The following is a 57,671-nucleotide window of genomic DNA, read 5'->3' on the forward strand; positions in this document are numbered from 1 at the left end:
GGCGGTTCTGTCGGGTGCGGCGTTCGAGAAGTTCGTCGATGATGACTTTGCGAGCCTGCGCGCGACCATGGTCAAATCCGGCATGGTCTGACCAGACTGCGGATGTTCAGCGGCGCCCGGTCACACCGGGCGTTTTTTCGTGAATTCCCGGGGGAAAAGCTATGACACAAACTCGGAAGATGCAGACTGCTGTCGGCGGGGGCGTGCTCCTGATCGGGCTGGCGCTGGCAGGCGGCGCCCTGTCGATTCCATCGGCGGCAGGCTATGGGGGCGTGGGTCCCAATTTCCTGCCGTGGGTGGTGGCGGTTTCGCTGGTGGGCTGCGGCCTGCTGATCGTGCGCGAGGCGCTCACCGGCGGCTTTCGTGCCATGGATACTCCTTCGGGCGCCGAGCATCCCTATTGGCCGGCCTTCGCCTGGGTTTCCGCCGGGCTGCTCGCCAACGCCGCGCTGATCACCACTATAGGCTTCATCCTCAGCTGCACGCTGTGCTATGTGCTCGCCGTGCAGGGATTGCGGCGCGCGAGTGGACAGGATGCCGGCCACCCGCGCGGCCTGGCCATCGACGCATTCACGGGCGCCGCCATCGCCGCGCCCGTCTATTGGGCCTTCACGAAATTCCTGGGCATCAATTTGCCGGGATTGACCAGTTCTGGGTGGCTCTGACATGGACATACTCAACGCACTGCTGCAGGGCTTCGCCACCGCGATCAGCCCGGCGAACCTGTTGTGGGCCTTCATCGGCTGCGTGCTCGGCACCGCCGTGGGCGTCCTGCCCGGCATCGGCCCCGCTGTGGCCGTGGCCATGCTGCTGCCCATCACGGCCAAGGTCGAAGTCACGTCGTCGATGATCTTCTTCGCGGGCATCTACTACGGCGCCATGTACGGCGGCTCCACTACTTCCATCCTGCTGAACACGCCGGGCGAGACGGCGACCATGGTCACGGCCATGGAAGGCAACAAGATGGCCAAGAGCGGCCGTGCCGGCGCGGCGCTGGCCACGGCGGCGATCGGGTCGTTCGTGGCCGGGACCATCGCCACCGTGATCGTGACTCTCTTCGCTCCGGTGGTGGCCGAGTTCGCGGTCAAGCTCGGCCCGCCCGAGTACTTCATGCTGATGGTGCTGGCCTTCACCACGGTGAGCGCCGTCCTGGGCAAGAGCACGCTTCGCGGCATCACGGCGCTGCTGATCGGCCTGGCCGTGGGCTGCATCGGCCTGGACCAGATCTCCGGGCAGCCGCGCTACACGATGGGCAAACCGGAGCTGCTGGACGGCATAGAGATCGTGCTGGTGGCCGTCGGCCTGTTCGCCGTCGCCGAGGTGCTCTACGCGGCCATGTACGAAGGCCGCTCGGTCGAGGCGCAGAACCCCCTGAGCAAGGTCTACATGACCGGACGCGATTGGCGCCGTTCCGTTCCCGCCTGGCTGCGCGGAACCGCCATCGGGGCTCCTTTCGGCTGCATCCCCGCCGGTGGCACCGAGATCCCGACTTTCCTCAGCTATGCCACCGAGAAGAAGCTGGCCAAGGGCGAGAACCTGGCGGAGTTCGGAACCAAGGGAGCGATCGAGGGCGTCGCGGGACCCGAGGCCGCCAACAACGCCAGCGTGACGGCGGCGCTGATACCGCTGCTGACGCTGGGCATCCCCACTTCCAACACCACGGCCATCATGCTGGGGGCCTTCCAGAACTACGGCATCCAGCCCGGCCCGCAGCTGTTCAGCAGTTCCGCGGCGCTGGTGTGGGCGCTGATCGCTTCGCTGTATATCGGCAACGTGATGCTGTTGATCCTGAACCTTCCCATGGTGAAGCTCTGGGTCCAGCTGTTGAAGATCCCGAAGCCGCAGCTCTACGCCGGCATTCTGATCTTCGCGACCGTGGGTGCTTACGGCATGCGCCAAAGCACTTTCGACCTGGTCCTGCTGTACGGCATCGGCGTGTTTGGCGTGCTGATGCGGCGCTACGACTTCCCGACGGCTCCGGTCGTTGTCGGCATGATCCTCGGCCCGCTCGCGGAAGCGCAGCTTCGCAATGCGGTTTCGATCGGGGAGGGGAGTTTCAGCGTCTTCCTGCAGCGCCCGATGTCGCTTGGGCTGCTGGTGCTGGTGGTCGCGATCCTCGTGCTGCCGCGCCTGGCCAAAGCGCGCGCAGCGCGCCGGGCACAGGCGCCTATCTAAGCGGTTTCAGACCATGCCGGACAGGTACATGATGGCGCGCAGGCTGGAGAACTCGTATTCCACGAAGTCTTCGAACTCCTTGCCCACCATCACGGCCGGCGTCCAGCCATGCTTGGCCAGCGCTTCCGTCCATGCTTTCGACTTGGTGGCGGCGACCACCATGTTGGTAAGCGCGGCGCGGTCGTCGGCGCTGATGCCGGGCGCGGCGTAGACGCCGCGCCAGTTGCCCAGGATCACGTCGTAGCCCTGCTCCTTCATCGTGGGGATTGCGATGCCGGGGAGGCGCTTTTGCGAAGTGACGGCGATGGGGCGCATCTTGCCCGAGGCGATGTGCTCGGCGAACTCGCTGTAGCCGCTGCCACCCACGGTGACGCTGCCGCCAAGGATGGCGGAAATCGCTTCGCCGCCGCCGCGGAACGCCACGTAGTTGACCTTCTTGGGATCCACGCCGATATTGCGCGCCAGCATGCAGGCGGCGATGTGCTCGGTGGAGCCGCGCGAGCCGCCGCCCCATTTCACGCTGCCGGGGTCCTTCTTCAACTGGGCGACCACGTCCTTCATGGTCTTGAGCGGCGAGTCGGCCGGCACGACGAAGACGTTGTACTCGCTGGTGAGGCGGGCGATCGGCGTCGCCTGGCTCAGCTGGACGGGCGGCTTGCCGGTGATGATGCCTCCCAGCATGACGGCCCCCATCATCAATAGGGCATTGGGATCGTTCTTGCTGGCATTGGCGAACTGAGCCAGGCCGATGATGCCGGCCGCACCGCCGCGGTTTTCATATTGCACGCTGTCGGCGGCCTTCGCCTCGGTCAGCGCACGGCCCAGCACGCGCCCGGTGGTGTCCCAGCCGCCACCCGGATTGGCGGGGATCATCATCTTCAGGGTGGGTGCCGCATGCGCCGCAAGCGGCAGGCCGCCTGTGACCGCAAGTGCGGCGATGGACTTGAGGAAAGCGTCACGGCGCATGGAGTCTCCTGGTAGTTGGCTCTACAGGTTGACCGGGCGAGCTGTCGTTTGGCTGTCAGTCCTTCTCCTTCATCCTGGGGCAAACCCGGATTCGTGGCTCGCCCGGCAAGGTAGCATGCATGCGATGCCCGCGCCCCTTTCGTCACCCCAAACGCTGCCACTCGACGCACAGAGCATTCTGGAACTGGCCGCGCGCTCCATGTTCCAGCTGTTTTCCAGCATCAGCCAGGGCATGTTCCTGGTCGATCGGGCGGGCCGCATCGTGTGGGTCAACGAGGGCTACAAGCGGTTCCTTCCGGCCTTGGGCTTTTCATCGGTCGACCAGTTCGTGGGCCACATGGTCGACGACGTGGTGCCCAACACGCAGATGCGCAGGGTGCTGGAAACCGGCCAGGCCATCCTGATCGACCTGCTCACCAACCGGGCCGGCACGTTCGTGGTGAGCCGCCTGCCGCTGCGCGACGAGCAAAGCGGTGAGCTCATTGGCGCCATCGGCATCGTGCTGTTCGACCACCCCGAAACCACATTGCAGCCGTTGATCAGCAAGTTCGCGCACCTGCAGCGCGACCTGGACGACGCCCGCCGCGAACTGGCGAGCCAACGCCGCACCAAGTACACCCTGGCCAGCTTCGTCGGCGGCAGCCCGGCGGCGGTGGAGGTCAAGCGGCAAGCCAGACGGGCCGCGCTGTCGTCCAGCCCGGTTCTTCTGCTCGGTGAAACCGGCACCGGCAAGGAACTGCTGGCCCATGCGATCCACGCGGCTTCGGCCCGCGCTGCCGGACCGCTGGTCAGCGTCAACATCGCGGCCGTGCCCGACACCCTGCTCGAGGCGGAATTCTTCGGCGTGGCGCCGGGCGCCTACACCGGCGCCGACCGCAAGGGCCGCGACGGCAAGTTCAAGCTGGCCGACGGCGGCACGTTGTTCCTCGACGAGATCGGCGACATGCCGCCCAGCCTGCAGCCCAAACTGCTGCGCGCGCTGCAGGAAGGCGAGATCGAGCCGCTGGGCTCCAACAAGGTGATCCCCTTCGATGCCCGCGTCATCGCCGCCACCTCGCGCGATCTCGCGGCCTTGGTGCGCGAGGGCAAGTTCCGCGAGGACCTGTATTACCGTCTGAACGTTCTGCCGATTCGCGTGCCGCCGCTGCGCGAGAGAAGGCCCGACATCCCGGCCCTGGTCGAGGTGCTCGCGGAGGATATGGCGCTGCGCAGCGGGTCGGCGCCGCCGGAGCTCAGCGCCGACGCGGTCGCGCTGTTGTCGGCGCAGACCTGGCGCGGCAACATCCGCGAGCTGCGCAACGTGCTGGAACAGGCGGCGATGCGCAGCGATTCCCAGCACATCGAGGTGCAGCATCTCGAGGAAGTGCTGCGCGAGTCGGGCGTCAAGCAGATTGCCCCACCCATTCCAGCAGCGCCCATACCGACGGACGGCTCGCCGTCGCGGGTGCTGCGGCCCCTGGCCGAACAAGTGGCCGAACTGGAGCGGCGGGCGATAGACGCCGCGCTCACGGCGACCGGCGGCAACAAGCTGGCGGCCGCCAAACTGCTGGGAATTTCCCGCGCCAAGCTCTACGAGCGCCTGGAAGCCAGTGTCTGATTTTCAGACATATGTATGGCAATCAGTCAGATTGCGCTGTCTGAAAATCAGACACAGGAGAGCCGCGTAGTAAATTTTCCTTTATGAATCAACGAGGTTCAGATTGGCACGACACATGCTGTACTCAGCCGCTATCCGTAGTTACTAATAGGAGACATTCCATGCAACGTCGCACCTGGGTCGCGCTCGCAGCGCTCGCAGCCACCGCTTTCGCCTTGCCCCAAGCCTTCGCCCAAGGCAAGGACATCAAGATCGCCCACGTCTACAGCCGCACCGGCCCGCTCGAGGCCTATGGCAAGCAGACGCAGACCGGCCTGTTGATGGGCCTGGAGTACGCGACCGGCGGAACCATGACCGTGAACGGCCGCAAGATCGTGCTGATCGAAAAGGACGACCAGGGCAAGCCCGACCTGGGCAAGTCGCTGCTCGCCACCGCTTACTCCGACGACAAGGTGGATCTGGCCATCGGCCCGACCTCTTCGGGTGTGGCGCTGGCCATGCTGCCGGTCGCCGAGGAATACAAGAAGATCCTCCTGGTCGAGCCGGCCGTTGCCGATTCGATCACCGGCGAAAAATGGAACAAGTACATCTTCCGCACCGGGCGCAACAGCTCGCAGGACGCCATCTCCAATGCGGTGGCCCTGGACAAGCCGGGTGTCACCATCGCCACCCTGGCCCAGGACTATGCGTTCGGCCGTGACGGCGTGAAGGCCTTCAAGGAGTCGATCAAGACCGCCAAGATCGTCCATGAGGAATACCTGCCGGCCAACACCACCGACTTCACCGCGGGCGCGCAGCGCCTGATCGACAAGCTGAAGGACCAGCCCGGCCGCAAGGTGATCTGGATCGTCTGGGCCGGCTCCGGCAACCCGTTCAAGATCGCCGACCTCGACCTGAAGCGCTATGGCATCGAGATCGCCACCGGCGGCAACATCCTGCCGGCGATGGTGGCCTACAACCAGTTCCCGGGCATGGAAGGCGCGAGCTACTACTACTTCGGCTTCTCCAAGAACCAGCCCAACCTGTGGCTGGTGACCAACCACTACCAGCGCTTCCAGAGCCCGCCCGACTTCTTCACGGCCGGTGGCTTCTCCGCTGCCATGGCCATCGTCTCGGCGCTGAAGAAAACCAACGCCGACACCACCACCGACAAGCTCATCACCGCCATGGAAGGCATGAGCTTCGACACGCCCAAGGGCATGATGACCTTCCGCAAGGAAGATCACCAGGCCATGCAGTCGATGTACCACTTCCGCGTGGCGCCCGGCGCCAAGCAGGGCGCGATGGCCGACCTTCACCTCGTGAAGGAAATCAAGCCGTCGGAAATGAACGTGCCGATCCGCAACAAGCGGTAGACCGTTTCCACAGGGGCGGCCGCCCCTCTTTTTGCTTCGTTTGAGAAAACCCCCGGAGACACGGGGGGAGGGATCGGTTTGCCGATCACCAACTGGAGACAACTCAATGACGTTCAAATTGCTTCGTATATGCGCTGCTTCGGCGGCCCTGTTGTCGGGGGCGGCCTTCGCCGCGGTCAACCTGCCGGCCCTCAATATCGACAAGACCCAGACGACAGTCTCGGGCCTGTCGTCGGGCGGCTTCATGGCCGTTCAACTGCACGTGGCGTACTCCGCCACGTTCAAGAAGGGCGCCGGCGTCGTCGCGGGCGGGCCGTTCTACTGCGCCGAGGGGTCCGTGGTGAACGCCACCGGCCGCTGCATGGCGAGCCCGGCCGGTATCCCGACCAGCTCGCTGGTCAGCACCACCAACAACTGGGCGCAGCAAGGCCTGATCGACCCGGTCTCGAACCTGCAGAGCTCCAAGGTCTACATGTTCTCCGGCACGCTGGACGATGTGGTCAAGCCGGGCGTGATGGATGCGCTCAAGACCTACTACAACAGCTTCGTGCCGGCGGCCAATGTCGTCTACAAGAAGGACATCGCGTCCCAGCACGCTATGGTCACCGACGACTACGGCAGCGCCTGTTCGTTCAAGGGCGCGCCGTACATCAACGACTGCAACTTCGACCTGGCCGGCGCTATCCTGCAGCAGCTCTATGGCACGCTGAATCCCCGCAACGCCAACGTGCTGCCCGCCGCCAACTTCGTGCAGTTCAACCAGAGCCAGTTCATCACCGGCCACGGCATGGCGACCACCGGCTGGGCCTATGTCCCACAGGCCTGCAGCAGCGGAACACAATGCCGCGTTCACGTGGTGCTGCATGGTTGCAAGCAGAACGAGAACGACGTCCAGCAGCAGTACGTGAAGAACACAGGCTACAACCGCTGGGGGGACACCAACAATATCGTCATGCTCTATCCGCAGACCAGCGTGGCGGCCACCAACAGCTGCTGGGACTGGTGGGGCTACGACAGCGCTAACTACTCCAAGAAATCCGGCCCGCAGATGGTTGCGATCAAGGCGATGGTGGACCAGGTTTCCAGCGGCACGCCGGCATCCACGTTGCCGGCCCCGACCGGCGTGGCGACCTCGGGCGCGACCACCAGCACGATGAACATCGGCTGGAATGCCGTGACCGGCGCGACCGGCTACAACGTCTACCGGGCGGGCAACAAGGTGAACGCCTTGCCGGTGACGAGCACCGCCTACACGGACAGCGGCCTGGCGGCGGGCACCACGTATTCCTGGACCGTGAAATCGCTGGACGCCAACAACGCGGAGAGCGCTGCATCGGCTGCTGCCAGCGGCACCACCACCGGCGCACCGCCGCCAGTGGCCACCTGCTACACCTCGTCCAACTACGCCCACACGACCGCGGGCCGGGCCTACACGGCGGGTGGCTACACCTACGCCAACGGCTCCTCGCAGAACATGGGCCTGTGGAACGTTTTCATCACCACCACCTTGAAGAAGACCGGCACGAACTACTACGTGATCGGGACCTGCTCTTGAACAGTTGGGGACAGAGCTGAAGATCTGTCCCGCAAGCAATAAAGGAACCATGAGCCTACTCGCCACCAAGGACCTCACGATCCGCTTCGGCGGCCACGTGGCGGTGAACGCCGTGACCTGCGCTTTCCAGCCGGGCACGCTCACCGCCATCGTCGGCCCCAACGGCGCGGGAAAGACCACCTACTTCAACCTGATCTCCGGCCAGCTCAAGGCGAGCGCCGGGCAGGTCACGCTCGATGGGCGCGACCTGTCCGGCTTCTCGCCGTCCGAGCGCACCCGCGCCGGGCTGGGCCGGGCGTTCCAGCTCACCAACCTGTTCCCGCGCCTCACGGTGATGGAGAACATCCGGTTGGCCGTGCAGGCCACGCGGGAAGGGCCGCACCGGCACGGGCTGAATTTGTGGAGCATCTGGAGCGATCACCGTGAGCTGATGGAGCGCGCCGATGAGATCCTGGTGGCGGTGGCCTTGGCCGACAAGGAGAACGAACTGGTGGCCAACCTGCCGCACGGCGACCAGCGCAAGCTGGAGGTGGCCTTGTTGATGGCGCTGGAGTCGAAGGTGTTCATGTTCGACGAGCCGACCGCGGGCATGAATGCCGCCGAAGCGCCGGTGATCCTGAACCTGATCCGCAAGCTCAAGGAAGACCCGAGCAAGACCATCCTGCTGGTGGAGCACAAGATGGACGTGGTGCGCGAGCTGGCCGACCGCATCATCGTGCTGCACAACGGCACGCTGGTGGCCGACGGCGAACCGGCCGACGTGATCGCGTCGCCGATCGTGCAGGAAGCCTATCTGGGCGTGGCCGTGAAGGCGGAGGCCGCATGAACGAGAACCTGCTTACTCTGCAAGGCGTGCACACGCACATCGGCGCGTATCACATCCTGCACGGGGTGGACCTGTCGGTGCCGCGCGGCAAGCTCACCATGCTGCTGGGCCGCAACGGCGCCGGCAAGACCACCACGCTGCGCACCATCATGGGCCTGTGGCACGCATCCCAGGGCACCATTACCTTCAACGGCCAGGACATCACGAAGCACGCCACGCCGCAGATCGCGTCGATGAACGTGGCCTACGTGCCCGAGAACATGGGGATCTTCGCCGACCTCACCGTCAAGGAAAACATGCTGCTGGCCGCGCGCCAGGCCAAGCATGCCGGCCAGATGGACGAGAAGCGTCTGAAGTGGATCTTCTCGCTGTTCCCGGCGGTGGAGAAATTCTGGAACCATCCGGCCGGCAAGCTGTCCGGCGGGCAAAAGCAGATGCTGGCCGTGTCGCGGGCCATCGTGGAGCCGCGCGAGCTGCTGATCATCGACGAGCCCAGCAAGGGCCTGGCGCCCGCGATCATCAACAACATGATCGACGCCTTCGCGCAGCTCAAGGCGAGCGGCGTCACGATCCTGCTGGTGGAGCAGAACATCAATTTCGCCAAGCGGCTGGGCGACACCGTCGCCGTGATGGACAACGGCGTGGTGGTCCATGCGGGCTCCATGAAGGAACTGGCCGAAGACGAGGCCTTGCAACATTCGCTGCTGGGGTTGGCCATATGAAAAACATAGATTTCGACTGGAAGCCGATGGCGCTGGTGCCGGTGCTGGCGCTGGTGGTCCTGCCGTTCATCGGCTCGGGCTCGACCTGGGTCACGCTCACCGTCGCCGGCCTGGCGATGGGCATGATCATCTTCATCATCGCCTCGGGCCTGACCTTGGTGTTCGGCCTGATGGACGTGCTGAACTTCGGCCACGGCGTGTTCATCGCGCTGGGCGCCTTCGTGGCGACCAGCGTGCTGGGCAGCATGGGCGACTACACCTCGTCCGAGAGCCTGTGGCGCAACATGCTGGCGGTGCTGCCGGCCATGATCATCGCGATGCTGGTGGCCGGCGCTGTCGGCCTGGCCTTCGAACGCTTCATCGTGCGCCCCGTGTACGGCAACCACCTGAAGCAGATCCTGATCACCATGGGCGGCATGATCATCGGCGAAGAGCTGATCAAGGTGATCTGGGGCCCGCTGCAGATTCCGTTGCCCTTGCCACAGGGCATGCGCGGCGCCATCCTGCTGGGCGACGCGGCCGTGGAGAAGTACCGAGTCATCGCCGTCGTCGTGGGTCTGCTGGTGTTCGGCATCCTGCTGTGGGTGCTGACCCGCACCAAGATCGGCCTGTTGATCCGGGCCGGCGTGCAGGACCGCGAGATGGTCGAGTCGCTCGGCTACCGCATCAAGGTGCTATTCATCGGCGTGTTCGTGGTCGGCAGCGGCCTGGCGGGCCTGGGCGGCGTGATGTGGGGCCTGTACCAGCAGAACGTGATCCCGCAGATGGGGGCGCAGGTCAACGTGCTGATCTTCATCGTGCTGATCATCGGCGGCCTGGGGTCCACCACGGGTGCGCTGGTGGGGGCCTTGCTGGTCGGGCTGATGGCCAACTACACCGGCTTTCTCATTCCCAAGGCGGCGCTGTTCTCGAACATCGCGCTGATGATGGCCATCCTGTTGTGGCGGCCCCAGGGCGTCTACGCGCTGAGCAAGTGAGCACATAGCATGCTGAAGCGAATTCTTTCCAACGATTTCCCCCGCAACCGCATCCTGGCCGTCGTGCTGGTCGTGCTGCTGCTGGCCCTGGCCTTCATGCCGTTCATCTTCCCGGGCGTGAAAGCGCTGAACGTGGCGGCCAAGATCCTGGTGTTCGTCGTGCTCGTGGCCAGTTTCGACCTGCTGCTGGGCTATACGGGCATCGTGAGCTTTGCCCACACCATGTTCTTCGGCATCGGCGCCTATGGCATCGCCATTGCGTCCACGCGCATGGGACCGGGCTGGTCGGCGATCGTCGTGGGCCTGGCGGTGGCGCTGGCCTTGTCGTTCGTGCTGGCGCTGGTCGTCGGCCTTTTTTCGTTGCGGGTGCGGGCGATCTTCTTCTCGATGATCACGCTGGCGGTGGCGGCGGCATTCCAGACGCTGGCGTCGCAGCTGTCGGAGCTCACCGGCGGCGAGGACGGGCTCACTTTCAAGATGCCGGAAGTGCTGTCGCCCAGTTACCAGCTGTCCGAGACCCCGTTCCTGGGCGTCTCGCTGGACGGCCGGCTGATCTGCTATTACCTGCTGTTCGTCACGGCCCTGATCCTGCTGCTGGCGATGCTGCGCATCGTCAACTCGCCGTTCGGCCGGGTGCTGCAGGCGATTCGCGAGAACGAGTTCCGCGCCGAGGCGATCGGCTACCGGGTCGTGGTGTATCGCACTACCTCGAGCATCCTGTCGGCGCTGTTCGCCACCGTGGCGGGCGCGATGCTCGCCATCTGGCTGCGCTACAACGGGCCCGATACGTCGTTGTCCTTCGAGATCATGCTCGACGTGCTGCTGATCGTGGTCATCGGCGGCATGGGAACCATCTACGGCGCCGCCATCGGCTCGGGTGTGTTCGTGATCGCCCAGAGCTACCTGCAAGACCTTCTCAAGCTCGGCAGCGACGCCACATCGGGCCTGCCCTGGCTGTCGGCGCTGTTGTCGCCCGACCGCTGGCTGCTCTGGCTCGGGCTGCTGTTCGTGCTGTCCGTCTACTACTTTCCCACCGGTGTGGTGGGGCGCCTGCGGGCCATGCGCGCCCGTCCCTAGGAAGCAGCCATGAATTACAGCTCACGTTACGCGACCTGCGCGGGCCGCGAGATCCACTACACCGAGTGGGGCTCGCAGCACAGCCAAACGGTGATCGCATGGCATGGCCTGGCGCGCACCGGGCGCGATATGGACGAGCTGGCCGAGCACCTCTCCAGCCACTTCCGCGTCATTTGCCCGGACACCTTGGGGCGGGGCTTCAGCCAATGGAGTCCCGATCCGGGCAATGAATACACCTTGGCCTTCTACGCCAAGCTGGCCGCCGGGCTGTTCGACCAGCTGAAGATCGCCGAGGCGCATTGGGTCGGCACCTCGATGGGCGGCGCGATCGGCACCGTGTGCGCGGCAGGAATTTTCGAGCCGCAGCTCAAGGGGCGCATCAAGAGCCTCGTGATCAACGACAACGCCCCGCGCCTGGGCGAGGCGGCGCTTGCGCGCATCCGCGCTTACGCGGGCAGTCCGCCCGCATTCGACACGATGGCCCAGCTGGAGGCGTTCTTTCGCCAGGTGTACAAGCCGTTCGGCTGGCTCAGCGATGCGCAATGGCGGCGCCTGACCGAAACCTCGACGCGCCGTCTGCCCGATGGCCGCGTCACCCCGCATTACGACCCTGCGATGGTGCGGCAGTTCATCGATCATCCGAACGACTATGACCTGTGGGAACACTACGACGCGATCCAGATTCCCGTGCTTTGCCTGCGCGGCGCCGAGTCGGATCTCGTCCTGCGCGATGCCACGGAAGAAATGATGCGCAGGGGCCCGGGCCTGCTGGGGCTCGCAAGCGTTGTGGAGATACCCGGCTGCGGCCATGCGCCCGCATTGAACGTTCCGGAGCAGCTGAACCTGGTGACCGCGTTCATCGAGGCTAGCGCGGCGCTCCCATAGCCAGGGCCCTTTCACGCGAACGGGCCAGCGCCTCGGCATCGGCAGTCTCGCCGGTGGGCCAGCCCGCGAGGTGCTGCTGTGCGACGTTTCCGAGCGCTGCGATCCAGGCTGCCTCGTCGTTCAGGCAGGGGATGTAGTGAAAGTCCTTTCCTCCTGAAGTCAGGAAAGCCTGCCGGCCCTCCTGCGCGATTTCTTCCAGGGTTTCCAGGCAGTCCCCGGTGAAGCCGGGACAGACCACGTCGACTCGCGCCACGCGCCGAGCCAGCGCACGCAGGGTGGGATCGGTGTAGGGCTCCAGCCATTTCGCCTTGCCGAAACGCGACTGGAAGGTCACCGTGTACTGGTCTTTTTCCAGCCGCAGCTGGGTGGCCAGCAGACGCGCGGTCTTCTGGCATTGGCAGTGGTAAGGGTCGCCCAGATGCAGGGTGCGCTCGGGTACGCCGTGGAAGCTCATGACCAGGTGATCTCCGCGTCCGTGCTCCCGCCAATACCGCTCGACCCGCCGGACCAGCGCCTGCACGTAGCCGCGATCGTCGTGGTAGTGATTCACGAATCGCAGTTCCGGCAGGTGGCGAGTCCCGGCGGACCATGAGGCCACCGCGTCGACCAGGCTGGCCGTGGTCGTGCCGGAGTACTGCGGATAGGCCGGCAGGATGAGGATGCGGGTCGCGCCCTCGGCCTTGAGCGCCTCCAGCTGCGACGCGATCGAAGGGCTGCCGTAGCGCATGGCATAGCGCACCTTGACCCGGTGGCCATGCTCGCCCAGCCAGCCTTGCAGCAGTTTGGCTTGCTTGTCGGTCCACAACTTCAGCGGCGAGCCGTCGGGTGTCCAGATGGTGGCGTACTTGGCGGCAGACTTCGCCGATCGCAGCGGCAGGATCAGGCCGTACAGCAGGGGCAGCCACGCGATGCGGGGAATCTCGACGACCCGCGGATCACTCAGGAATTCGGCCAGATATCGCCGCACCGCCGCAGGCGTCGGCTCGTCTGGGGTGCCGAGGTTGCAATACAGCACCGCGATTTGCGGCGCCCGGCCGTGGGCAAAATCTGAAGAAGGCATGAGGTATTCTCACTGAATGCAGCCCCCACGTTCACTTCGTTCTCTGCCCCCCGAGGGGGCGCATGCCTGCCTAGAGGCGGCTCGTCGGAGGGCATGATGCTGGACCTTGCAAGAATCAAGGCCATCTCCTTGGACCTTGACGACACCCTGTGGCCGATCTGGCCCACCATCGAGCGGGCCGAGAAGGTGCTGCACGACTGGTTGGTGGAGCACGCGCCCATGGCCGCCGCGCTTTTTTCCAGTCCTTCAGCGTTGCGCGAAATTCGCGACTACATGGCGGCCAATCGGCCCGACCTGAAGAACGACCTGAGCGCCGTGCGCCGCGAGTCCATCCGCCTGGCGCTCTATAGGGCAGGAGAGAACCCGCTGCTGGCCGAGGAGGCATTCGAGGCCTTCTTTGCCGAACGCCAGCGGGTGACGCTGTACGAGGACGCCTTGCCTGCGCTGCAGTTCCTGTCGGAGCGCTTCCCGCTGGTGAGCCTGTCCAACGGCAACGCCGACCTGCAGCGAGTCGGCCTGGGCCCGTACTTCCGTGCGGCAATTTCGGCGCGCGAGTTCGGCGTGGGCAAGCCCGATTCGCGCATCTTCCACGCCGCCGCCGGCGCCGTGGACGTGACGCCCGCCGACGTGCTGCATGTGGGCGACGACGCCACCCTTGACGCGCTGGGCGCGCTCAACGCCGGCATGCAAGCGGCCTGGGTGAACCGCGCCGACCATCTCTGGCCGCACGAGGCGCAGCCTCAGGTCACGCTCACCAACCTGACCGAACTCTGCGAATTGTTCAGGGCGTAGGGGCAGGACGCGACCGTCCCCGCATCGCGGCACGCGGTACCCGGCAGGGGCTCATACTGTGGCGGTCGGCGCTTTCTGCGCCGACTCCGCTGCGAGGCTCGGCCTGGGGTCGGCGTCGCGAAACTCACTACGCGCCCCAAGGCCGCTGCGTTCAAACAGCCGCGACGAGTCAGTAACGAAGCGCTGCGCGCCCGCCCCCAGGCCGAGCCTCGCAGCCGCCACAGAAATCGCCCCCGCCGGGTACCGCCTGCCGCGAGCCAACGCGGTGGGCGTGCGGTGCGACGAATACCAACCACCTCTCTGCAAAGGCGTGTCCGGGCACGCCTTTGCCACGTGCCTTCTGCTTTGCCACCAGAGGCTTAGAGCCGGCCCAGCGCCTGGACCTTCCACGCCAGCCAGAACTTGCGCAGTGGCGTCAGGCTGACGCGCTGATGCAGCACCTGGAAACCGTCTCGCTCGATCTCGCGCAACAAGGTGCGGTAGATGCTGGCCATCATCAGCCCGGGTTTCTGGCTGCGCCGGTCGGCTGGCGGCAGCAGCGCCAGCGCCTGGTCATAGAGCTGCTGCGCGCGGTCGGCCTGGAACTTCATGAGCGCGGTGAAGCGGTCCGAGTACTTGCGGTTGAGGATCTCGTGGGCCTTCACGTCGAACTGCTGCAACTCGCTCACCGGCAGGTAGACACGTCCGCGCAGCGCGTCCTCGCCGACGTCGCGGATGATGTTGGTGAGCTGGAAGGCCAGCCCCAGCTTGTGGGCATATTCCGTTGTCTGCGGGTCGGCCTGGCCGAAGATGCGCGCCGAGACCTCGCCGACGATGCCGGCCACCAGGTGGCAGTAGCGCTCCAGGCCGGCAAAGTCGAGGTAGCGGGTCTGCTCCAGGTCCATCTGGCAGCCTTCGATCACCGCCTGGAGCTGCCGCTCTTCGATGCCGAAGTCGGCGGCGCAGGGCATCAGGGCCTTCATCACCGGGTGGCTGGCCTCGCCGCGGAAGGACTTGGCCACCTCGGCTTGCCACCAGGCGAGCTTGGTCCTCGCTATGCCCGGATCGCTGACTTCATCGACGACGTCGTCCACCTCGCGGCAGAAGGCATAGAAAGCCGTGATGGCGGCGCGGCGTGGCTTGGGCAGGAAGAGAAAGGCGTAATAGAAGCTGCTTCCCGAGGTAGCGGCCTTCTCCTGAACGTACTCTTGCGGTGTCATGGATGAGGATTGTCCCATCGCAGGCGGGCGAAGGACGATTGCAGCGCCGCGCGGCCTGCCAGCGTGAAGGCGAGGCGGGCCATCATCGTGCGGACTTCGTGGCGCGGCACCTTCACCTTGTGCCGCAGGCGCTGCGGGCCGGCCGACCGCATCAACGCCAGCGTCCGGGCTGCGAGCAACGCCGGCAGGGCGCTGGCGGCGCGCACCCTGCGGCTGTTGACGGCGTCGGCGTAGCGCATGCCGAGCGCGATCCGGTCCTGGGCATGGGCATGCCATCGCCGCCAGACAACTTCGAAGCGCTCCGGGTGGTTCAGGATGTCTTCTGGAGCCACCCCGGCAGCGGCGAGTTCGTCCGCCGGAAAGTAGCAGCGCCCCGCGGCCAGGTCGGCCCCGGCATCGCGCAGGATGTTCACCAGCTGCAGCCCCATGCCAAAGCCGCGACCGAGTTCGCGCATCTCCTGTTGCGGCAGCGTGGCAAAGCCAGGCAGGTGCCGAAAGCACAGATCCGTCCAGAACTCGCCCACGCAGCCGGCCACCAGGTAGGTGTATTCGTGCAGCTGCTCGGCCGAATCCAGCGCGCGCGGCGGCAGGTCCTGGCCAAAGCGCTCTATGTCGAGGGCTTGGCCCCGGGTGATGTGGCGAAGCACGGCGCGTACATCCTCACGGTCCGCCGGCGCCAGTTCATCCAGCCAGCGCAGGCAGTGGGGCAGGGCGCGGACGAGAGCGCGTTCTTGCGGATCTTGCTGCAGCGGGGCGAACGAGGCGGACAGGCGGGCCACGGCGAGTGCGGGGATCCGGCCATCGACGGCCGCGGCCCAGGTTTCCAGATGGGCCCGGCGCTCGCTTGGCCGTAGCTCAGCCGTGTCGGCCAGCGTATCGGCCGCGCGCGCCAGCAGGTAGGCCACCCCGATCGGCCGGCGCAGCGGAGCTGGCAGCAGGCGGATCGAGACATAAAAGGAGCGCGAAACCCCGCGCAGGAGCACCAGCATGTGGGGGTTTGAGCGATCGGCAGGGGACATGGTCAAAGCCCCGGATTGTCGCTTGACAAGCATAGGCAATTACCCTAGATTACTAACCGGTCAGTCATTAGTGACTTTATTCGCATACTTTCAGCTCAGGTCAGCCATGCCTAAACTGCCTTCACCGCTCCATTCGCGCTACACACTCGCACTTGCCCTGGCTGCCTCGCTGGCAGTCGCGGCCTGCTCCAAGACCGAGGCGAACCCGGAGCCGGTTCGCGCCGTCAAGGTGATGACCGTGGGGGTCGATACCTTCAAATCGGGCTACGAATTCGCGGGCGAAGTGCGGCCTCGGGTGGAGTCCCGGCTGGGATTTCGGGTGGCCGGCAAGATCGTCAAGCGCCAGGCAGAACTGGGCCAGCGAGTGAAGGCCGGTCAGGTCCTGGCGCAGCTGGATCCCCGTGACTTTCAATTGGCCGCCGACGCGGCCCGCGCGCAGGTCGCGGCTGCCAGCACCAATCGCGATCTGGCGGCCGCTGACTTCAAGCGCTACGCCACCCTGAAGGACCAGAACTTCATCAGCGGCGCCGAACTCGAGCGCCGCGAAACTTCCCTGAAAGCGGCCCAGGCGCAGCTCGATCAGGCCAAGGCGCAGCTCGCGTCGCAGGGCAACCAGGCCGGCTACACCAACCTCGTTGCCGACGTCTCCGGCGTGGTCACCGCCGTCGAGGCCGAGTCGGGCCAGGTGGTGACCGCCGGCACGCCGATCGTGCGCATCGCCCAGGACGGGCCGCGCGACGTGGTGTTCTCGGTACCCGAAGACAAGATCGTGGCCATCAAGCCGGGCTCCGACGTGTCGGTGCGCGTCTGGGCGAACGGCGGCACGGCGCTCCCAGGCAAAGTGCGTGAAGTCGCCGCCAGCGCCGACCCGGTGACGCGGACCTATTCCGTCAAGGTGTCGCTCGACGCCGCCACAGCACCGGCGCTGGGCTCCACGGCCTATGTGTCGCCGCAGGCCCTCAGCCATGTCGGCACGCCCGTGATCAAGCTGCCGACCGGCGCGCTGCGCAAGGAAGGGGCGGGCACGGCGGTCTGGGTGCTCGACAAGGCGACCATGACGGTGAAATCGCAGCCGGTGCAGATCGCCACGGCCGACGGCAACGAAGCCGTGATCGCTGCCGGCCTGCAACCGGGCATGCTGGTGGTTTCCGCCGGTGTGCACGTGCTGTCGCCCGGGCAGAAGGTGACGATCTACCAGGAGAAGGTGTCGGCGGTGAATGCCGTGGCCCAGGCGCCCTCGACGTTGCCTGTCGCGAAGTGAGGCTGCCATGACGCAGATCCAACCGAAAGAGGGTTTCAACCTCTCCAAATGGGCGCTCGATCACCCCGCGCTCACGCGCTACCTGATGGTCGTGCTGATGCTGCTTGGCTTCGTCTCGTACTTCCAGCTGGGCCAGGACGAAGATCCGCCGTTCACCTTCCGCGCCATGGTGGTTCGCACCTACTGGCCCGGCGCCACCGCGCAACAGGTCGCCGAACAGGTGACCGACAAGATCGAGCGGGCGCTGCAGGAAGCGCCCTATGCCGACAAGATCCGCAGCTACTCCAAGCCGGGCGAGTCGCAGATCATTTTCCAGATCAAGGATTCGTCCAAGCCGGGTGACGTGGCCAATGTCTGGTACACGGTGCGCAAGAAAATCGGCGACATGCGCTTCCAGCTGCCCGGAGGCATCCAGGGCCCGTTCTTCAACGATGATTTCGGTGACGTCTACGGCGTGATCTACGCGCTGGAGTCGGATGGCGGCTTCAACTATGCCGAACTCAAGACCTTCGCCGATGACGTGCGCCAGCAACTGCTGCGGGTGCCGGACGTCGCCAAGGTCGAACTGTTCGGCGTGCAGGACGAGAAGCTCTACGTCGAGATTTCGCAGAAGCGCCTGGCGCAGCTGGGGCTGGACCTGAACCAGGTGCTGCAGCAGCTGGGGCAGCAGAATGCCGTCGAATCCGCGGGCGCCGTGCAGACACCGCTGGACGTGGTGCAAGTGCGCGTCGGCGGGCAGTTCGAGGCGGTGGAGGAGCTGCGGGCCATGCCGATCCGCGGTACCTCGGGCAACCAGCTGCGCCTGGGCGATATCGGCGAGATCAAGCGCGGCTACGCCGACCCGCCGGTCGTCAAGGTGCGGCACCAGGGCAAGGAAGTCATCGCGCTGGGCGTCTCCATGGCCAAGGGCGGCGACATCATCAAGCTAGGCAAGTCGCTGAAGACGACGTTCAACCGCATCGAGGACGGCCTGCCGGCCGGCATCAAGCTGGTGCAGATCCAGGACCAGCCGAGCGCCGTTTCCAACTCCGTCAACGAGTTCGTGCGCACGCTCATCGAGGCCGTGCTCATCGTGCTGGCGGTCAGCTTCATCGCGCTGGGCCTGCACAAGCGCCCCGATGCCGCCACGCTCCCCTTGTGGAAGCGCTACTACGTGGACATGCGGCCCGGCCTGGTGGTGGGCATCACGATTCCCCTGGTGCTGGCCGTCACCTTCCTGGCCATGGACTACTGGGGCATCGGCCTGCACAAGATTTCGCTGGGGTCTCTGATCATCGCGCTGGGCCTGCTGGTGGACGACGCCATCATTGCCGTGGAGATGATGGTGCGCAAGATGGAGGAGGGCTACGACAAGGTCCGCGCCGCCACCTTCGCCTACGAGATCACGGCCATGCCCATGCTGACCGGCACGCTGATCACGGCGACCGGCTTCCTGCCGATCGGCATGGCGAAATCGACCGTGGGCGAGTACACCTTCGCCATCTTCGCGGTGACGGTGATCGCCCTGGTTCTGAGCTGGCTGGTGTCGGTGTATTTCGTTCCCTACCTGGGCACCTTGCTGCTCAAGCCCAAGCCGGTTCCCGCCAGCGGCGACCATCAAGAGCATTTCGACACGCCGTTCTACCGCACCTTCCGCCGCATGGTCGACTGGTGCGTCGAGCACCGCTGGATCACCATCGGCGCCACGCTGCTGATATTCGCACTGGGCATCGTCGGTATGGGCCAGGTGCAGCAGCAGTTCTTCCCCGATTCCAGCCGCCCGGAGATCATGGTGGACGTCTGGTTCCCCGAGGGAACCTCGTTCGCGGCCAACGAAGAAGTCACCAAGCGGGTGGAACAGCGCCTGCGCAGCGAAGCGGGCGTCACCGCCGTGAGCACCTGGGTCGGTTCGGGCGTGCCGCGCTTCTACCTGCCTCTGGACCAGGTGTTCCCGCAGACCAACGTCTCGCAGTTCATCGTGCTGCCGAAAGACCTGAAAGTGCGCGAGACGCTGCGCGTCAAGCTGCCCGCCTTGCTGGCGCAGGAATTCCCGGAGGTGCGCGGCCGCGTCAAGCTGCTGCCCAATGGCCCGCCTGTTCCTTACCCCGTGCAGTTCCGCGTCGTCGGGCCCGACCCCGTCGGCTTGCGCGAGCGTGCCGACGAGGTGAAGGCCGTGATGCGCGCCAGCCCCAATACGCGCGGCGTGAACGACAACTGGAACGAGTCGGTGAAGGTGCTGCGCCTGGAAGTGGACCAGTCCAAGGCGCGCGCGCTGGGCGTGACCAGCCAATCCATCGCCCAGGCCTCCAAGACCATCCTCACGGGTACCAACGTGGGCCAGTACCGCGAGGGCGACAAGCTGATCGACATCGTGCTGCGCCAGCCGCTGGACGAGCGCAACGCCATCACCGATATCGCCAACGCCTACCTGCCGACGGCCTCGGGCAAGTCGATCCCGCTGACCCAGATCGCCAAGCCGGTGTTCACCTGGGAGCCGGGCGTGATGTGGCGCGAGAACCGCGACTATGCGATCACGGTGCAGGGCGACATGGTCGAGGGCCTGCAAGGCGCGACCGTCACCAACGAGTTGCTGCCGCAGCTGAAGGCGCTGGAAAAGAAGTGGCCGCTCGGCTATTCGATCCAGGTGGCCGGTGCCGTGGAGGAGAGCTCCAAGGGCTCGTCTTCGATTTCGGCCGGCATCCCCATCATGCTGTTCATCACGTTCACGCTGTTGATGCTGCAGCTGCACAGTTTCAGCCGCGCCATGCTGGTGTTCCTGACCGGGCCACTCGGCATTGCCGGCGTGGCGGGCGCATTGCTGTTGCTGGGACGGCCGTTCGGCTTCGTCGCGTTGCTGGGCGTGATCGCGCTCATGGGCATGATCCAGCGCAACTCGGTGATCCTCATCGACCAGATCGAGCAGGACCGCGCCCGCGGCGTGCCGACCTGGGACGCGATCGTCGAATCCGCCGTGCGGCGCCTGCGTCCCATCGTGCTCACGGCCGCAGCCGCCGTGCTGGCCATGATCCCGCTGTCGCGCTCGGTGTTCTGGGGGCCCATGGCCGTGGCGATCATGGGCGGGCTGATCGTCGCCACGGTGCTGACCCTGCTGGCTTTGCCGGCGATGTACGCAGCCTGGTTCAGGGTCAAGCGGGGGGATGTCGCTCCCAATGAGCCCGGCTTCGCGGGGGCCGTTCCCATTCCCGCGTAAAATAGAAGGTTGACCGAATTTGGGCGGGCGGTCGGGTTATCCGACCGCCCGCTTTGACTTTGAGCTTAAGCGCGGGTGGCGAAATTGGTAGACGCACCAGGTTTAGGTCCTGACGCCAGCAATGGTGTGGGGGTTCGAGTCCCCCCCCGCGCACCAGAACACATTTAATCCAAGAGAGATCCATCATGGCCGTGACCGTTGAAACCCTTGAGAAGCTGGAACGCAAGATGACGCTGATGCTGCCCGTCAACGTCATCCAATCCGAAGTCGATTCCCGCCTGAAGCGCCTGGCGCGCACCGTGAAGATGGACGGTTTCCGTCCGGGCAAGGTGCCGATGACCGTCGTGGCCCAGCGCTACGGCTACTCGGTGCACTACGAGGTGATGAACGACAAGGTGGGCGAGGCGTTTGCCCAGGCCGCCAACGAGGCCAAGCTGCGCGTCGCCGGCCAGCCCAAGATCACCGAGAAGGAAGAGTCGCCCGAAGGCCAGCTGGCCTTCGACGCGGTGTTCGAGGTCTATCCCGAAGTGAAGATCGGCGACCTGGCTACCGCCGAAGTCGAGAAGCTCGGCACCGAGGTGACCGAGGCCGCCATCGACAAGACGCTGGACATCCTGCGCAAGCAGCGCCGCACCTTCGCCCAGCGCGCGCAGGACGCCGCTGCCCAGGAAGGCGACCGCGTGACCGTGGACTTCGAAGGCAAGATCGACGGCGAGACCTTCCAGGGCGGCAAGGCCGAAGACTTCCAGTTCCTGGTCGGCGAAGGCCAGATGCTCAAGGAATTCGAAGATGCCGTGCGCGGCATGAAAGCCGGCGAAAGCAAGACTTTCCCGCTGGCCTTCCCGGCCGACTATCACGGCAAGGACGTGGCGGGCAAGCAGGCCGATTTCATGGTCACCGTCAAGAAGATCGAAGCGGCGCACCTGCCCGAGGTCAACGAGGCCCTGGCCAAGTCGCTGGGCATCGCCGACGCGACCGTTGAAGGCCTGCGCGCCGACATCAAGAAGAACCTCGAGCGCGAAGTCAAGTTCCGCCTGCTGGCCAAGAACAAGCAGGCCGTCATGGATGCGCTGGTCGCCAAGGCCGAGCTGGATTTGCCCAAGTCGAGCGTGCAGGCCGAAGTGGACCGCATGATCGAAGGCGCCCGCGCCGACCTGAAGCAGCGCGGCGTCAAGGACGCCGACAAGCTGCCCGTTCCCGATGACATGTTCCGCCCGCAAGCCGAACGCCGCGTGCGGCTGGGCCTGGTGGTCGCCGAACTGGTACGCATCAACAACCTGCATGCCAAGCCCGAGCAGGTCAAGGCCCACGTTGAAGAGCTGGCGGCGAGCTACGAAAAGCCGACCGACGTGGTGCGCTGGTACTACAGCGACAACCGCCGCCTCGCCGAGGTCGAAGCCATCGTGATTGAGAACAATGTCACGGACTTCGTGTTGAAGCAGGCCAAGGTGGTCGACAAGAACGTGTCCTTCGACGACCTGATGGGCCAGCAGGGGTAAGGCATCGTCATGCCGGGCCTGTCCGGCATCCCACAGGGGCTTGCAGTCTCGGCCGCAAGCCCCATTTGCTTTTGGCGATAAAGTACACCCCAGCAAACGGAGTCTTCCCATGAGTTCACTTGAAACCCAGGCCCTCGGCATGGTGCCGATCGTCATCGAGCAATCCGGCCGTGGCGAACGGTCGTATGACATCTATTCGCGCCTGCTGCGCGAACGCGTGATTTTCCTGGTCGGTCCGGTGAACGACCAGACGGCCAACCTGGTGGTGGCGCAGCTGCTGTTCCTGGAGAGCGAAAACCCGGACAAGGACATCTCGTTCTACATCAACTCGCCGGGCGGCAGCGTGAGCGCCGGCATGGCGATCTACGACACGATGAACTTCATCAAGCCCGACGTTTCCACGCTGTGCACCGGCATGGCCGCGAGCATGGGCGCCTTCCTGCTGGCCGCCGGCGCCAAGGGCAAGCGCTTCTCGCTGCCGAACTCCAAGGTCATGATCCACCAGGTGCTGGGCGGCGCGCAGGGCCAGGCGACCGACATCGAGATCCATGCCAAGGAAATCCTGAAGACCAAGGAAACGATGAACCGCATCCTGGCCGAGCGCACGGGCCAGCCGATCGAGAAGATCCGGAACGACACGGAGCGTGACTATTTCCTCGATGCCGAGGAGGCCAAGGCCTACGGTCTGGTTGATCAGGTGATCTCCAGGCGCCCTTGAGGGGTCAAAAACCTCTGGTTGCATCGCAGCAACGGCGTTTCCTGTAACACGGGAAGCGCCGTTCTTTATTTAGTTATCATTGAATCTCAAGCAACGAGGCAAGGTCCCATGGCCGAGAAAAAAGGCTCTTCCAGCGAGAAAACGCTTTACTGCTCCTTCTGCGGTAAGAGCCAGCATGAGGTGAAGAAACTGATCGCGGGTCCGTCGGTCTTCATCTGCGACGAGTGCATCGACCTTTGCAACGAGATCATCCGCGACGAATTGCCCACGGGTGACGATCAACGCGAGGCGCGCGGCGACCTGCCGACCCCCAGCGAGATCAAGGCCAACCTCGACAACTACGTGATCGGCCAGGAGCCCGCCAAGCGCGGCCTGTCGGTGGCCGTGTACAACCACTACAAGCGCCTGCGCCACAAGGAAAAGGCCAAGAAGGACGACGTCGAGCTCACCAAGAGCAACATCCTCCTGATCGGGCCCACCGGCTCGGGCAAGACGCTGCTGGCCCAGACGCTCGCGCGCATGCTCGATGTGCCTTTCGTCATGGCCGACGCAACGACGCTGACCGAAGCCGGCTACGTGGGCGAGGACGTCGAGAACATCATCCAGAAGCTGCTGCAAAGCTGCAACTACGAAGTCGAGCGGGCCCAGCGCGGCATCGTCTACATCGACGAGATCGACAAGATTTCCCGCAAGTCCGACAACCCCTCCATCACCCGCGACGTGTCGGGCGAGGGCGTGCAGCAGGCCCTGCTGAAGCTGATCGAAGGCACGATGGCCAGCGTGCCGCCCCAGGGCGGGCGCAAGCACCCGAACCAGGACTTCCTGCAGATCGACACGACCAACATCCTGTTCATCTGCGGCGGCGCCTTCTCCGGCCTGGAGAAGGTGATCGAGCAGCGCACCGAAACCTCGGGCATCGGCTTTGGCGCCTCGGTGAAAAGCAAGGCGCAGCGCAGCCTCACGGACGTGTTCCGCGAGGTCGAGCCGGAAGACCTGATCAAGTTCGGCCTCATCCCCGAACTGGTGGGCCGCATGCCCGTGGTGGCCACCTTGTCCGAACTGAGCGAGGACGCCCTGGTGCAGATCCTCACCGAACCCAAGAACGCGCTGGTCAAGCAGTACGGCAAGCTGCTGGCCATGGAAGGCGTCGACCTGGAAATCCGCCCGAACGCCCTGCGCGCCATTGCCAAGCGAGCGCTGGCCCGCAAGACCGGGGCCCGCGGCCTGCGCTCGATCCTGGAGCAGTCGCTGATCGACACCATGTTCGAGCTGCCCAATACCGCCAACGTCGATAAGGTTGTGGTGGACGAATCCACGATCGAAGAGAACAAGCCACCCCTGCTGGTGTACCGCGAAGCCGCCAAAAAGGCCTAGCGCTTAATTTTCGAGTGATCTTTCGCACGAATCCAACCCTGACAGCCGCATTGCGATGCGGACGGGTTGAAAATCTCCCATTCCGGTCCATATTCGACTGAGATAGTAAAAAGGATCACCATGTCCGGACACGTTCCATTGCCCGCCACCGCCATCGACCTGCCGTTGCTGCCTTTGCGCGACGTCGTGGTCTTCCCGCATATGGTCATTCCGCTGTTCGTGGGCCGGCCCAAGAGCATCAAGGCGCTCGAGGCCGCCATGGAGGCCGAGCGGCGCATCATGCTGGTCGCCCAGAAAGCCGCCGCCAAGGACGAGCCTTCGGTTTCCGACATGTTCGAAGTCGGCTGCGTCTCCACCATCCTGCAGATGCTCAAGCTGCCTGACGGCACCGTGAAGGTGCTGGTCGAGGGCCAGCAGCGCGCCCGCGTCAACCGCATCGAGGACGGCGAGCAGCATTTCACGGCCAACGTCACGCCCGTGGATTCGGCCGAGAAAGACCCGAAGTCCAGCGAGATCGAAGCGTTGCGCCGTGCCGTGATGCAGCAGTTCGACCAGTACGTCAAGCTGAACAAGAAGATCCCGCCGGAGATCCTCACCTCCATCTCCAGCATCGACGATCCCGGCCGCCTGGCCGACACCATCGCCGCACACCTGCCGCTGAAACTCGATAACAAGCAGATCGTCCTGGACCTGGCCGACGTCAAGCTGCGCCTGGAAAACCTGTTCGAGCAGATCGAGCGCGAGGTCGACATCCTGAACGTCGACAAGAAGATCCGCGGCCGCGTCAAGCGCCAGATGGAAAAGAACCAGCGCGACTTCTACCTGAACGAGCAGGTCAAGGCGATCCAGAAGGAGCTGGGCGAGGGCGAAGAGGGCGCGGACATCGAAGAGATCGAAAAGAAGATCAAAGCCGCAAAGATGCCGAAGGACGCCAAGAAGAAGGCCGACGGCGAACTGAAAAAGCTCAAGCTGATGTCCCCGATGTCGGCCGAAGCCACGGTGGTGCGCAACTACATCGAGGTGCTCACGGGTCTGCCCTGGAGCAAGAAGACCAAGATCAAGCATGACCTCGGCCACGCCGAGGGCGTGCTGAACGAAGACCACTACGGCCTCGATAAGGTCAAGGACCGCATCCTCGAATATCTCGCGGTGCAACAGCGCGTCGACAAGGTCAAGGCGCCTATCCTGTGCCTGGTCGGCCCTCCCGGCGTCGGCAAGACCTCGCTGGGGCAGTCCATCGCCAAGGCGACGGGCCGCAAGTACGTGCGCATGGCCCTGGGCGGCATGCGCGACGAGGCCGAGATCCGCGGCCATCGCCGCACCTACATCGGCGCATTGCCGGGCAAGGTGCTGACCAACCTGAACAAGGCCGGTACGCGCAATCCGCTGTTCCTGCTCGATGAAATCGACAAGCTGGGCACCGACTTCCGCGGCGACCCTTCCAGCGCGCTGCTGGAGGTGCTGGACCCCGAGCAGAACCACAAGTTCGGCGACCACTATGTCGAGGTCGACTTCGACCTGTCCGACGTGATGTTCGTCGCCACCTCGAACTCGATGAACATCCCGCCGGCGCTGCTGGACCGGATGGAAGTGATCCGCCTGTCCGGCTATACCGAGGACGAGAAGACCAACATCGCGCTGAAGTACCTGCTGCCCAAGCAGATGACCAACAACGGCGTGAAGGAAACGGAACTGCTCGTCACCGAAGACGCGGTGCGCGACATCATCCGCTACTACACGCGTGAGGCCGGCGTTCGCTCGCTCGAGCGCGACCTGGGCAAGATCTGCCGCAAGGTCGTCAAGGGCCTGCTGCTCAAGAAGTACACCCCGCTGGTGACGGTGAATGCCGACAACCTGAACGACTTCCTGGGCGTGCGCAAGTACACCTATGGCCGTGCCGAGGCGCAGAACCAGGTGGGCCAGGTCGTGGGCCTGGCATGGACCGAGGTCGGGGGCGACCTGCTGACGATCGAAGCGGCGCTGATGCCCGGCAAGGGCGTCTCCACCACCACCGGCTCGCTGGGCGACGTGATGAAGGAGTCGGTTGCCGCCGCGCGCACCGTGGTGCGCAGCCGTGCCCGCAGGTTGGGCCTGATGGACGAGGTCTTCGAGAAGAAGGACATCCACATCCACGTGCCCGACGGCGCGACGCCCAAGGACGGGCCCAGCGCGGGTGCGGCGATGACCACCGCATTGGTTTCGGCACTGACCGGTATCCCGGTCCGCGCGGATGTGGCCATGACGGGCGAGATCACGCTGCGCGGCGAAGTAACGGCGATCGGCGGCCTGAAGGAAAAGCTGCTGGCGGCCTTGCGCGGCGGCATCAAGACGGTGCTGATCCCCGAAGAGAACGCCAAGGACCTTCAGGATATTCCGGAGAACGTGAAGAACGGCCTGGAGATCGTGCCGGTGAAATGGATCGACAAGGTGCTGGAGGTGGCGCTGGAGCGCATGCCGACGCCGTTGCCCGAAGAAGAGCCCGTTGCCGCCGCGGCGCCGATCGCTCCGGCCGCCGGTGATGGGCCCAAGCCTGCGCGCCCGGCATCGGTGAAGCACTGAGGCGCCGACCGGGGTCCAAAAAACTACGCTATAATTCGAAGCTCGAAATGCGGGAATAGCTCAGTTGGTAGAGCGCAACCTTGCCAAGGTTGAGGTCGAGAGTTCGAGACTCTTTTCCCGCTCCACATTTCGAAAAAGGGAAGCCCAGGCTTCCCTTTTTCATGGTTACGCACGGCGCGGTAGCAAAGCGGTTATGCAGTGGATTGCAAATCCATCCAGGGCGGTTCGACTCCGCCCCGCGCCTCCAAGGTTCACAGCCCCGCCAACATGGTTGCCGGGGCTGTTTCGTTTTTGTTTCACAATGGGCCTGGGCCTCGATGGTGAAATTGGTAGACACAGCGGACTTAAAATCCGCCGCTTTCCTGAAAAGGGGCGTGCCGGTTCGATCCCGGCTCGAGGCACCAGAAAGAGTCGGGTACACGCATGTCACGATATAACGCTCCGTTCGAAATCCACGTCCATGGCGATGTGCAGTTGCGCGCCGACGTGACCTACGCCCAGTTGCAAGAAGCGCTCAAGCCGATGTGGGCCTACTCGGGCGCGAATTCGCTGGCCGACGCCGCCGGAAGCGCCTACGAGGAAGAGCCCGGCATCAAGTTCGACGCGACCGAGCACATTCTTCGCATGTGCTGGACGGTGCCCGGCGACGAGGATTTCCGCCAGTCGCTCGACGAGATGTGCATGAGCCTGAACGAACTGGCGCAATCGGGCGCCGCGATCGAGGTGACCTTCTATGACGCCGAATTCGACGAGGAAGAGGAATCCCCCGAGGCGGAATCGCGCGACGATTTCGTCATGTTGTTCGTCGGGCCCAACCCCGCTGCCATCATGCAGGTGCAACGCGACCTGCTGGTGGAAGACGTGGTGAACCTGATGGAGCGCCACTTCGACGGCGCCGAGCTCGGTGGCGTGGTGGCCGAGATCGACAAGCTGTTTGGCCAGCGCTTCGACGCGTTGGTGAACTCGCTGGAGATCGGCAAGCCGCCGCGCGGCACGGGTGGTGGCGGCTCCGGCCACGGCGGCGGTCGCCGTCCGCGGCACCTGCATTGATGTTCTCGCAGGGCGCCCTGAACCCCGGCGTGCGCAAGCGCGAGGTGTTCGGCTGGGCCATGTACGACTTTGCCAACTCGGGCTACACCACGGTGGTCCTCACCGCCGTGTTCGCGGCTTATTTCGTCGGCGGCATCGCCGGCAAGGCCGAATGGGCGACCTTCGCCTGGACCGCGGCGCTCAGTGTCTCCTATGCCATCGTGATGTTCACCATGCCGAGCATCGGCGCCTATGCCGACCTGCGTGCGGCCAAGAAACGCCTGCTGGCGATGTTCACCATCGGCTGCGTGCTCTCCACCGCGGCGCTGGCGCTCGCCGGGCCGGGCAGTGTCGCGTTGGCCGTGCTGCTGATCATCATCTCCAACACCTTCTATTCGTATGGCGAGTCGCTCACGGCAGCCTTCCTGCCCGAACTGGCCAAACCCGCATCCCTGGGCAAGGTCAGTGGCTGGGGCTGGGGCTTCGGCTACTTCGGCGGCATGCTGGCGCTGGGCCTTTGCCTGGGCTACGTGATCTGGGCGCAGGGCCAGGGCATCAAGGCGGAGCGCTTCGTGCCGGTCACGATGGTGATCACGGCGCTGCTGTACGGGGCCGCGGCGCTGGTGACCTTCTGGCTGCTGCGTGAACGCGCGCAGCCCAATCCGGACGCGCTGCGCCAAGGCGGGATCAAGGCCTCGCTGCAGCAGCTGCGGCGCACCTATCTGCAGGCGCGCAATTTCAAGGACTTCATGTGGCTGCTGCTGTGCGCGGTCTTCTACCAGGGCGGTGTCGCCGTGGCGGTCACGCTGGCCGCGATCTATGCGGAAACCGAGATCGGGTTCAAGCAGCAGGAAACCATGGTGCTGATCTTCGTGCTGAACCTCGCGGCGGCGGCCGGCGCCTTTGGCTGGGGCTACTTTCAGGATCGCATCGGACACAAGATCGCGCTGGCCATCACGCTGGTCGGCTGGATCGCCACCTGCGTGATCGCTGCCACCACGACGACCAAGGGCGGCTTCTGGTGGGCGGCTGCCATCGCCGGGCTGTGCATGGGTTCCAGCCAGTCGGCCGGGCGCGCCATGGCGGGCATGTTCGCGCCCAAAAGGCAGCTGGCGGAGTTCTACGGCCTGTGGACCTTCGCCATCCGGCTGGCCAGCATCATCGGGCCCCTGAGCTACGGCGCCATCACCTGGGCCACCGGCGGCAACCAGCGGCTGGCGATCATGTCGACCACCGCTCTTTTCATCGCGGGGCTGTTGCTGTTGATCCCGGTGAACGTGTCGCGGGGGCGCCAGGCGGCGTTGCAGGCCGACGCGGCTTAGAGCCCCAGCCAGCGGGACGCAGCGGCCTGGAGGGCGGCGGGCGACCCCGTGGTGAGCAACTCTACCCGGCCCTGGTCCTGGGCCTCTAACAGGCCCGCGGCTTCCAGCAGGCGGTGGGTCTGGCGTGCCACGGGCTCACCGGTTTCGATGAGCGTGACGCCCGGGCCCGCGTGAGCCAGCAGCTGCGCCTGGGCGAACGGGTAGTGGGTGCAGCCCAACACCAGGGTGTCGACCTGCCCGGGAGCCGATCCGTATTCGCCGATGGCGCGGATGTACTTGGCGCAGAGTGCATCCACCTGCTCCAGGTCGTCGGCCTCGATCGCCGCGGCCAGTCCATCGCAGGGCTGCAACACGAACTCGGCCTGTTCCTTGAGCGAGTCGTGGAGCGCGCCGAACTTTGCCGACTGCAGCGTACCGCGGGTGGCGAGCACGCCGATGCGCTTGGTGCGGCTGCGCGCCACCGCCGGCTTGAGCGCCGGCTCCACGCCGACCAGCGGCAGGCCGGGGTAGTCGCGACGCAGGAGATGGATCGCCGCCGCCGTGGCCGTGTTGCAAGCCACCACCATCGACTTCACGGCGTGCTCTTCGATGAGTTGGCGGAAGATGGCGCGCGAGCGATCGGCAACGTAGTCGTCACCGCGCTCGCCGTAGGGCGCGTGCCGGGTGTCGGCGAGGTACACGAAGTCCTCGCCGGGCAACGCGGCGCGCAGCGCCTTGAGGATGCTCAGGCCGCCGACGCCGCTGTCGAAGACGCCGATGGGCTTCAAGCTGCCGCGACGGGAATGCTCTTGAACTCGCCGCTGGCGATCTTCTTTTGCCACTCGGCCGGGCCGGTGATGTGGGCGCTGGTGCCGCCGGCGTCCACCGCCACGGTAACGGGCATGTCGACCACGTCGAACTCGTAGATGGCTTCCATGCCCAGGTCGGCAAAGCCCAGCACCTTGGCCGTCTTGATCGCCTTGGACACCAGGTAGGCGGCGCCCCCCACGGCCATCAGGTAGGCGCTCTTGTGCTTCTTGATGGCCTCGATGGCGACCGGGCCGCGCTCGGCCTTGCCGATCATCGCGATCAGGCCGGTCTGCGACAGCATCATGTCGGTGAACTTGTCCATGCGGGTGGCCGTGGTCGGGCCCGCGGGCCCCACGGCCTCGCCCTTGACCGGATCGACCGGGCCGACGTAGTAGATGACGCGGTTGGTGAAATCCACCGGCAGCTGCTCGCCCTTGGCCAGCATGTCGGCAATGCGCTTGTGCGCGGCATCGCGGCCGGTGAGCATCTTGCCGTTGAGCAGCAGGGTGTCGCCGGGCTTCCAGCTGGCGACTTCTTCCCGGGTCAAGGTGTCCAGGTTGACCTTCTTGCTCTTGTTGTAGTCGGGCGTCCAGTTCACGTTAGGCCACAGGTCCAGGCTGGGTGGGTCCAGGTAGACCGGGCCGGAGCCGTCCATCACGAAGTGGGCGTGGCGGGTGGCGGCGCAGTTGGGGATCATGGCCACCGGCTTGCTGGCCGCGTGCGTGGGGTACATCTTGATCTTGATGTCCAGCACCGTGGTGAGGCCGCCCAGGCCCTGTGCGCCGATGCCCAGGGCGTTGACCTTTTCGTGCAGCTCCAGGCGCAGTTCCTCGGTCTTGTTGCGGGGACCGCGTTGCAGCAGTTCGTACATGTCGATGTCTTCCATCAACGACTCTTTGGCCATCAGCATGGCTTTCTCGGCCGTGCCGCCGATGCCGATGCCCAGCATGCCCGGCGGGCACCAGCCGGCGCCCATGGTGGGCACGGTCTTGAGCACCCAGTCCACCACCGAGTCGGAAGGATTGAGCATGACGAACTTGCTCTTGTTCTCGCTGCCGCCGCCCTTGGCCGCGACGGTGATGTCCAGCTTGTCGCCGGGAACCAGCTCGGTGAAGATCACGGCCGGGGTATTGTCCTTGGTGTTCTTGCGGTCGAACTGCGGATCGGCCACGACCGATGCGCGCAGGGTGTTGTCGGGGTGGTTGTAGCCGCGGCGCACGCCTTCGTTGATGGCGTCATCGATGCTCCCGGAGAAGCCCTCGAAACGCACGTCCATGCCGACCTTCAGGAATACGTTGACGATGCCGGTGTCCTGGCAGATGGGCCGCTGGCCGGTGGCGCTCATCTTGCTGTTGGTGAGGATCTGCGCGATCGCGTCCTTGGCCGCCGGGCTTTGCTCGCGCTCGTAGGCGCGGGAGAGGTGGGTGATGTAATCGGCGGGGTGGTAGTAGCTGATGTACTGCAGCGCGGCGGCGATGGATTCGATGAGATCGTCGGCTTTGATGGTCGTCGTCATGGTATCGGGGTAAAGCAGGGGGTTTACCCGATTATCCCAGACGCTGCTGAGGGCGCTCCGCGCCGGAGTATCACCGCCCGTTTGTCGTCGCCGTGACTGCCTTACTGGCGTTCATCGTTACCGTGCACGTGTTCCCGGTGCCGGTACAAGCGCCACCCCAGCCTGCAAAGGTTCCTTTGCCGTTGACCTTTACCGTCAACGTGACAGTCGCGCCGCTGGCGAACGGGGCGGTGCAGGTACCGCCGCAGCTGATTCCGGCCGGGACGCTGGTGATCGTTGCATTGCCCGTGCCGGCCTTGGTCACCGTCAGCGCATACGTCGGGATTGCCGCTGTGACCGTGAAAGGCAATGCACCCGACGCGGCTGCTCCAGGGTTGAGCACCGAGACCTGGCCGGTACCCGGGGCGGCTATGTCGGCCGCCGTTATGGCGGCTCTCAACTGGGTGCCGCTGACCAAGGTTGTCGTGCGGGCCGTGCCATTCCATAGCACCGCCGCCCCTGAAACGAAATTGCTGCCGTTGGCGGTGAGCGTGAAGGCGGGCCCCCCTGCAGTCGCGCTGCTTGGGGCGAGCGAGACAAGTGCCGGAACCGCCGGCGGGGGCGGGACTGCGACCGTGAATGGCAATGCGCCGGACGCGGCTCCTCCAGGGTTGAGCACCGAGACCTGGGCGGTACCCGGGGCGGCTATGTCGGCCGCCGTTATGGCTGCGCTCAATTGAGTGCCGCTGACCAAGGTTGTTGTGCGGGCCACGCCATTCCAGTGCACGGCCGACCCCGAAACGAAGTTGCTGCCGTTGGCGGTGAGCGTGAAGGCGGGGCCCCCTGCAGTCGCGCTGCTTGGGACGAGCGAGCCAAGTGCCGGAGCCGCCGGCGGGGGCGGCGGGGGCGGCGGGGCTGTGACCGTGAAAGGCAATGCACCGGACGCGGCTCCTCCAGGGTTGAGCACCGAGACCTGGGCGGTACCCGGGGCGGCTATGTCGGCCGCGGCGATGGCGGCGCTCAACTGAGTGCCGCTGACCAAGGTTGTCGTGCGGGCCACGCCATTCCAGTGCACGGCCGCCCCCGAAACGAAATTGCTGCCGTTGGCGGTGAGCGTGAAGGCGGGCCCCCCTGCAGTCGCGCTGCTTGGGGCGAGCGAGACAAGTACCGGAACCGCTGGCGGCGGCGGCGGCGGTGGCGCCGCGGTGCCGATCTGCACGATAGCGGCCACGGACGGCACACCATTGCCGTTGACAATGAAGAGCATGTAGTGCCCGGGCGGCGCCAGGTTTGCATTGGCTGGAGCCGTGATGCTTAGCGTGCCTGTGCCAGGTGTGAACTGCAGCGTGGTCATACGCTGGTTCTGGTCGAACCCATGCGTGACGGATGGCAGCCGGATCAGCGTCACTTTCTGGATGCTGGCAGCGTCCAGACTCTGAACGGTGATTTGTTGGCCGTATCCCATCGACGCTGGCACCGCACTCATGGCCGGGCGTGCTCCCTTGAACAGGTACGGTGGCGAAAAGACCTCGGCTTCAAGATGGCCGTCGCCGCCGCCTGTGATCACACGTCCGTCTGGGAGAAGCAGCGCCGAGGAGTGGTAAAGCCTTGGCACCGATGCGCTCGCCAGCGTGGTCCAGGCCTCCGTGGCCGGGTTCCACGATTCCGCTGCGAAGACCGGCGATGTTTCATCGTTCCAGCCCGAGCCCGATGTGCCGCCGGTGACCAGCACGGTGCCATCGGGCAGCAAGGTGGCGCTGTGATGGCGCCGGGCGTTGCTCATCGATGCAACTGCGCGCCAGGCCGGAGCCGGCCCGGTCAGGTCGATCACTTGCGCCACCGGTCCAGGCGGGTTATCACCTCCCCCCATCACCAGTATTTTCCCATCGGCGTACATGGCAGCCGAATTGGCGTCGCGATAACCGAAATTGCTCAACCCCAGAAAACTCCATGCACCGGTGCCGGCGGTGTCCAGCCAGCGGATGTTGTCCGAAGGTCCGACCATGATCACCCGGCCATTCGGCGCCACGAACAGCTGCGGATAATAGGGCACTTCCAACTGTGCATTCGTCAAGTCGCGCCACGTGTTGGTCGCGGCCTGATACACCTGCGGTAGCGGATTAACCCCGACGGTCGTGTCGATGCCCCCCGACATCACCAGCGCATCGCCGTTCGGCAGCGTCGTCACTGTCGGATACCAGCGTCCCGCGTTCATGTCGGGCGCCCTCGACCAGGCATTCGTCGCCGGGTCGTACACGCTGGCGTTCGCAAGCCCGACGTTGTCCAGGATATGCCCGCCGGCCACCAGCAGCCGTCCGTCCGCCAGAAAGGCGTGGCCCGCGCAGAACACGTCATAACCTGCAACCGGCAGCGCGGTGATCGCCTGGGTGGTGGGATCCCACAGGTATCCCTGGTCACCGGGGCGGCCCCACATCATGACTTTGCCGCTTGGGAGCAGGTGGCTGTCGATAGGTATGACCGGAAAGTCCTGCAATCGGGTCCACGCGCCTGTGAGGCTGGCCTGCGCGTTCGCAGTACCCGGCGAGAGGAAGCATGCTGTGCCCAACAGGCATGACAGTGCGGCGGCAGCAAGCTTGCGCAACATCACGGCGTTCCTCCCGAGCGAACGAGCAGGAAGACCCGGACCGGAAGGTCGTGCTCATCCACGTCATGCTCGTGAGCTCCGCTCCCCTGCCCAGCCCCTGCGTGATGCCCGGCCGCTGGCACATGCCCGATGGCGATGATCATGCCGCCGGCCGTGATGCCGACGGCCTTGGTCAGCACGAAGGTCGATGGTGCAATAAGACTGTTCAGGTCATGCACGCCGCCGCGCGTCCACAGTACTGCGCGGCTACCTACAGTGCTGGTAGAGGCGCCGACGATGTCTCCCACACCATTGCTGCCGAACGCCTGACTGAATTCCCCACCCGGCAGCGTGCCGAGATCGACGACCCCGCCGCTCCAGGGCCACAAAGTGGCGCGGCGCGCGCCGGACGCGTCGGCCGAGTAGCCGACAACGTCGCCGCGCGCATTGATCGCGTTGGCCTCGCCCGTGGTGTGGCCGGCTAGCAGCGTCAATTCGGCTGGAGTCCGACCAGCCCCCCACAAGATCGGTCTTTGCCCGGCGGCAGTGCTGCGGACGCCCGACACGTCGCCTCGCTCGTTGATGCCGGTCGCTCGACTGCGGGACATATCAGGAGAGCCGGGCAACGCCGTTGGCGTGCCGTTTGCATCCCACATGACGGCGCGCTGGCCTCCAGCCCCGCTGGAGAAGCCGACGGCCTGGCCCCGGTTGTTCAAGGCGTAGGCCGCGCTGGAAGAGTCGCCGCCAAGTGGAGGCAGTTCCCTGGCCGCTCCTGCTCGCGTGCCGGCGAATGCGTGGACCCCGGTTTGCGTGCTGAAGCTGCCCACGTAGCCTCCGGTATCGTTGAGACCGAAGACGACCGCGCTGTCACTTTCGGCCGGTTCAGCGACCTGCCGCGGACCATTGATCTCGAACAATAGTGCGCGCCGGCCCCGGCGCGTACCCTGCGCGCTGTCAAGGATACCGCCGCCCGAGCCCTCACCCGCACTGTTGGGACCGCGAACAACCGTCGCGTAGCCTTGTGCGAGTGTGGCAAGGTCGACCACTCTGTAGGTTTGCGCGGCCGCGTTGGCGGCGACGAAACATGCGGCGAACAACAGGGGTCTGACCCTTATCGCAGCCATGAATTACCTTCCAGGTTCGCACGGTGCGAACGCAGGGCAATTGTGGAAAATGGGGCGTTAAAAAGCGAACCCGACGGATGTAAGTTTGAATTGCATGCGTGGCGGGTTACATCGGCCTGCTGCGGCCGAAAAACACAAGCCACCCCAACTCTGTTACGGTGGCTATCACCCGCCATTGGACAGCCGATTCCTACTCGAGCATGAAGACCCGAATTGAACACGATACCTTCGGCCCGATCGAAGTTCCGGTCGAGCGGCTCTGGGGCGCGCAGACCCAGCGCTCCCTGCAGAATTTCAATATTTCCGGGGAGCGCCAGCCGCGCGAGCTGATCCGCGCCCTGGTACAGGTCAAGCGCTCCTGCGCCGTGGTGAACCATCTGATGGGACTGCTCGACCAGGCCAAGGCCTCGGCCATCGTCGCGGCCGCCGACGAGGTGCTTGCAGGCAAGCACGACGAGGAGTTCCCGCTGGTGGTGTGGCAGACCGGCTCGGGGACCCAGACCAACATGAACGTCAACGAGGTGCTGGCCAACCGCGCCAGTGAGCTGCTGGGCGGCCAGCGAGGCGAGGGACGCCTGGTCCACCCCAACGACGACGTGAACAAGAGCCAGTCGTCCAACGACGTGTTTCCCACGGCCATGAACGTGGCGGCGGTGGATGCCGTGCGCAACCGGCTGATGCCCTCGCTGATGAAGCTCAAGTCCACGCTGGCGGCCAAGTCGGACGAGTTCATGGACATCGTGAAGATCGGCCGCACCCACCTGCAGGACGCGACGCCGCTCACCCTGGGCCAGGAATTTTCGGGCTACGCGGCGCAGCTGGAACAGGCCGATCGCCATCTGCACGGCAGCCTGCCGCACTTGTGCGAGCTGGCCTTGGGCGGGACGGCCGTTGGAACGGGCCTGAATTCGCCCCCCGGCTATGCCGAAAAAGTGGCGGCGGAATTGGCGCGGCTCACCGGGCTGCCCTTCGTCAGCGCCCCCAACAAGTTCGAGGCCATGGCAGCGGCCGATGCGCTGGTGCACGCCCACGGCGCGCTCAAGACATTGGCCGCAGGGCTCATGAAGATTGCCAACGACGTGCGCTGGCTGGCCAGCGGGCCGCGCAGCGGCATCGGCGAGATCAGCATCCCCGAGAACGAACCCGGCTCATCGATCATGCCCGGCAAGGTCAACCCGACGCAGAGCGAGGCGCTGACCATGCTGTGCTGCCAGGTGTTCGGCAACGACGTCGCCATCAATATCGGCGGGGCCTCGGGCAACTTCGAGCTCAATGTGTTCCGCCCGATGATCGCCCACAACTTCCTGCAAAGCGTGCGGCTGCTGGCCGATGGCATGGCCAGCTTCAACGACCATTGCGCGGTGGGGATCACCGCCAACCGCGAGCGCATCGCCGAGCTGGTGGACCGGTCACTGATGCTGGTGACTGCTTTGAACCCGCACATCGGCTACGACAAGGCGGCGCAAATCGCCAAGAAGGCGCACAAGGAAGGCACCAGCCTGCGCGAGGCGGCCATCGCCTCGGGCCATGTCACCGCCGAGCAGTTCGACCAGTGGGTGCGGCCCGAGAAGATGACTGGGCGCTAGTGCTTGCGTTCCGCGATCCCCGACATGATCTTGTCGGTGTATGCGATCGCAATGGCGGACAGCAAGAAGGTGATATGGATCGCCGTCTGCGCGATCAGCACCCGGTCGGTGTAGTTGTCGGCGTTGATGAAGGTCTTGAGCAGGTGGATCGACGAGATGCCGATGATCGCCGTGGCCAGCTTCACCTTCAGCACCGAGGCGTTCACGTGGCTCAGCCATTCGGGCTGGTCGGGGTGGCCCTGCAGGCCCATGCGGCTGACGAAGGTTTCATAGCCGCCCACGATCACCATGATCAGCAGGTTGGAGATCATCACCACGTCGATCAGGGCTAGCACCACCAGCATGATCACCGTCTCGTTCAGTGATGTGATGGGGACTGTCTGCTTGTAGCCGATGCTGGTGATCAACTGCTGCAGCGCGTCCTGGCTGCCGAAGGCCGCCTCCAGCAGGTGCACCAGCTCGACCCAGAAGTGAAAGACGTAAACCGCCTGGGCCGCGATCAGCCCCAGATAGAGTGGAAGCTGGAGCCAGCGGCTGGCAAAGATAAGGCCGGGTAGGGGCCGAAGGGGGGAACGGTCTTGCAGGGTAGTGGTCGTGGGGTCTTGCATTGAGGAAACGGGGTTTTTACGGATGGGCAGATTGTAGATTTCCCGCGTGGCAGCTCTGGTTGGGAGTAAATTTCAGAGCGCGGCGCGGGGCGAGGGTAGCCCTCGTCAGTGGACTGTAAGTGCTAACCCTGACATTACCGCGAAATCCAACCCTCTAGCGGAGACTATCGTCATGAGCAATATCGAATCGGTCCTGGTCGAGAATCGCGTCTTCCCCCCGTCCGAGCAAGCCGTCAAATCGGCGCGCATTTCCGGCATGGAGGCTTACAACGCCCTTTGCGACGAAGCCAACAAGGATTTCGAAGGCTTCTGGGCGCGCCTGGCCCGCGACAACTTAGTCTGGACCAAGCCTTTCACCAAGACGCTCGATGAGTCCAAGGCGCCGTTCTATGAATGGTTCGAGGACGGTGAGCTCAATGCATCCGCCAACTGCCTGGACAAGCACATCGGCACGCCCACCGAGAACAAGACCGCCATCGTCTTCGAGGCCGACGACGGCGCCGTCACGCGCGTCAGCTACAAGGAGCTGCTCGGCCGCGTCAGCCAGTTCGCCAATGCGCTCAAGGCGCAGGGCATCAAGAAGGGCGACCGCGTCATCATCTACGTGCCCATGAGCATCGAGGGCGTGGTGGCCATGCAGGCCTGCGCGCGCATTGGCGCGACGCACAGCGTGGTGTTCGGCGGCTTCTCGGCCAAGGCCCTGAACGAACGCATCATCGACGCCGGCGCCGTGGCCGTCATCACCGCCAACTACCAGATGCGCGGCGGCAAGGAAATGCCGCTCAAGGCCATCGTGGACGAAGGCATCGCCATGGGCGGGTGCGACACCCTCAAGACCGTGCTGGTGTTCATGCGCACGCCCACCACCTGTGGCATGACCGCCGGCCGCGACAAGACGTTCACCGAGGTGCTGCAAGGCCAGCCCAGCGAATGCCGCCCGGAAGCCGTGGGCGCCGAGCATCCGCTGTTCATCCTCTACACCTCCGGCTCCACCGGCAAGCCCAAGGGTGTGCAGCATTCCACCGGCGGCTACCTGCTGTGGGCCAAGCTCACGATGGACTGGACCTTCGACATCAAGCCCAGCGACGTGTTCTGGTGCACGGCCGACATCGGCTGGATCACCGGCCACACGTATGTCGCCTACGGCCCGCTGGCGGCGGGGGCCACCCAGGTCATCTTCGAGGGCATCCCCACCTACCCGAGTGCCGGGCGCTTCTGGCAGATGATCGAGAAGCACAAGGTGACGGTGTTCTACACCGCGCCCACGGCGATCCGCTCGCTGATCAAGGCGGCGGAGGGCGACGAGAAGATCCACCCGGCGCGCTATGACCTGACCAGCCTGCGCATCCTGGGCACGGTGGGCGAGCCGATCAACCCGGAAGCCTGGATGTGGTACCACAAGCATGTGGGTGGCGAGCGTTGCCCCATCGTGGATACATGGTGGCAGACCGAGACCGGCGGCCACATGATCACCCCGCTGCCGGGCGCTACACCCACGGTGCCGGGCTCCTGCACGCTGCCGCTGCCGGGCATCATGGCCGCGATCGTGGACGATCTGGGCAAGGACCTGCCCCATGGCGACGGCGGAATCCTGGTGATCAAGCGGCCTTGGCCTAGCATGATCCGCACGATCTGGGGCGACCCGGAGCGCTACAAGGCCAGCTACTACCCGCCTGAGCTCGGCGGGAAGCTCTATCTCGCCGGAGACGCCGCGGCACGCAGCGCCGATCGCGGCTACTTCCGCATTGGCGGCCGCATCGACGATGTGCTCAACGTCTCGGGCCACCGCCTGGGCACGATGGAGATCGAGTCTGCGCTGGTGTCCAAGACCGATCTGGTGGCCGAGGCCGCCGTGGTGGGGCGCCCCGACGACCTGACCGGCGAGGCGGTCTGCGCCTTCGTCGTGTTGAAGCGCTCGCGGCCCACCGGCGACGAGGCCAAGCAGATCGCCAACGAGCTGCGCAACTGGGTCGCCAAGGAGATCGGGCCGATCGCCAAGCCCAAGGACATCCGCTTCGGCGACAACCTGCCCAAGACCCGCAGCGGCAAGATCATGCGGCGCCTGCTGCGCTCCATCGCCAAGGGCGAGGCGATCACGCAGGACACCTCGACGCTGGAGAACCCGGCGATCCTGGAGCAGCTGGCCGAGAAGCTGTAGGCAGTTGTCATCCCGGACTTGTTCCGGGATCCATCTCGGCGCGTGCCCAAATAAAAAAGGCCCGCGATGCGGGCCTTTCTTGGCAGGGCTTGGCCGTTATTTCTGGGTCAGTATCCAGGCCGCCAGCTTCTTGGCTTCGGCATCGTTCACTTGTGCATTGGCGGGCATGGGCACGGGACCCCAGACGCCGGAGCCGCCCTTCATGATCTTGGCGGCGAGCTTGTCGACGGCGTCCTTCTGGCCGGCGTATTTGGCGGCCACATCCTTGTACGAGGGTCCGACCAGCTTCTTGTCGACGGCGTGGCAGGCCATGCAGTTCTTGGCCGTGGCCAAGGCCTGGTCGGCCAGCACTGGGGCGCAGGCCGCGGCGGCGAGCAGGGCAAACAGGGCACGTTTCATCGATCTTCCTCTCGAGTTGGAGTACATTTGTTCAACGCTATTGTAGGGAAGGCGGTTGACGCCTTTGTCGCTGGCGGGTAAAGCTCGGCAATGCTGCAACACACCGCCATCGTTGGAGAAACCTGATGTATCTGCTCGGACTTGGAATTATCCTGCTGGCCATGAAGTACCTGGAGATCGGCCCCGTGGCCCTCTGGGAGTGGTGGTGGGTACTTTCGCCGTTCGCCCTGGCGGTCGTTTGGTGGGCCTGGGCCGACTGGTCGGGCTATACCAAGAAAAAGGCGGTCGAGAAAGAAGTTGCCAAAAAGCAGGCACGCATCAACAAGAGCCGCGAGTCCCTGGGCATCAAGACCCGCCGGCGCTAGGTCATGCGACGTTCAGCTGCTTGCGCTTGAGCGGAGCAATCGCGGGCCCGTCGATCACCGTCCCGTCCGGCCTGAACCGGCTGCCGTGGCAGGGGCAGTCCCAGCTGGTTTCCACGCTGTTCCAGTGCACCTTGCATCCCAGGTGCGTGCACACCGCAGACACGGCGAAAAGCTCGCCGTCCGGGGCCCGATAGGCGGCGAACGATTCGCCATCGGCTTCGATGATCGCGCTGTCCTCCGGCGCCAAAGTCGACAGCTGCTCGCCCTGCCGGTGGGTCAGGTAGTCCTTGACCAGCGACATGGTCATGGTCCCCACTTCATCGAGCATTGCCTTGCCGCCCTTGACGGGCGAGAAACGCCCGGGTTTGCACAGTTCGCCAAACTCCGGTGACCGGCCCATCAACTGCTCGGCCATGATTTGCGCCGCGACGGTCCCCCACACCAGGCCGTCGGTCGAGAATCCCGTCGCGATGAAGCACCCGGAAAAATCGCGGCCGATGTAGGGCAGGCCATCGGCCGAGCGATAGTTCTGGGCCGACCATCGATGGCTCACCTCGCCGGCGCCGAACTGCTTTTCGATCGCGCCCTCCAGCACCATCAAGCTGGCCTTGGCGTTGTGGGTTCCGAGCTTGTGTTCCTGGCCGACGCCCACCAGGAAACTGCGGCCTTGCCACTGCATCGTGCGCACCGAGAACCTGTCGTTGCCGCGGTACCAGAAGACGCCCGGCCCTGGATCGGCGCCGGTCAGCGGACGGGCGATGCCATATTCGCGGTGCACCGGCATCTCGGCCTGCACCACGTGGAAGCCCTTGGGCGTGTGCGTGGCCATCACGACCTCCTGGGCCTTCACGGCGCCGGTCGCGGTTGCCGCACGCTTGGCCTTCTGGTCAAGCTCGATCACGCGTGAATGCTCGTACAAGTCCGCTCCTGCTTCGACCGCCAGTCCCGCGATGTGTGCCACATAAGCCTGGGGCTGGAACTGCGCCTGCCCCTGCAGAACCACGGCATCCCGCACCGGTTTCGGCAGGGGTTCCGGGACGCTGGTATCCAGGCGGACGTTGCACCCGGCCTGCAACAAAGCCGTGAACTCCTGGGTGACACCCGCCCTTTGCTCCTCGGAGATTGCGTACAGATAGTGGTTGCAACGGCGGAAGCCGCAGTCGGCCCGCCCCGCGAGGGATTCAACGAAATCGACGGCGGCGCGGCGCTGTGCCACGACCTGGCGCGCAACGCCCCGGTCCCAGCGGCTGGCAATGGTGTGCACACCCTGGCTCAGGGTTTCGTAGAGGTTGCCCGTCGAGTTGCCGGTGCTGCCGCTGCCGATGGCGTCGGCTTCGAGCAGGACCACGGAGCGTCCCTGCTGGGCCAACAGCAGCGCGAGCGTAACCCCGGTGATTCCGCCGCCGATGATGAGCACATCGGTGCTGACATCGCTCTGCAGCAGGGCATAGCCTGTTTGGGGCGCCGTGGCGCGCCAGATTGAAGTGGTGTCCATGGTGTTTTCTCCCCGAGAACAGCCATGCTAGGGTTGCGCGCCGCGGACGCGCTGTAGGACAAGCGCTAGTAATGGTCGAGCATGGCGTCCTTGCCAGCCACCGGCCTGGCGAACAGCCGGTGCAGCAGGGCCCGCATCCATTAGTCGAAGCGCTGGCGCAGGTTCTTCGCGTACATCTCGGGGGTACCGCCTGCCGCGACGCGAGGAAGTCATGGATGCCGGATCGAGTCCGGCATGACAGCGCTTTGTAGGCCGCCTGGTACCTAGTAGTTGTCGAGCACGGCGCCCTTGCTGGCGCTGGCTGCGTTGAACGCGAACTTGGCCTGCACGCCGCGGGTATAGCGCGGGGCCGGCGCGGTCCAGCCGGCGCGGCGCTTGGCAATCTCGGCCTCCGGCACGTTCAGTTCCAGTTTCAGCTGGTGCGCGTCGATGGTGATCGAGTCGCCTTCGTTGACGAAGGCGATGGTCCCGCCGGCTGCCGCTTCCGGAGCCACGTGACCGACCACCATGCCCCAGGTGCCGCCGGAGAACCGGCCGTCGGTGATGAGGCCCACGCTCTCGCCCAGGCCGGCGCCGATCAGCGCGCCCGTGGGGGCCAGCATCTCCGGCATGCCGGGGCCGCCCTTGGGGCCCAGGTAGCGCAGCACCATCACGTCGCCCGCCTTGATCTTGCCGTCCAGGATGGCCTGCAGTGCCGACTGCTCGTCGTCGAACACGCGGGCCGGCCCGGTGATCACCGGGTTCTTCAGGCCGGTGATCTTGGCCACCGCGCCTTCGGGCGACAGGTTGCCCTTGAGGATGGCCAGGTGCCCATGCTCGTACATCGGCTTGCTGATGGGGCGGATCACGTCCTGGTCGGAGCGCGGTTCATCGGGGATGTCCTTCAGCACTTGCGCGATCGTTTCCCCCGTGATCGTGATGCAGTCGCCATGCAGCAGGCCCGCCTTCAGCAGGATCTTCATCACTTGGGGGATGCCACCGGCGCGGTGCAGGTCCACAGCCAGGTATTTGCCGGAAGGCTTGAGGTCGCACAACACCGGCGTCCTCTGGCGGATGCGCTCGAAGTCGTCGATGGTCCACTCCACCTCGGCCGCATGCGCGATGGCCAGGAAGTGCAGCACCGCATTGGTCGAGCCGCCCGTGGCCATGATGACGGCCACCGCGTTCTCGATCGCCTTGCGCGTCACGATGTCGCGCGGCTTGATGTCCTTCTTGATGGCCTCGACCAGCACCTTGGCCGACTCCTTGGCGGAGTTCATCTTCTCGTCGTGCGGGTTGGCCATGGTGGACGAGTAGGGCAGGGAGATGCCCATCGCCTCGAAGGCCGACGACATGGTGTTGGCCGTGTACATGCCGCCGCAGGAGCCCGTACCGGGAATGGCGCGCATCTCGATCTCGCGCAGGTCCTCGTCGCTCATGTTGCCGGCGGCGTTCTGGCCCACGGCCTCGAACACGCTGACGATGTTCAGGTCCTGGCCCTTGTAGTGGCCCGGCAGGATGGTGCCGCCGTAAACGTAGATGGCCGGCACATTGGCCCGCAGCATGCCCATCAGGCCGCCGGGCATGTTCTTGTCGCAGCCGCCCACCACCAGCACGCCGTCCATCCACTGGCCCTGCACGCAGGTTTCGATGCAGTCGGAAATGACTTCGCGGCTGATCAGCGAGTACTTCATGCCCTCGGTGCCCATGGCCATGCCGTCGGAGATGGTGGGCGTGCCGAAGATCTGGGCGTTGCCGCCGGCTTCCTCGATGCCGGCCACCGCCGCATCGGCCAGTTTCTGCAGGCCGCTGTTGCAGGGCGTGATGGTGCTGTGGCCATTGGCCACGCCGACCATGGGCTTCTTGAAGTCGCCCTCCTGGTAGCCCATGGCGTAGTACATGGATCGGTTGGGCGCGCGCGACTTGCCCTCGGTGATGTTCTTGCTGCGGCGGTTGATCTGGATAGGTTTCGTGTCCATCCCCGAAGTATGCCGCAGCCGGGAACGGGCTCCCGCGGAGCTACTGCTTGCAGCACAATACCCCGCATGCTGATGTATCCCCAGATAGACCCCGTCGCACTCAAGCTCGGCCCGATAGCCATCCACTGGTACGGGCTCACCTACCTGGCCGCCTTTGGCCTTTTCATGCTGCTGGCCCTGTGGCGCCTGCGTCACGAGCCGTTCGCGTCGATCCAGGGGCCCGGCGCCTGGACCCGCAAGGACGTGGAAGACATGCTCTTCCTTGGCGTGCTGGGCGTGGTCGTGGGCGGCCGGCTGGGCTACTGCCTCTTCTACAAGCCCGCTTACTACGCCTCCCATCCGCTGGAGATCTTCTATGTCTGGCAGGGCGGGATGAGCTTTCACGGCGGCATGCTGGGCGTGATCGCATCCCAATGGTGGTTCGCGCGCTCTCGCGGCAAGCTGTTCTGGCAGGTGATGGACTTCGTGGCGCCGTGCGTGCCGACGGGGCTGGCCGCCGGCCGGGTGGGCAACTTCATCAACGGTGAACTCTGGGGCCGCGCAGCCGATCCGGCTCTGCCGTGGTCCATGATCTTTCCGCAAAGCGGCTCCATGGTGCCGCGCCACCCGTCCCAGGTGTACCAGTTCCTGCTGGAGGGGCTGTTGCTTTTCGTCATCCTATGGTTCTATGCCCGTAAGGAGCGCAAGCCGGCGCAAGTATCCGCGGTGTTCCTGATCGGCTATGGGCTGCTGCGCTTCATTGCCGAGTTCTTCCGTGAGCCCGACAACCACCTGGGCCTGCTGTCGCTGGGCTTGAGCATGGGCCAATGGCTGTGCATCCCCATGATCCTGGCCGGCGTATTGCTCTGGGTCTGGGCAGCCGCCCGGCCCCAGCCGGTCCCCGCCAATTAATTTCTGCGAAGCGCTCTATACAGCGCTCCGATTCCTTGCCATAATTATGCGTAATTACCGGAAATTACGCCATGCGCCTGGTCCCCAATTCGTTGCACGATGAAGTCGCCGCCCAGCTGCGCGACCGCATCTTTGCCGGTGAATTGATGCCGGGGACTTTCCTGGACGAGGCCCGGCTGGCCGAACAACTGCAGATCTCGCGCACACCGCTGCGGGAAGCGCTGAAGGTGCTGACGGCGGAGGGGCTGGTGCGCCACGAGCCCCGGCGCGGCTGCTTCGTCAACGAAGTCACCGAGCAGGACCTGGACGAGATCTTTCCCGTGCTGGCTCTGCTGGAAGGGCGTTGCGCCCGCGAGGCCGCAACCAACGCCACCGACGCGGACCTGCAGGAGCTGGAAATCCTGCACGACAAGCTCAATCGCCACGCCAAGGCCAGGCGGATCAACGACTACTACGCCGCGAACTTCGCCATCCACGAGGCCATCATCACGTTGGCAAACAACCGCTGGCTGGCCCTGGTGATCAGCGACTTGCGCAAGATCGTCAAGCTGGCGCGGCTGCAGCAGTTGCATGCGCCCGGTCGGCTGGACCAGAGCCTGTCGGAGCACATGGCCCTGTTCGCGGCGCTGAAGGCGCGCGATCCCGAAGGCGCCGAGGCCGCGATGCGCACGCACCTCACACGTCAGCGCGAAGCGCTGCGGGCGCTGGCGCGCAACCAGAAATCGAGGTTGGTTCAATGAGTGCTATCTGGCTTACCCCACCGCGAGCAGGCGAGCGCGCCCCGCGGTCCATCCGCGAACGGCTGAAGGCAACGCTGGGCCGGCATCCGGAGGCGCTGTCGCCGCGAGTGCTGCGGCGAACGCTCACGGAGCTGCAGGCGATCGTCGATCCTGGGCTCAGCGACGTGGAAGCGGGGCGCCGTGCGAAAGGCGTCGCCGGCTGGTACGCCAAGGCCACGCCGGAACAGCGGCGCGACTGCTGGCTGCTGATGAGCGAACAATTCGCACCGGATCCGGGAAAGATCAAGGCAGTGCGCGAGCAGTACGAGGCCGCCCATGGCACACCCGAGGAAGGGCAGGCCGAGATCCACTTGCGCAAGGCCTTCGTCTCGCCGCGCACGCGGCTGCTGCAGCGCTTCGCCGTGTTCCCCGAAGGCATGCGCTTCCTGGTGGACCTGCGCGCCGAACTCCTGCCCCACCTCAAGAGCGACAAGCGCCTGTTGGCGCTGGACGCGGAACTCGAGAACCTGTTCTCCACCTGGTTCGACGTGGGCTTCCTGGAACTGCGCCGCATCAGCTGGGATTCACCGGCCTCGTTGATCGAAAAGCTCATCAAGTACGAGGCGGTGCACGACATCCGCAGTTGGTCCGACGTGAAGAATCGGCTGGACAGCGACAGGCGCTGCTATGGATTTTTCCATCCGCGCCTGGACGGCGAGCCGCTGATCTTCGTCGAAGTGGCGCTGATGGATGAGATCGCCGACTGCATCACGCCGTTGCTCGATGAAGCAGCGGCGGCCGGCGATCCGCACAAGGCGACGACGGCCATCTTCTATTCGATCAGCAACACCCAGACAGGCCTGCGCGGCGTGAGCTTCGGCGATTCGCTGATCAAGCGGGTGGTCGAAACGCTCAAGGGCGAATTTCCCAGGCTCAAGACCTTCGCGACGCTCTCGCCCATCCCGGGGCTGCGTCACTGGCTCGCGAAGAACGCGCCGGCGGAACTGGTGGCGGCGTTGGCGGACCCGCTTGCACTCTCGCCGAAGTCCAAGCAGCGCACCGAGTTGCTGGCCTGGGCCGCGCGCTACCTGGGCAAGGAGATGCAGGAGGGCAAGCCGCTCGATCCGGTGGCGCGCTTTCATCTGGGCAACGGCGCGCGCGTGGAGCGGCTGAATTGGGCGGGCGATCCCTCGGCCAAGGCCTTGAAGCAGTCCTATGGGCTAATGGTCAACTATTTGTATGACTTGAAGCGCCTGGACAAGCACCGCGCCATGCTCGCGCAGGGACAAATCCCGATTTCTGGGGCCATAGAAGACCTGTATCTTTAGCGCGCATCAGCAGTTCATACAACTATAGGAGACAAGAACATGGACCACAGCTTTACCAGGCGCGAAGTCTTGCGCGCCGCCGCGGCCGGCGCCGCAGCGTTGACGCCCTTCGCGCATGCCCAATCTCAATCTGCATGGCCCGCCAGGCCCGTGATGATGATCGTGCCGTTCCCCGCGGGTGGTGGCACCGACGCCTTCGCGCGCCCGTTATCGGCCCAATTCGCCAAGCAGACCGGCAAGCAGCTGGTCATCGACAACAAGGGCGGTGCCGGCGGCACGGTGGGCGCCACCCTGGCGGCGCGTGCTGCCAATGACGGCTACTCGGTCTTCATGGGCGCCGTGCACCACACGATCGCGCCGTCGATGTACGCCAAGCTCGAGTACGACCTGGAGAGGGACTTCGTGCCGCTGACCTTGGTGGCCAGCGTGCCGCAGGTGGTGGTGGTCAACCCCAGGAACATCACCACTCCGGATTTCAAGTCCTTCCTGGAACTGCTTCGCAAGAATCCCGGACGCTACAACTACGGCTCCGCCGGCACCGGCACTTCGCACCACCTGGCCGGCGAACTGTTCAAGCAGCAAACCAAGACCTTCGTCACCCACATTCCGTACACCGGCGCCGGCCCGGCCCTGCGCGACCTGGTGGGCGGCCAGGTGGACATGATGTTCGACGGCCTGGGTTCCTCGGCCACGCACATCAAGAACGGACGGATCAAGGCCCTGATGGTGTCGGGCAACAAGCGAAACGCGGCCTTTCCGGACGTGCCCAGCGCGGCCGAGGTGGGCCTGCCCGAATACACGGTGACCACCTGGTATGGCCTGTGGGCGCCCAAGGGCACGCCGGCCGATGCCCAGGCGCGCATCGTCGAGGAAGTGCGCAAGGCAATGCAGTCGGAGGAGATCAAGGCCATCTGGGCGAGCCAGGGTGCCGAGTTTCCCAACTACACGCCGCAGCAGTTCGGCGCGTTCGTGAATTCGGAGATCAAGCGCTGGTCCGCCGTCGTCAAGGCCTCGGGCGCCAAGCTGGATTGACCCGAATGCCCGGTGAGGTTCTTTTCTCGGCGGAAGGCCCCGTCGCCTTTATCACCCTGTCCCATCCGGGCAAGCTCAACGCCATGTCGCGCGCGATGTGGCGCGAGCTGCGTGCGGCGTTCGAGCGGATCCAGTCGAACAGCGAATGGCGCTGCGTGCTGGTGCGAGGGGAGGACGCTTCGTTTTGCGCCGGCGGCGACATATCGGAGTATCCCGAATTCCGCTTCGAGGAATCGGCCCTGCGTGATTTTCACGAGAGCGACGTCTGGGGCGGGCTCGCCGCCATGCTTGACTGCGACGTGCCGGTGGTCGCGCAGATCGAGGGCGCCTGCATGGGCGCGGGCATGGAGATCGCGAGCTGTTGCGACATCCGCATCGCCGGTGAATCCACGAGGTTCGGCGCACCCATCGCCAAGCTGGGCTTTCCCATGGCGCCGCGCGAGGCGCAACTGGTGGCGCGCGCGGCTGGTGAATTGACAGCCCGTGAGATGTTGCTGGAAGCCGCCGTGCTGCGGGCGGCCGAAATGAAAGCGCGCGGCTTCCTGAACCGCGTCACGGCCGACAAAGCCGTGGCGGCGGAAGCCCTTGCCAGCGCGCAGCGAGCCGCGGCATTGTCGCCGCAAGCGGCACGCCTGAACAAGCAGGCCCTGCGGGCACTGGCCCAAGGGCGGCAGCCTCATCAACCCTACCGCTACGCCGACAGCGGCGAGCACCGCGAAGGCATCGCGGCCTTTCTCGAGAAACGCAAGCCAGCGTTCTGAACCCATGAGCAACCACAATCTCTTTGCCGCGCTTCGCGCGGCCTTTCCGCAAGACCTGGACAGCGCCGCAGTCGAAACCGACGACGGCCTGGTCTATTCCTGGCGCGACCTCGATCGCGCCACCGCCATGATGGCGAACCTGCTGCGGTCATTGGACCTGCCCGAAGGCTCGCGCGTCGCGGTGCAGGTGGAGAAATCGGTCGAAGCCATGATGCTGTACCTGGCGACGCTGCGCGCCGGCTATGTGTTCCTGCCGCTCAACACCGCCTACCAGAGCGCCGAGATCGAATACTTCATCGGCAACGCCGAGCCTGCGGTGGTGGTCTGTGGCGGCAAGAACTTCGGCTGGGTCAGCAAGATCGCTTTCAAGGCCGGCACGCGCAACGTCTTCACCCTCAACGACGACCGCACGGGTTCGCTGCTGGAGCGCGCCGCGCACCACAGCGACAGCCACGAGGCCGCGCGTCTGGGCGAAGACGACCTGGCGGCCATCCTCTACACCAGCGGCACCACGGGGCGCAGCAAGGGTGCGATGCTGACGCACGGCAACCTGCTGTCCAACGCAAAGGTGCTGAAGGACTACTGGGGCTGGGAGCGGGGCGACGTGCTGATCCACGCGTTGCCGATCTTCCATGTGCATGGCCTGTTCGTGGCGCTGCACGGCGCGCTGCTCAATGGCAGCAAGATGATCTGGCTCGGCAGGTTCGACCCGAAGCTGGCCATCGAGAAGATGGCGCAGGCCACGGTGTTCATGGGCGTGCCCACCCTGTACGTGCGCATGCTCGCGGAGCGGTCTCTCACCAAGGAGGCGGCGCGCCATATGCGTCTGTTCGTCTCCGGCTCGGCTCCCTTGCTGATCGAAACCTTCAACGAATGGCAGACGCGAACGGGCCACACCATCCTGGAGCGCTACGGCATGAGCGAAACCATCATGCTCGCTTCCAATCCCTTGCGTGCGCAAGATGGCGAACGGCGCGGTGGCACCGTGGGCTTTCCGTTGCCTGGCGTCGGGCTGCGGGTGCGTGGCGAAGACGGGCGAGAGCTCCCGGCCGGCGAGATCGGCGACATACAGGTCAAGGGACCCAACGTCTTCAAGGGTTACTGGCGCATGCCGGAAAAGACGAAGGAAGAATTCACGGCCGATGGCTGGTTCAAGACCGGCGACGTCGGCAAGATCGACGAGCGAGGCTACGTGACCATCGTCGGGCGCAGCAAGGATCTGATCATCAGCGGCGGCTACAACGTGTATCCGGCCGAGATCGAGGGTTACATCAACGACATGCCGGGCGTGGCGGAGAGTGCATTGATCGGCGTGCCGCACCCCGACTTCGGCGAGGTGGGCGTGGCGGTCGTGACGGCGAAACCCGGCGCCAGCCTGGATGGTGAGCAGATCGTGGCGCGCCTGAAGTCGCAGCTGGCCAACTTCAAGATTCCCAAGCGCTGCTTCGTGGTCGACGAGCTTCCGCGCAACACCATGGGCAAGGTGCAGAAGAACCAACTGCGTGAGCAGCACAAGCAACTGTTCACCTAGGCGTTCGCGCCAAAGCAGCAGGTTCGCCTTGCGATCTCCCGCTGCCCGCCTTCGATTCGCTGCTTGCCCCGCGAAATCGGTATCATCGACAGGGTGTCTTGTCGCTCGTGATGTTTTAGGTATCACGCCTGATGCTCGCCCGGCATATCGCCGGCTTCAAACATGAAGGGCCTGCAATGCGGCTTTCTGACTTCATCCGCGAGCATGCGGACCAGATTCTGGCGACCTGGGACGAATTTGCCGCGACCGTGGCGCATGGCGGCAAGGAGCTGGATCAGAAGGCCCTGCGTGACCACGCGGGCCAGATCCTGTTAGCGATAGCGGCCGACCTCGAGCAACCGCAATCGAACGCGCAGCAGATCGCCAAGTCGCGTGGCGAGGCCAGTCGTGAAGGTCAGGCGGAAGACACGGCGGCCGAGACGCATGCAGACACGAGGATCGTCGCGGGCTTTGCAATCGACGCGATGTTGACGGAGTACCGGGCACTGCGCGCCAGCGTGCTTCGGCTGTGGTCGGCCTCGAAGGGCGATGAAACGCATGCCGACGAGCTGGACCAACTGATGCGGTTCAACGAGGCCATCGACCAGGCAATCACGGAGTCGGTGGCGCGCTACACCGAGCAAGTGCAGCGCTACACCAACCTGTTTATGGGCATGCTTGGCCACGACATTCGCAATCCCCTAGGCACGATCACGATGTCCACCGAGGTGCTGGCGCGCTCCGGACAGCTCCAGCGTAAGGCGCTCGACCCCATCGTCAATAGCGCGCGACGTATCCAGAGTATCGTCGAGCTGATCGTCGATTTTTCGCGCGCCCAGTCCAATGGCGTCATGCCCATCAGCGCGAGGCCTTCGAACCTTCGGCCCCTGTTCGACAGCGTGCTGGCAGAGACGCAGGTCCGCCATCCGTCCATCGAGTTCCTGCTGCGCGCCGAAGGCAACCTGGACGGGGTCTGGGACGAGGCACGCCTGGCACAACTTATGTCTAACCTTCTGGAGAACGCCATTTCGTACGGCGCACGCGGCCAGCCGGTGGCTGTCACCCTAATGGACGAGGGGCCAAACGTCACTTTCAGCGTGCATAACTTCGGCAACGTGATTCCCGCGCATGACCGTGAACGCATCTTTGAGCCGCGCAGCCGCGGGTCGCTGCTGGACAAGCAAAAAGCCCCGAACGGCCTGGGCCTAGGGCTTTACATTTGCCGGGAGATCATGCGCGCCCACAACGGAACTCTGTCGGTGCGTTCGACAGCGGACGAGGGGACTACGTTCCTGACCCGCCTGCCACGAAAGCAGCCTGAGTTTCAGACCGCCTCTTCCTGAGCCTGTCTCCAAGCGCACAGCGATTTGCAATAGACGCCTCATCGGTCCAGCGTTCAGCTGGCGCAATCCGAAGCATTGGATGTTAAAGACCGCAACTGCCGGGCGAGTGCTGGGCTTGAACAGCGAAACCGTGCTTTAGTTAACGACTGTTGCGGAAACCCTGCCGCTGTGCGCGTAAGCGCGTTCATCTGAGCAAAGAGGCATCGGTCGATGGCCAGAGAGATCATCTAGCGGGACCAGCCCTGATATGGGAGAGGGTACGCACCGTGCGGGGCTCGGGATCGGGATGGGACTGTTACGATAAGTCTTCCATCGATGACGAAGCCCGCGTATTCATACACCCGAGGCGACGCCTGCGACAATAGCGTTGGTCCACCCATGATCGCATCACCAGAATCCAAATGCCAGGAACCGCCAGCTTCATCCCACTGCGTTTACTTCTATGAGGACGCAGACTTGCTCGTCGACGAGGTGGCGCGATACCTCGGCGCCGCGCTGACGAGAGGTCATACAGGCATTGTTATTGCGCGGGATTCTTTCCGGAGCCGCCTGTCGCTCGAATTGAATCTCAAGCATCGGCTCGCTGAACCAGTCGCTAATCAGTACGGCACTTTGATAGCCTTGGATGCGCAAGAAACGTTGGACAAGTTCATGGTGGCAGGCTGGCCGCACCAGGGCAAGTTTGATCGTGTCGTCGGCGACTTAGTCAAGCGCTGCATAAGCCGCGGCGAGGAAATCGCTGCCTATGGTGAGATGGTTGGGCTGCTGTGCGAGCAAGGACAATTCGATGCGGCGGTTCGCCTGGAAAAACTGTGGAATGACCTGCTTGGCAAACGCAGGTTTTCCCTGATATGCGGCTATCCCGCCGGACTTTTCACGAGTCCTGCGGGGCGGGCGTCGTACAAGCATCTGTGCGATGCGCATCACAAGGTGTTCCAGGTCTGATTCGCGCGTTCGCAACGAAGGTGGCAATCAGCTCTAATGCGTTTTGTCAATCCTATTGGGCCCGTTCGATGCGGGTCACCACAAACTGGCCGTTCACCCGGTCAACGGCAAAGCGGACCTTGTCGCCAGCCTTGACTGATTTCAGGAGCTTCGCGTCGGCCACACCAAACTGCATGGTCATGGCGTCCATACCGATGTTTGCGATGGGGCCGTGCTTCAGCAAAACTGCTTTGGGCAGAACCTTCAGAACCTCTCCTTGGCTCATTGGTGTCGAGGCAGGGGACACTGGCTGAGCCTGGGCGGCGCCGGCTGCGGCGAATGCAACAATTGCGAGAAGGTGACTGGCTTTCATTAGAGTCCTTTCGAAGTGGAAAAGTGATGGGGTCAAGAGGTGGCCCGCCGTATGCGGCTGCGCTGCATCAGGAACCAGGCCGCTGGAATCACCAGCATCGAGAGCAGCGGCGCCGTGACCATCCCGCCGACCATTGGTGCGGCGATGCGCTGCATCACTTCCGAGCCTGTGCCGCTGGTCAAGAGGATGGGTAGCAAGCCGGCCAGGATGACCGCCACGGTCATCGATTTTGGCCTAACGCGGAGCAGGGCGCCTTCACGGAGCGCGGCCAGCAGCGTTTCTTCGGTGTCCGGCTCTCCGGCTGCCACTCGCCTTGCCAAAGCGTTCTTGAGATAGATGAGCATCACCACGCCGAATTCCGCCGCAACGCCGGCGAGGGCAATGAAGCCAACGGCGGTGGCCACCGAGATGGAGTGCCCAAGGGCCCAGACAAGCCAGAAGCCCCCAATGAGGGAGAACGGCACGGCTGCCATCACCAACGCCGCGTCGCGCAGGGATCGGAACAGCATGAACAGCAGCACGAAGATAACCGCCAGGGTGGCAGGCACCACGAGTTGCAGGCGTTGCGTGGCCCGTTCCAGGTATTCGAACTGGCCCGACCAGGCGACCGAGTAACCCGCGGGCATCTGCACCGCCTTGGAAACGGCGGCCTGCATATCGTTGACCACCGACCGGAGGTCTCGCTCGCGGACATCGACATAGACCCACCCCGACAGCCGCGCGTTCTCGCTGCGCAGCATGGGGGGGCCTTCTTCGATGGTGACTTTGGCCACGTCCTGAAGCAGCAGTTGGGCGCCTTTATCGGTGACGAAGGGGAGTTCCCGCAGTCGTTGCAACGAGTCCCGGATTTCCCTCGGATACCTCACGTTGATGGGGTAACGCTCGCGACCACTGATGACCTCTCCAACCGTGTCGCCACCGATGGCGGTTGAAACCACCGCCTGCACGTCCGCAACCGAGAGTCCGTACCGCGCCGCAGCCAGGCGGTCCACGTCGACGTCGATGTACCGGCCTCCGGTGAGACGCTCCGCCAACGCGGAAGAAACACCCGGGACGTCCTTCACCGCAGCCTCGATCCGGGTGGTGAGCCTGTCGATGGTTGCCAGGTCGGCACCGGCCACCTTGATGCCAACAGGGCTCTTGACGCCCGTGGCCAGCATGTCGATGCGGTTCCTGATGGGGGGCACCCAGACGTTGGTCAGCCCCGGCACCTTGACGACACGGTCCAGTTCCTCCACCAGCTTGGCGGGTGTCATACCGGCGCGCCACTGGTCGCGTGGCTTGAACTGAATGGTCGTTTCGAACATTTCCAGCGGCGCAGGGTCGGTAGCCGTATCGGCCCGGCCTGCCTTCCCGAACACGATGGCAACCTCGGGAACGGTCTTGATCAGGCGGTCTGTTTGCTGGAGCAGTTCTGACGCCTTCGAAATCGAGAGCCCTGGCAGCGCCGACGGCATGTACAACAGGTCTCCCTCGTCCAGGGGCGGCATGAACTCTCCGCCCAGCCGCATCGCTGGAATGACCGTCAGCGCCAGGAGCAAAGCGGCAACGGCCAGTGCAGCCTTCGGGAACCGCAGCACTCCTTCCAACGCCGGCCGGTAGACCGCCGTCAGGAAGCGGTTCATGGGGTTGGAGGCTTCGTGAGGAATGCGCCCACGAATGAGGTATCCCATGAGCACCGGCACCAGCGTCACCGACAGGGCGGCGGCAGCCGCCATCGCGTAGGTCTTCGTGTATGCCAAGGGTGAGAACAACCGGCCTTCTTGCGCCTCCAAGGAGAACACGGGGACGAATGACAGGGTGATGACAAGCAACGAAACGAAGAGCGCCGGCCCGACCTCGACAGACGCTTCGGTGACCAGGTTCCATCGCTCGCCAGCAGTCGGTTGCCGTCCGTGTTGGGCCTCGAAAGCCTCGACGTGCTTGTGGACGTTTTCAATCAGGACCACTGCCGCATCCAGCATCGCGCCCACGCTGATTGCGATACCGCCCAAGCTCAGGATGTTGGCACTGACCCCCTGCCAGTGCATGACGATGAACGCCGTCAATACCCCGACCGGAAGTGCCACCACGGCAACCAGGGACGAGCGCAGATGGAGCAGGAACAGTGCGCAGACCAGGGCGACGACAACGAACTCCTCGAGTAGTTTGTCGCGCAGGTTGACGATGGCGCGGTCGATGAGAAGGGACCGGTCGTAGGTGGGCACCACTTCGACGCCTGGTGGCAGGCTGGGCTTCAAAGTCTCCAGCTTGGCTTTCACCGCTTCGATGGTCGAGCGAGCGTTCTTGCCGGAACGCATCACGACAATGCCCCCGGCCACCTCACCCTCACCATCCAGTTCAGCGATGCCGCGACGCATCTCGGGCCCGATTTGCACGGAGGCAACGTCTCGCAGCAGCACCGGGGTTGCGCCTGAGACGGCCAAGGGCACCAGGCGGAAATCGTCAAGCGACTTGAGGAAGCCGCGCGAACGGACCATGTACTCAGCTTCGGCCAGTTCGACCAACGAGCCGCCAGCCGCCTGGTTGGCATCCCGAAGCGCCTTGACGACCATACCTTGTGTAACGCCGAGTGCGCGCATGCGGTTCGGGTCCAGCACGACCTGGTACTGGCGCACCATCCCTCCGACGCTGGCTACCTCGGCGACGTCAGGGACAGTCTTCAGCTCGAACTTCAGGAACCAATCATTCAAGGCGCGGAGCTGGCCGAGGTCGTGTTTGCCGGTGCGATCCACCAGCGCATATTCGTAAATCCATCCGACGCCGGTGGCATCGGGGCCCAGCGTGGCCGTGGCACCTGGCGGTAGCCGGCTCTGCACCTGATTCAGGTATTCGACGACCCGTGAACGCGCAAAGTACGGGTCCGTTTTGTCATCGAACAGGACGTAGACGAAGGAGTCTCCGAAAAACGAGTACCCGCGCACTGTCTTGGCGCCGGGCACGCTCAGCATCGAGGTGGTCAAGGGGTAAGTGACCAGGTCTTCGACCACCTGCGGCGGCTTGCCTGGATACGACGTCCGCACGATAACTTGAACATCGGAGAGATCCGGCAACGCATCCAATGCGATGCGCTGCACTGACAAGATGCCGCCTACGGTCAGTATGGCCGTCGCAATCAGCACGAGGAATCGGTTTCCGACCGACCATCGAATCACCGCGGCAATCACTGCTTCGCCCCGCTCAGCTTCTGCACTGACACGAGCTCATAGCCCATCGCACCGCCTTGCTTGAAGTCAAAGCGGATGGTGTCGCCAGGCTTGAGGTCAGCGAACGCAGCCGGATTGGGCTTGCTGAAGCCCATGGTCATCTCGGGCCACTTGAGAGAGGCGACCGGTCCATGCGAGATGACGATGCCGTCCCGGTCTACACTTTCGACCTTGCCTTCGGCCGTGTGAACGCCTGACGTCGACGTCGGCGCCGACGCTGGCGCCATACTGCCCAACACGGACTTGAGACGTGCTTCCGAGTCGATAAGGAATTGGCCGCTGGCGACCACCTGCTCACCTTCGTTCAAGCCTTGAAGGATTTCCACCTGGTCGCCCAAGTCCACGCCCAGTGACACGTCCCGCGGCTGGAAAGAGCCGTTCGCAGTCCGCACGATGACCACGGCCCGCTTGCCCGTTCGTATGACTGCCTCGGAAGGTACGACGAGCCGGGCGGTGGATGGTCCGGCAACCTGCAGGCGCAGAAGCATTCCTGGGATGAGCTTCGCGCCTTTGTTGTCCACTTCGAAGCGCGCCTTGAGAGTGCGGGAGCTCGCGTTGACCTCGGGAATGAGTTCTTTGAGTTCTCCCGTGAACGACTGGGACTCGTCGGCCTGCAGCGTGGCCTTGACCCGCTGCCCTCGGCGTAGATGGAGCGCCTGTGCCTCAGGTACCTCCGCCACGGCCCAGACTTTCTCCAGCCCGGCGATGCGAAAGAGGGTCATCCCCGGCGTCACTGCCACGCCTTCACGAACTGCCAGCTCCGAGATGACGCCACTGGCAGGGGCGGTCAGCGTGAAGCGGGCCTGGGCTGTGCCGGTTGCCTGACTTTGTCGAATGAGCGAGTCGGGAATCGACAGGGCGCGCATGCGTTCACGGGCTGCTGCGATGATGTCGGGTGAGACGTCGGCACGCTCCAGCGCCAGAAACTCGTTCTGTGGCCCGAGCCACTCGGGGGCAAAGACTGTGGCCAACGCCTGGCCCTTCCGGACGGCTTCCATCGGAGCCCGCACGGCCAGTCGTTCCACGTAGCCGGCAACACGCGTCTGGACCGCGACATTGAGGCGTTCATCAAACTGCACGGCGCCCACAGCATCGAAGGAAGATGAAACCTGGGTTCGGGTCGCGGGGGCGGTGCGGATGCCCAAGTTCTGTTGGACGGTGGGACTGACCTTGACCCCACCTTCGCTCGTGTCGCTGTCGGCGTAAACCGGCACCAGCTGCATGTCCATGAAGGGTGACTTGCCCGGTTTGTCGAAGCGGGGGCCCGGCACCATGGGGTCGTGCCAGTAGAGGACCTTGCGCTCGCCGGTGCTATTCGAAGCCGGTGCCGATGCCGCCGGCGAAGCGGGCGGGCTGCTTGCCCGGCCCAGGTAAAAGCCTGCCACGGCGATTGCGACTGCAACGGAAGCGGCCAGTCCCGCCCAGCGGATTTGAGAGCGGTTCATTGTGTATCCCTCGGAGCCCACCAGGCCCGGTATGCCAGCTGTGCCATCGTCTTGGCCAAGTCTCGCTGCAGCGTGAGCTGCTTGCGTTGAGCCTCCACCTCCGCGCGACGCGCTTCGAAAAGCGTCATCAACGTTCCCTGGTTTGAGCGGTAGCTTGCCGTTGCCGCCGCGACGCGCTGCTGCGCCGGCAGAACGACGCCTTCGCGGTACCGCTCGATACGCTCATCCAGTAGATGTGAGTTTCTGACCAGGGTCTCGTATTCAGCATGAGCGGCTCGGCGCGCTTCGGCCAGATCAGCCTCAGCCTTGTCGATGAGGGAAAGCTTTGCGACCGTCTCGCGGTTCTGTCGCTCGCCCGGTGCCACCGGCAACGGAATGCTGACCACCACGGACACCATGTCCGAATAGCCGCTGCGCTGGC

Annotated in this window: 47 protein-coding genes and 4 tRNA genes (2 of these 51 cut by a window edge); 35 read left to right on the forward strand and 16 right to left on the reverse strand. The window is 64.8% G+C overall.

The features are described 5' to 3' along the window. The 3 genes from HNE04_RS17785 to HNE04_RS17795 form a co-directional block, all read left to right on the forward strand. Positions 1-91 carry the 3' portion of a Bug family tripartite tricarboxylate transporter substrate binding protein gene (locus HNE04_RS17785; RefSeq protein ID WP_172222034.1) on the forward strand. 869 nt of this gene lie to the left of the window's left edge, so 91 of the gene's 960 nt are visible here — the last part of the coding sequence; its start codon lies beyond the left edge, outside the window; the stop codon is at positions 89-91. Between the two features lie 88 nt (positions 92-179). After that, a complete protein-coding gene (locus HNE04_RS17790; RefSeq protein ID WP_235965138.1) occupies positions 180-665 on the forward strand; it encodes a tripartite tricarboxylate transporter TctB family protein in 486 nt (161 codons plus the stop codon). A gap of 1 nt (position 666) precedes the next feature. Continuing rightward, positions 667-2,175, forward strand: coding sequence for a tripartite tricarboxylate transporter permease (locus HNE04_RS17795; RefSeq protein ID WP_172222040.1), 1,509 nt, complete (start codon positions 667-669; stop codon positions 2,173-2,175). A 6-nt stretch (positions 2,176-2,181) separates the two neighbouring features. Here the strand turns inward: HNE04_RS17795 and HNE04_RS17800 are convergent, their stop codons facing one another. Continuing rightward, positions 2,182-3,141, reverse strand: a complete 960-nt coding sequence (locus HNE04_RS17800) for a Bug family tripartite tricarboxylate transporter substrate binding protein (RefSeq protein ID WP_172222043.1) — start codon at positions 3,139-3,141, stop codon at positions 2,182-2,184. Positions 3,142-3,265: 124 nt separating this feature from the next. Between HNE04_RS17800 and HNE04_RS17805 the strand changes: the two genes are divergently transcribed. The 8 genes from HNE04_RS17805 to HNE04_RS17840 all read left to right on the forward strand — a co-directional run bounded on the left by HNE04_RS17805 (position 3,266) and on the right by HNE04_RS17840 (position 12,135). Next, positions 3,266-4,738, forward strand: coding sequence for a sigma-54 interaction domain-containing protein (locus tag HNE04_RS17805; protein WP_172222046.1), 1,473 nt, complete (start codon positions 3,266-3,268; stop codon positions 4,736-4,738). A gap of 161 nt (positions 4,739-4,899) precedes the next feature. Continuing rightward, positions 4,900-6,093, forward strand: coding sequence for a substrate-binding domain-containing protein (locus tag HNE04_RS17810; RefSeq protein WP_172222049.1), 1,194 nt, complete (start codon positions 4,900-4,902; stop codon positions 6,091-6,093). 106 nt (positions 6,094-6,199) lie between these two features. Continuing rightward, the gene (locus HNE04_RS17815) at positions 6,200-7,648 is read left to right on the forward strand and encodes an extracellular catalytic domain type 2 short-chain-length polyhydroxyalkanoate depolymerase (RefSeq protein ID WP_172222052.1); all 1,449 of its coding nucleotides are present in this window, start codon (positions 6,200-6,202) and stop codon (positions 7,646-7,648) included. 49 nt (positions 7,649-7,697) lie between these two features. Next, complete coding sequence (locus HNE04_RS17820) at positions 7,698-8,474, forward strand: ABC transporter ATP-binding protein (protein ID WP_172222055.1); 777 nt, start codon at positions 7,698-7,700, stop codon at positions 8,472-8,474. After that, positions 8,471-9,196 carry an ABC transporter ATP-binding protein gene (locus HNE04_RS17825; protein WP_172222058.1) on the forward strand — a complete coding sequence of 242 codons (726 nt, stop codon included), beginning with the start codon at positions 8,471-8,473 and terminating at the stop codon, positions 9,194-9,196. The genes HNE04_RS17820 and HNE04_RS17825 overlap by 4 nt, the downstream gene beginning before the upstream one ends. Further along, on the forward strand, positions 9,193-10,173 hold the full coding sequence (locus HNE04_RS17830; RefSeq protein ID WP_172222061.1) for a branched-chain amino acid ABC transporter permease: 981 nt from the start codon (positions 9,193-9,195) through the stop codon (positions 10,171-10,173). Before HNE04_RS17825 ends, HNE04_RS17830 begins: the two co-directional genes overlap by 4 nt. Positions 10,174-10,182: 9 nt before the next feature. Then, entirely contained in the window at positions 10,183-11,250 is a 1,068-nt protein-coding gene (locus tag HNE04_RS17835) for a branched-chain amino acid ABC transporter permease (RefSeq protein WP_172222064.1), read from the forward strand. A gap of 9 nt (positions 11,251-11,259) precedes the next feature. After that, positions 11,260-12,135 (forward strand): alpha/beta fold hydrolase, encoded by an 876-nt coding sequence (locus tag HNE04_RS17840; RefSeq protein WP_172222067.1) that lies wholly within the window; start codon positions 11,260-11,262, stop codon positions 12,133-12,135. Here HNE04_RS17840 and hemH read toward each other — a convergent pair. Next, the gene (gene hemH, locus HNE04_RS17845) at positions 12,116-13,195 is read right to left on the reverse strand and encodes a ferrochelatase (RefSeq protein WP_172222070.1); all 1,080 of its coding nucleotides are present in this window, start codon (positions 13,193-13,195) and stop codon (positions 12,116-12,118) included. The two genes, HNE04_RS17840 and hemH, sit on opposite strands and share 20 nt — an antisense overlap. Before the next feature lie 96 nt (positions 13,196-13,291). Between hemH and HNE04_RS17850 the strand changes: the two genes are divergently transcribed. After that, on the forward strand, positions 13,292-13,987 hold the full coding sequence (locus tag HNE04_RS17850) for an HAD family hydrolase (RefSeq protein ID WP_172222306.1): 696 nt from the start codon (positions 13,292-13,294) through the stop codon (positions 13,985-13,987). A 359-nt stretch (positions 13,988-14,346) separates the two neighbouring features. Here HNE04_RS17850 and hpnD read toward each other — a convergent pair whose 3' ends face one another. Together hpnD and HNE04_RS17860 are read right to left on the reverse strand one after the other, a co-directional pair. Next, positions 14,347-15,186 (reverse strand): presqualene diphosphate synthase HpnD, encoded by an 840-nt coding sequence (gene hpnD, locus HNE04_RS17855; RefSeq protein ID WP_172222073.1) that lies wholly within the window; start codon positions 15,184-15,186, stop codon positions 14,347-14,349. Next, a complete protein-coding gene (locus HNE04_RS17860; RefSeq protein ID WP_235965140.1) occupies positions 15,183-16,205 on the reverse strand; it encodes a squalene/phytoene synthase family protein in 1,023 nt (340 codons plus the stop codon). The genes hpnD and HNE04_RS17860 overlap by 4 nt, the downstream gene beginning before the upstream one ends. A 106-nt stretch (positions 16,206-16,311) precedes the next feature. On the opposite strand from HNE04_RS17860, the gene HNE04_RS17865 reads away from it, so the two are divergent. From HNE04_RS17865 to HNE04_RS17920, 12 genes are all read left to right on the forward strand, one after another. Further along, a complete protein-coding gene (locus HNE04_RS17865) occupies positions 16,312-17,466 on the forward strand; it encodes an efflux RND transporter periplasmic adaptor subunit (protein WP_172222079.1) in 1,155 nt (384 codons plus the stop codon). 7 nt (positions 17,467-17,473) lie between these two features. After that, positions 17,474-20,656, forward strand: a complete 3,183-nt coding sequence (locus HNE04_RS17870) for an efflux RND transporter permease subunit (RefSeq protein WP_172222082.1) — start codon at positions 17,474-17,476, stop codon at positions 20,654-20,656. A 69-nt stretch (positions 20,657-20,725) separates the two neighbouring features. After that, positions 20,726-20,812, forward strand: a tRNA-Leu gene (locus HNE04_RS17875). Between the two features lie 29 nt (positions 20,813-20,841). Beyond that, positions 20,842-22,155: a trigger factor gene (gene tig / locus HNE04_RS17880; protein WP_172222084.1), complete on the forward strand. Its 1,314-nt coding sequence runs from the start codon at positions 20,842-20,844 to the stop codon at positions 22,153-22,155. A 109-nt stretch (positions 22,156-22,264) separates the two neighbouring features. Continuing rightward, the gene (gene clpP / locus HNE04_RS17885) at positions 22,265-22,873 is read left to right on the forward strand and encodes an ATP-dependent Clp endopeptidase proteolytic subunit ClpP (RefSeq protein WP_172222086.1); all 609 of its coding nucleotides are present in this window, start codon (positions 22,265-22,267) and stop codon (positions 22,871-22,873) included. Positions 22,874-22,981: 108 nt separating this feature from the next. Continuing rightward, positions 22,982-24,247, forward strand: a complete 1,266-nt coding sequence (gene clpX, locus HNE04_RS17890; RefSeq protein ID WP_172222088.1) for an ATP-dependent Clp protease ATP-binding subunit ClpX — start codon at positions 22,982-22,984, stop codon at positions 24,245-24,247. A 120-nt stretch (positions 24,248-24,367) separates the two neighbouring features. Beyond that, on the forward strand, positions 24,368-26,806 hold the full coding sequence (lon, locus tag HNE04_RS17895) for an endopeptidase La (protein ID WP_172222089.1): 2,439 nt from the start codon (positions 24,368-24,370) through the stop codon (positions 26,804-26,806). Positions 26,807-26,855: 49 nt separating this feature from the next. Further along, positions 26,856-26,931, forward strand: a tRNA-Gly gene (locus HNE04_RS17900). Positions 26,932-26,979: 48 nt separating this feature from the next. Next, positions 26,980-27,053, forward strand: a tRNA-Cys gene (locus HNE04_RS17905). A gap of 64 nt (positions 27,054-27,117) precedes the next feature. Continuing rightward, positions 27,118-27,210 (forward strand) — tRNA-Leu (locus tag HNE04_RS17910). Between the two features lie 19 nt (positions 27,211-27,229). After that, positions 27,230-27,856 carry a DUF6806 family protein gene (locus HNE04_RS17915; RefSeq protein ID WP_172222091.1) on the forward strand — a complete coding sequence of 209 codons (627 nt, stop codon included), beginning with the start codon at positions 27,230-27,232 and terminating at the stop codon, positions 27,854-27,856. Beyond that, entirely contained in the window at positions 27,856-29,157 is a 1,302-nt protein-coding gene (locus HNE04_RS17920) for an MFS transporter (protein WP_172222093.1), read from the forward strand. Before HNE04_RS17915 ends, HNE04_RS17920 begins: the two co-directional genes overlap by 1 nt. On the opposite strand, the gene murI is transcribed toward HNE04_RS17920, so the two are convergent. From murI to HNE04_RS17940, 4 genes are all read right to left on the reverse strand, one after another. Further along, positions 29,154-29,924: a glutamate racemase gene (murI, locus tag HNE04_RS17925; protein ID WP_172222095.1), complete on the reverse strand. Its 771-nt coding sequence runs from the start codon at positions 29,922-29,924 to the stop codon at positions 29,154-29,156. The genes HNE04_RS17920 and murI overlap by 4 nt on opposite strands. Beyond that, on the reverse strand, positions 29,921-31,462 hold the full coding sequence (locus HNE04_RS17930; protein WP_172222097.1) for a fumarate hydratase: 1,542 nt from the start codon (positions 31,460-31,462) through the stop codon (positions 29,921-29,923). Before HNE04_RS17930 ends, murI begins: the two co-directional genes overlap by 4 nt. A gap of 70 nt (positions 31,463-31,532) precedes the next feature. Next, positions 31,533-34,046, reverse strand: coding sequence for a galactose oxidase-like domain-containing protein (locus HNE04_RS17935; RefSeq protein WP_172222099.1), 2,514 nt, complete (start codon positions 34,044-34,046; stop codon positions 31,533-31,535). After that, positions 34,046-35,149, reverse strand: coding sequence for a hypothetical protein (locus HNE04_RS17940; RefSeq protein WP_172222102.1), 1,104 nt, complete (start codon positions 35,147-35,149; stop codon positions 34,046-34,048). Before HNE04_RS17940 ends, HNE04_RS17935 begins: the two co-directional genes overlap by 1 nt. A gap of 200 nt (positions 35,150-35,349) precedes the next feature. Here HNE04_RS17940 and fumC point away from each other — a divergent pair, with 200 nt between their 5' ends. After that, a complete protein-coding gene (fumC, locus tag HNE04_RS17945) occupies positions 35,350-36,735 on the forward strand; it encodes a class II fumarate hydratase (protein WP_172222105.1) in 1,386 nt (461 codons plus the stop codon). Here the strand turns inward: fumC and HNE04_RS17950 are convergent. Then, a complete protein-coding gene (locus HNE04_RS17950) occupies positions 36,732-37,343 on the reverse strand; it encodes a YqhA family protein (RefSeq protein ID WP_172222108.1) in 612 nt (203 codons plus the stop codon). The two genes, fumC and HNE04_RS17950, sit on opposite strands and share 4 nt — an antisense overlap. 172 nt (positions 37,344-37,515) lie before the next feature. On the opposite strand from HNE04_RS17950, the gene acs reads away from it, so the two are divergent. Next, positions 37,516-39,501, forward strand: coding sequence for an acetate--CoA ligase (acs, locus tag HNE04_RS17955; protein WP_172222111.1), 1,986 nt, complete (start codon positions 37,516-37,518; stop codon positions 39,499-39,501). 96 nt (positions 39,502-39,597) lie between these two features. Here the strand turns inward: acs and HNE04_RS17960 are convergent, their stop codons facing one another. Beyond that, positions 39,598-39,900, reverse strand: coding sequence for a c-type cytochrome (locus HNE04_RS17960; RefSeq protein WP_172222114.1), 303 nt, complete (start codon positions 39,898-39,900; stop codon positions 39,598-39,600). 125 nt (positions 39,901-40,025) lie between these two features. Between HNE04_RS17960 and HNE04_RS17965 the strand changes: the two genes are divergently transcribed. Further along, on the forward strand, positions 40,026-40,265 hold the full coding sequence (locus HNE04_RS17965; protein WP_172222117.1) for a TIGR04438 family Trp-rich protein: 240 nt from the start codon (positions 40,026-40,028) through the stop codon (positions 40,263-40,265). Position 40,266: 1 nt separating this feature from the next. Here HNE04_RS17965 and HNE04_RS17970 read toward each other — a convergent pair whose 3' ends face one another. Together HNE04_RS17970 and ilvD are read right to left on the reverse strand one after the other, a co-directional pair. Further along, positions 40,267-41,760, reverse strand: a complete 1,494-nt coding sequence (locus tag HNE04_RS17970) for an FAD-dependent oxidoreductase (RefSeq protein WP_172222120.1) — start codon at positions 41,758-41,760, stop codon at positions 40,267-40,269. A 263-nt stretch (positions 41,761-42,023) separates the two neighbouring features. Beyond that, on the reverse strand, positions 42,024-43,718 hold the full coding sequence (ilvD, locus tag HNE04_RS17975; RefSeq protein WP_172222123.1) for a dihydroxy-acid dehydratase: 1,695 nt from the start codon (positions 43,716-43,718) through the stop codon (positions 42,024-42,026). A gap of 66 nt (positions 43,719-43,784) precedes the next feature. Here ilvD and lgt point away from each other — a divergent pair, with 66 nt between their 5' ends. The 8 genes from lgt to HNE04_RS18015 all read left to right on the forward strand — a co-directional run bounded on the left by lgt (position 43,785) and on the right by HNE04_RS18015 (position 52,247). Then, positions 43,785-44,609, forward strand: coding sequence for a prolipoprotein diacylglyceryl transferase (gene lgt / locus HNE04_RS17980; RefSeq protein ID WP_172222126.1), 825 nt, complete (start codon positions 43,785-43,787; stop codon positions 44,607-44,609). A 71-nt stretch (positions 44,610-44,680) separates the two neighbouring features. Continuing rightward, positions 44,681-45,349 carry a GntR family transcriptional regulator gene (locus HNE04_RS17985; protein ID WP_172222129.1) on the forward strand — a complete coding sequence of 223 codons (669 nt, stop codon included), beginning with the start codon at positions 44,681-44,683 and terminating at the stop codon, positions 45,347-45,349. After that, a complete protein-coding gene (locus tag HNE04_RS17990) occupies positions 45,346-46,656 on the forward strand; it encodes a malonyl-CoA decarboxylase (protein WP_172222131.1) in 1,311 nt (436 codons plus the stop codon). The genes HNE04_RS17985 and HNE04_RS17990 overlap by 4 nt, the downstream gene beginning before the upstream one ends. A 39-nt stretch (positions 46,657-46,695) precedes the next feature. After that, positions 46,696-47,688 (forward strand): Bug family tripartite tricarboxylate transporter substrate binding protein, encoded by a 993-nt coding sequence (locus HNE04_RS17995; RefSeq protein ID WP_172222134.1) that lies wholly within the window; start codon positions 46,696-46,698, stop codon positions 47,686-47,688. Between the two features lie 5 nt (positions 47,689-47,693). Next, the gene (locus HNE04_RS18000) at positions 47,694-48,449 is read left to right on the forward strand and encodes an enoyl-CoA hydratase/isomerase family protein (protein WP_172222137.1); all 756 of its coding nucleotides are present in this window, start codon (positions 47,694-47,696) and stop codon (positions 48,447-48,449) included. Between the two features lie 4 nt (positions 48,450-48,453). Beyond that, positions 48,454-49,980, forward strand: coding sequence for a malonate--CoA ligase (locus HNE04_RS18005; RefSeq protein ID WP_172222139.1), 1,527 nt, complete (start codon positions 48,454-48,456; stop codon positions 49,978-49,980). 131 nt (positions 49,981-50,111) lie between these two features. Continuing rightward, positions 50,112-51,302 (forward strand): sensor histidine kinase, encoded by a 1,191-nt coding sequence (locus tag HNE04_RS18010; RefSeq protein WP_172222142.1) that lies wholly within the window; start codon positions 50,112-50,114, stop codon positions 51,300-51,302. A 378-nt stretch (positions 51,303-51,680) separates the two neighbouring features. Next, entirely contained in the window at positions 51,681-52,247 is a 567-nt protein-coding gene (locus tag HNE04_RS18015; protein ID WP_268904915.1) for an MEDS domain-containing protein, read from the forward strand. Between the two features lie 52 nt (positions 52,248-52,299). Here the strand turns inward: HNE04_RS18015 and HNE04_RS18020 are convergent, their stop codons facing one another. The 4 genes in view from HNE04_RS18020 to HNE04_RS18035 are tightly spaced (at most 32 nt apart) and all read right to left on the reverse strand, a layout consistent with a single transcriptional unit that may run on beyond the window. Next, complete coding sequence (locus HNE04_RS18020) at positions 52,300-52,599, reverse strand: copper-binding protein (RefSeq protein ID WP_207717615.1); 300 nt, start codon at positions 52,597-52,599, stop codon at positions 52,300-52,302. A 32-nt stretch (positions 52,600-52,631) separates the two neighbouring features. Continuing rightward, positions 52,632-55,766, reverse strand: coding sequence for an efflux RND transporter permease subunit (locus tag HNE04_RS18025; protein WP_172222147.1), 3,135 nt, complete (start codon positions 55,764-55,766; stop codon positions 52,632-52,634). Continuing rightward, positions 55,763-57,250 carry an efflux RND transporter periplasmic adaptor subunit gene (locus HNE04_RS18030; protein WP_172222150.1) on the reverse strand — a complete coding sequence of 496 codons (1,488 nt, stop codon included), beginning with the start codon at positions 57,248-57,250 and terminating at the stop codon, positions 55,763-55,765. The genes HNE04_RS18025 and HNE04_RS18030 overlap by 4 nt, the downstream gene beginning before the upstream one ends. Then, positions 57,247-57,671: the final stretch of a TolC family protein gene (locus tag HNE04_RS18035; protein ID WP_235965142.1), read on the reverse strand. The gene runs 847 nt beyond the window's last position; 425 of the gene's 1,272 nt are visible here — the last part of the coding sequence; its start codon lies beyond the right edge, outside the window; its stop codon occupies positions 57,247-57,249. Before HNE04_RS18035 ends, HNE04_RS18030 begins: the two co-directional genes overlap by 4 nt.

The organism is Caenimonas soli, from assembly GCF_013155545.1.
Classification (GTDB): domain Bacteria; phylum Pseudomonadota; class Gammaproteobacteria; order Burkholderiales; family Burkholderiaceae_C; genus Ramlibacter; species Ramlibacter soli.

Coding starts and splice junctions, on each gene's coding strand:
- HNE04_RS17850 (WP_172222306.1), top strand. CDS start 13,292: ATGCTGGACCTTGCAAGAATCAAGGCCATCTCCTTGGACCTTGACGAC.
- HNE04_RS17940 (WP_172222102.1), bottom strand. CDS start 35,149: ATGGCTGCGATAAGGGTCAGACCCCTGTTGTTCGCCGCATGTTTCGTC.
- HNE04_RS17795 (WP_172222040.1), top strand. CDS start 667: ATGGACATACTCAACGCACTGCTGCAGGGCTTCGCCACCGCGATCAGC.
- HNE04_RS18015 (WP_268904915.1), top strand. CDS start 51,681: ATGATCGCATCACCAGAATCCAAATGCCAGGAACCGCCAGCTTCATCC.
- HNE04_RS17790 (WP_235965138.1), top strand. CDS start 180: ATGCAGACTGCTGTCGGCGGGGGCGTGCTCCTGATCGGGCTGGCGCTG.
- HNE04_RS17965 (WP_172222117.1), top strand. CDS start 40,026: ATGTATCTGCTCGGACTTGGAATTATCCTGCTGGCCATGAAGTACCTG.
- tig (WP_172222084.1), top strand. CDS start 20,842: ATGGCCGTGACCGTTGAAACCCTTGAGAAGCTGGAACGCAAGATGACG.
- HNE04_RS17810 (WP_172222049.1), top strand. CDS start 4,900: ATGCAACGTCGCACCTGGGTCGCGCTCGCAGCGCTCGCAGCCACCGCT.
- HNE04_RS18005 (WP_172222139.1), top strand. CDS start 48,454: ATGAGCAACCACAATCTCTTTGCCGCGCTTCGCGCGGCCTTTCCGCAA.
- HNE04_RS17930 (WP_172222097.1), bottom strand. CDS start 31,462: ATGACGACGACCATCAAAGCCGACGATCTCATCGAATCCATCGCCGCC.
- ilvD (WP_172222123.1), bottom strand. CDS start 43,718: ATGGACACGAAACCTATCCAGATCAACCGCCGCAGCAAGAACATCACC.
- HNE04_RS17815 (WP_172222052.1), top strand. CDS start 6,200: ATGACGTTCAAATTGCTTCGTATATGCGCTGCTTCGGCGGCCCTGTTG.
- HNE04_RS17950 (WP_172222108.1), bottom strand. CDS start 37,343: ATGCAAGACCCCACGACCACTACCCTGCAAGACCGTTCCCCCCTTCGG.
- HNE04_RS17820 (WP_172222055.1), top strand. CDS start 7,698: ATGAGCCTACTCGCCACCAAGGACCTCACGATCCGCTTCGGCGGCCAC.
- fumC (WP_172222105.1), top strand. CDS start 35,350: ATGAAGACCCGAATTGAACACGATACCTTCGGCCCGATCGAAGTTCCG.
- HNE04_RS17805 (WP_172222046.1), top strand. CDS start 3,266: ATGCCCGCGCCCCTTTCGTCACCCCAAACGCTGCCACTCGACGCACAG.
- HNE04_RS17935 (WP_172222099.1), bottom strand. CDS start 34,046: ATGTTGCGCAAGCTTGCTGCCGCCGCACTGTCATGCCTGTTGGGCACA.
- acs (WP_172222111.1), top strand. CDS start 37,516: ATGAGCAATATCGAATCGGTCCTGGTCGAGAATCGCGTCTTCCCCCCG.
- HNE04_RS17860 (WP_235965140.1), bottom strand. CDS start 16,205: ATGTCCCCTGCCGATCGCTCAAACCCCCACATGCTGGTGCTCCTGCGC.
- clpP (WP_172222086.1), top strand. CDS start 22,265: ATGAGTTCACTTGAAACCCAGGCCCTCGGCATGGTGCCGATCGTCATC.
- hpnD (WP_172222073.1), bottom strand. CDS start 15,186: ATGACACCGCAAGAGTACGTTCAGGAGAAGGCCGCTACCTCGGGAAGC.
- HNE04_RS17865 (WP_172222079.1), top strand. CDS start 16,312: ATGCCTAAACTGCCTTCACCGCTCCATTCGCGCTACACACTCGCACTT.
- lon (WP_172222089.1), top strand. CDS start 24,368: ATGTCCGGACACGTTCCATTGCCCGCCACCGCCATCGACCTGCCGTTG.
- HNE04_RS17840 (WP_172222067.1), top strand. CDS start 11,260: ATGAATTACAGCTCACGTTACGCGACCTGCGCGGGCCGCGAGATCCAC.
- HNE04_RS18030 (WP_172222150.1), bottom strand. CDS start 57,250: ATGAACCGCTCTCAAATCCGCTGGGCGGGACTGGCCGCTTCCGTTGCA.
- hemH (WP_172222070.1), bottom strand. CDS start 13,195: ATGCCTTCTTCAGATTTTGCCCACGGCCGGGCGCCGCAAATCGCGGTG.
- HNE04_RS17970 (WP_172222120.1), bottom strand. CDS start 41,760: ATGGACACCACTTCAATCTGGCGCGCCACGGCGCCCCAAACAGGCTAT.
- HNE04_RS17870 (WP_172222082.1), top strand. CDS start 17,474: ATGACGCAGATCCAACCGAAAGAGGGTTTCAACCTCTCCAAATGGGCG.
- HNE04_RS17915 (WP_172222091.1), top strand. CDS start 27,230: ATGTCACGATATAACGCTCCGTTCGAAATCCACGTCCATGGCGATGTG.
- HNE04_RS17920 (WP_172222093.1), top strand. CDS start 27,856: ATGTTCTCGCAGGGCGCCCTGAACCCCGGCGTGCGCAAGCGCGAGGTG.
- HNE04_RS18020 (WP_207717615.1), bottom strand. CDS start 52,599: ATGAAAGCCAGTCACCTTCTCGCAATTGTTGCATTCGCCGCAGCCGGC.
- HNE04_RS18000 (WP_172222137.1), top strand. CDS start 47,694: ATGCCCGGTGAGGTTCTTTTCTCGGCGGAAGGCCCCGTCGCCTTTATC.
- clpX (WP_172222088.1), top strand. CDS start 22,982: ATGGCCGAGAAAAAAGGCTCTTCCAGCGAGAAAACGCTTTACTGCTCC.
- HNE04_RS17830 (WP_172222061.1), top strand. CDS start 9,193: ATGAAAAACATAGATTTCGACTGGAAGCCGATGGCGCTGGTGCCGGTG.
- HNE04_RS18010 (WP_172222142.1), top strand. CDS start 50,112: ATGCTCGCCCGGCATATCGCCGGCTTCAAACATGAAGGGCCTGCAATG.
- HNE04_RS17825 (WP_172222058.1), top strand. CDS start 8,471: ATGAACGAGAACCTGCTTACTCTGCAAGGCGTGCACACGCACATCGGC.
- HNE04_RS17985 (WP_172222129.1), top strand. CDS start 44,681: ATGCGCCTGGTCCCCAATTCGTTGCACGATGAAGTCGCCGCCCAGCTG.
- lgt (WP_172222126.1), top strand. CDS start 43,785: ATGCTGATGTATCCCCAGATAGACCCCGTCGCACTCAAGCTCGGCCCG.
- HNE04_RS17995 (WP_172222134.1), top strand. CDS start 46,696: ATGGACCACAGCTTTACCAGGCGCGAAGTCTTGCGCGCCGCCGCGGCC.
- HNE04_RS17960 (WP_172222114.1), bottom strand. CDS start 39,900: ATGAAACGTGCCCTGTTTGCCCTGCTCGCCGCCGCGGCCTGCGCCCCA.
- HNE04_RS17800 (WP_172222043.1), bottom strand. CDS start 3,141: ATGCGCCGTGACGCTTTCCTCAAGTCCATCGCCGCACTTGCGGTCACA.
- HNE04_RS17990 (WP_172222131.1), top strand. CDS start 45,346: ATGAGTGCTATCTGGCTTACCCCACCGCGAGCAGGCGAGCGCGCCCCG.
- HNE04_RS17835 (WP_172222064.1), top strand. CDS start 10,183: ATGCTGAAGCGAATTCTTTCCAACGATTTCCCCCGCAACCGCATCCTG.